Here is a 57,671-nt window from a genome sequence, read left to right as displayed (position 1 = left end):
AATAATGAAGTGTTTGTTGCAACTGAAGAAGTGTTTGCATCTTCAAATTTTTCATTCATCAAACCAAAAGCAGAAATTACTTCTTTCGATACGTTCATTGCCAACATTGCGATGAAAACCAGATACATCAGGTTAATCATCTTCTGTCTAGGGGTTAATTTTCCTCCTGCCATTTTTTTCTAATTAGTTCTTATTAATAATTTTAATATAATAGTCAAAAACTAATTATCCTTTGTTACTCATTGCAGAAAGCATACCACCGTAAACACTGTTTAAAGAAGCAATGTTTGCAGTCATAGATTGCATTTGTTCTTTTAATTTAGATGCATTGTCAGCAATTTCTTTATTAGCTTCAGCATTTCTTGAAGCACTTTCTAATTGAACTTTGTATAAGCTGTTTAATGATTCCATTTGAGCAGCAGCCATAGATAATTCTTCGCTATATTTTTTAGTAGAAGCGATTGAATCTACAGTAGGAGCAATTCCTTTAGCAGCTGATTCGAAATTTTTGATACTGTTTCCTAAACTTGACATTAACTCACCGTCAATTTTAGCTTCTTTTAACATTACGTCTAATTTTTGAGACAATAATCCTTGAGCATCAGAAGGAGTTTCTACTTTGTCAGATTTTTGTCTAGCTTGTCCGTTAGCTAATTCCGGGTAAACAAGTGTCCAGTCTAATTCATCTTCAACTGGTTCGAAAGCAGAAAGGGCAAAGATTAACGCTTCAGTTAACAATCCCACAGAAAGCATTACAGTACCTGTTAATGGTCCAATTTCAAAGTGAGTAATTTTGAATAATGCTCCAACGATTACTACTGCCGCTCCCATACCATAAGCGAAATTCATTGCTTTTTTACTTAATAATGCCATAATGATAATTTTTTTTTAGGTTTTAATTTAAAATAGATTCGATTTGGTTATTGATTTAATTATAATTTACTTTTTCTTTTTTCCGCCCGTTACTTGAGTTCCCATGTAATCTTGTACAGTTCTGAAACCAATATAACTTCTAGCAGAATCAGCGTATTCGTGATCACGAGTACTTACTTGTAGGAAGTAAGCAACGTCTTTCCAAGATCCTCCACGAACCACTTTTCTTTGGTTGTTTCCATCAATTACGTTAGGGTTCATTGTAGAAACATATTCGTAAGCATTTGGATTATAAGCTGAATCCGTCCATTCTGAAACATTTCCTGCCATGTTGTATAATCCGTAACCATTTACTTCATATGATTTAGCCTCAACAGTATACAAAGCTTCATCAGCAGCATAATCTCCTCTGCTTGGTTTAAAGTTTGCTAAGAAACAACCTCTGTCACTTTTAGTATAAGGACCACCCCAAGGATAAGTAGCAGATTCCAGACCTCCTCTTGCAGCATACTCCCATTCTGCCTCAGTTGGCAATCTGAAAGAGTTTACTAAGTCACGTCCTTTTTTCTTAGATTTAATGTAGCTGTTTTTATTTAAAGTTCTCCAAGCACAAAATGCTTTTGCTTGTTTCCATGTAACTCCAACAACAGGGTAATCTCCGTAAGCTTTGTGCCAGAAATAATCATTATGCATTGGCTCATTATATGAGTAAGCAAAATCCTTAATCCACACTGTAGTATCAGGATAAATTCTCACTTGTTCTGTTTTTACAAAGTCTTTTCTTTTTCCAACTTTAGCTTTTGCTGCAGCCTGGATATCCATCCAAGAATAACGGAATTTCAATTTATTTACATCAACTGTTCTTAAACCATTATATGATTCTTCTATTGGTAAATACATAGAGTCCATTACCTCAGTATAATACTCATCTGGATAACCTTTTGTATCTTTAATTAACTTAACTTTTTTGTTTAATTTTCTACCAGCATAAGGATCATCTTTTGTTCCAACGCTATAGTAGTTATCATACATATACTTATCGTAAGCCGTCATTTTATCTGGCTCAGAATCGTTAAATGCATAATCAGCAATACTTCCAGCTTTTTTACCTTTACCATCTGACGATGCTTTTTGACCAGTTTCATCAGCTAAAATAGCCAAACGCACTCTCATTGTAGAATCTTTTACCCATTCTACAAATTGACGATACTCACTGTTAGTGATTTCAGTTTCATCCATGTAAAACGAACGAACTGTTACAGTTTTAGTTGGAGCATCCTCAACATTAGCTAAATCAGCATCTGATTTACCCATGATAAATGATCCACCTGGAACCAAAGTCATTCCATATGGCTTTTCGGGATGCCATTTCCCTCCTGTAACACCAACTAACTCTCCTTTGTCACCTGACTTACCACAGCCGATTACTAGTGTTAAAATTGCTGCAAATGCAATAAACTTCTTCATATAAATTTGGGATTATCTATTCATTATTATAAGTCCGTAAACGTATTTATTATTTATTAAAAAAACAACACTACTCACGAAATTTATTTCACCGTTCAAAAATAATGTTAAATAAAATAAAAAAAAAATATTTTGTCGATAAACTAACGCAAAAAACCGACGTAAAACGTTAAATTTTATATTTTATAAATATTAACTTACTAAATTTATTTAACAAATTTTTACAAAAATTCTATTTTTCTGATTTTCGTTAAATTTTTGCTCTACAAAGCGTTTTTTCTCTGCGCTTTCCACCATCTTTCCGGCAATTCTTGGTTGCAAGCGCACAAATATTCGTCGTAAGAACAGGGTAATAACGTATTTCTTTTCAATTTATTGTGACCATTTGATTCAAATGGAATTTCGATCCACCAACGATCAGTTTTGTCACTTTTATAAAAAATTAATTCTTCATCTTCCATTGGAACTATATATTTCAAATAGTTCGTTCTGCTTCCAAAAGGATACTCTTTAGAACGATAATGATACCCTTCTATAAAATACCAAATAATTTGCGCAATCATTGCAGACTCATATACGGTATTATTGTGATTAAAGATTCCAAATAACGAAACTTTATCGCTAATTCCCGCGTATCTTGCTAAAGCACAGATCTCTTTACCGTTAAAACCATTAGGTTCAAAATTAATATTATTACCCGAAGCAGATGATTTTACTGAATTCAAATCGATACTAACTAAATCAGCATCTCTAAAAACGGGTTCTGCCAGAGCTATATTATTCGAAATTTCACCTAATCGATATGCATCAAAGAACAATTTTTCTATCAAATCAATTTCTTCCTGAGAATTGTAATAGGTTTGATAACCTATATTACAATAATTAAAAAGATTATTTGGCTCATCAATTATGATTTTTGTGAGATATGAATTGGCCGAAACCGTCTCATTTTCCTTACCAAAATCAAATCTGTTGTCTACAGCAACCATATTGACCATTTGCTCTAAATCATCATAAGCACGATACAAAGCATAGGTTAAATCCTGTGAACCTCCCAGGACTATAGGAATCACTTTATTTTTAATTAATGCCGAAGTTACCTTCTTAAGTGCAAAATAAGTATCCTCTACAGAATCGCCAGCCAAAATATCTCCAAGATCAGCAATGGACGCATCCCAATTACCCGGAAACATGCCATAAAGCTTTTTACGAACAGCTGTAAGGTTTACCTCATTTACAATATCAATATTTCTACGATCTTCTAAAACTCCAACAATAGCAATAGTAATTTTGCTAATATCCGGAAACTGATCCTGTGTGTGCAAAACAATTTTGCTACCCAATTCTTGAGAAGACAACGAACTAATGAATTTTAAAATTCCTTCGTTAACTGGTTCTAGAAAATCAAATTCCATTTTTTATTTCTTTTTTGCAGCTGCTTTTTTAGCCGGTACTTTTTTTGCGGTTGTTGCTTTTTTTGCTGGTGTTTTCTTTGCCGGAGTTTTAGCTGCAATCATTTCCTGAACCTGAGCCAATGTCAATTGTGTAGCATCAACATCTTTACTTAATTCAATTTTGATTTTACCTTTTGTAATCACCGAACGACCCCAACGTGCTTTTTCAACCAAAATTCCTTCGTCTTCCCAATTGTGAAGAACTTTATCTATATTTTTCTGTAATTTATCTTCAATTAGTTCTTCAACATCTTGTTGCGATAAATTATCAAAATTGTATTTTTTGCTTACGTTTACAAAAAGACCGTTCCATTTAATAAAAGGACCAAAACGCCCCACCCCTTTTTGAACTGCTTCTCCTTTATAAACTGCAATTGGCGCATCAGCAAGTGCTTTTTCGTCAATTAATTCCTGAGCTCTTTCTTTAGAAACTCCAAGTGGATCTTCTCCTCTTGGCAGGGAAATAAAAACACTTCCGTGACGCACGTAAGGCCCATAACGACCATTACTCACCTCTACTTCTTCTCCTTTATATTCACCTAAACTTTTAGGAAGCAAGAATAAATTTAAAGCTTCTTCAAGTGTTATGTTTCCAATATTCTGATCAGACATTAAGCTTGCAAACTTTTTATCTTCATCGTCAGCTTCTCCAATTTGAGCCATTGGTCCAAATTTTCCTAAACGTACAGATACTTGTCTTCCGTCAGCATCTTTACCCAAAATTCTTTCTCCACTTTCACGTTCTGCGTTAGCTTCAACTTCTTTTACATTTGGATGGAATTTATTGTAAAATTCCTGCATCATGGTTGCCCAGTCAATATTTCCTTCGGCAATTTCGTCAAAATCCTGTTCTACTTTTGCTGTAAAATTATAATCAAGGATATTTCCGAAATTTTTAACCAAGAAATCAGTAACAATTGTTCCGATATCTGTTGGAACTAATTTTCCTTTATCAGAACCTGTATTTTCTTTCAGCAACTTCTCTCCAACTTTACCAGTTTGCAAAGTAAGTTGCGTATAATTACGTTCCTGACCTTCAAGAGTTCCTTTTTCAACATAATTTCTGTTGATGATAGTCGAAATAGTTGGTGCGTACGTAGACGGACGACCAATTCCTAATTCTTCTAATTTTTTCACCAAAGATGCTTCTGTATATCTTGCAGGTGGTCTTGAATATCTTTCTGTAGCTGTAATATAATTGTTTGCTAACTTTTCGTTTACTTTTAAAGCAGGCAACATTCCTTCTTGTTCTTCCTCATCATCATCGTGTCCCTCAAGATAAACTTTAAGGAAACCCTCAAAAAGTAAAACTTCTCCCGATGCAGTAAAAAGTTCATCGTGATTATTAGCTTCAATTTTTACGTTTGTTCTTTCTAATTGTGCATCACTCATTTGAGATGCCAATGTTCTTTTCCAGATCAAATCATACAAACGAGCCTGATCACGATCAATATTCACGGTATGACGCGACATATCTGTCGGACGAATTGCTTCGTGCGCTTCTTGTGCTCCTTTGCTTTTATTGGCAAAGGTTCTCGGTTTTGAAAACTCTTTTCCGTATGATTTTATGATTTCAGCTTCGGCAGCATCCATTGCATCTTTAGAAAGGTTTACACTATCGGTTCTCATATAAGTAATAAGTCCCGCTTCGTATAAACGCTGTGCAAGCTGCATGGTAATTCCTACCGGCAAATACAATTTTCTCGCTGCTTCTTGTTGAAGTGTAGAGGTTGTAAATGGTGCTGTTGGAGATTTTTTGGTAGGTTTAGTTTCTAAATCTGCTACCTTATATTGTGATCCGATATTTTGTTTTAAGAAATCTTCGGCTTCTTTTTTTGTATTGAAATTTTTTGGCAATTTGGCTTTGAAAGCTTTTCCTGCCTCATTTACAAATTCTGCGACAACAGAATAACTTGCAACTGCGTTGAAATTCTGGATTTCTCGTTCTCTTTCTACAATTAAACGAACAGAAACTGATTGTACACGTCCGGCAGAAAGTCCACCTTTAATTTTTCTCCATAAAACCGGAGATAATTCATAACCTACTAAACGATCCAAAACACGACGTGCCTGTTGTGCATTTACTAAATTATAATCAATTTCTCTTGGATTATCGATTGCTTTAAGAATCGCAGATTTGGTAATCTCGTGAAAAACAATTCGTTTGGTTTTTTTTACATCTAGTTTTAATTCTTCCGCCAAGTGCCATGAAATAGCTTCTCCTTCGCGGTCCTCATCGCTTGCTAGCCAAACCATTTCGGCATTTTTAGATAGTGTCTTTAATTTACTTACTAAGGCTTTTTTATCAGGAGAAACTTCGTATTTAGGTTTAAATCCATTTTCAACATCTACCCCTATTTCTTTTGACGGTAAGTCTGCTATGTGCCCATAACTAGACTCGACCTGAAAATCACTTCCTAGAAATTTCTCTATCGTTTTCGCCTTTGCAGGTGATTCCACTATTACTAAATTCTTTGCCATTGATCTATTTTTCTGCAACAAAAGTAGAAGTTTTTTTTAAATATCAACCTTGATAATGCATTTTTGAGGTATTTTGATATTATGTTTCCAAAAATTGCAGATTTATCTGTAAAGTAATGCATTATATATATAGGTATAACTTTTAAAGAAAGTACGATTCGGATATGCTCTTTTTTTAACAGTAAACTTCTTAGAAGGAATTTTAAATTCTAGATTTCAGGCTTTAGATTTTAGATTTATTGCTAAAATTTAACCGCAGAGATCCCAAAGGTTTTACGCAAAGGTCGCTAAGTTTTAATTTTAAGCTGAAAAATTTCAGAAGAAGTTCGCAAAGCTTTGAGAATCTTTTTTAATCCTTTAATCTGAAACTAAGTTTATTAAAGAAAAGGCTTCTATAGGCACTATAAACCTATCTAAAATCTATCCCGAGGCTTCGGGACAGAATTCTAAAATCTTTTCCCTGCCATCTTGTCATAATTATACCTTTTGCGTTATCTTTGCACTTTGAAATTATACAATGGAAAAGATTATTGAAGAAAGCAAACAGGGTGAAAGTCTTGTTTTGGAGAATAAGCCTGAGAATACAAAAAAACTTTTTATAGAAAGTTACGGTTGTGCGATGAATTTTTCGGACAGTGAGGTCGTAGCTTCCATTTTATCGATTAACGGATATAATACTACTCAAACTCTTGAAGAAGCAGACTTGGTTCTGGTAAATACCTGCTCGATTCGAGATAAGGCAGAACAGACTATTCGCAAACGTCTGGAAAAATATAATGCAGTAAAACGTATTAACCCGAAAATGAAAGTAGGCGTTCTAGGCTGCATGGCCGAGCGTTTGAAAAGTCAGTTTCTAGAGGAAGAAAAAATAGTCGATCTTGTTGTTGGTCCTGATGCTTACAAAGATTTACCCAATTTATTGGCAGAAGTTGAAGAAGGCCGTGACGCTATCAATGTCATTTTATCGAAAGAGGAAACATACGGAGATATTTCACCGGTTCGTTTAATGAGCAACGGAATTACAGCTTTAGTCTCAATAACTCGTGGTTGCGATAATATGTGTACCTTTTGCGTTGTACCTTTTACTCGCGGACGTGAGCGTAGCCGTGAGCCACAAAGTATCATGAAAGAAATTCAGGATTTATGGGATAAAGGCTTTAAGGAAATTACACTTTTAGGTCAAAACGTTGACAGTTATCTTTGGTACGGCGGCGGTTTGAAAAAAGATTTTGTAAACGCCTCTGAAATGCAAAAAGCAACGGCCGTAGATTTCGATCAATTGCTTGAAATGGTTGCAGTAGGTTTCCCAAAAATGAGAATCAGATTTTCGACTTCTAATCCGCAGGATATGCATGAAAGTATTTTGCATGTTATTGCCAAATATCCAAATATTTGTAAACACATACACTTGCCTGTTCAGTCCGGAAGCAATAGAATTCTAAAAGAAATGAATCGTTTGCACACTCGTGAAGAATACATGACTTTGATTGATAAAATCAGAGCAATTATTCCAAATGCTTCGATTTCACAAGATATGATTGCCGGTTTTCCAACAGAAACGGAACAAGATCATCAGGATACCATGAGTTTAATGGAATATGTGAAATATAATTTTGGTTATATGTATTCATATTCTGAGCGCCCTGGAACTTTGGCCGGAAGAAAAATGGAAGATGATGTTCCAGAAGAAACAAAAGCCAGAAGATTACAGGAAATTGTCGATTTACAACAAAAACACGCCTGGTTTAGAAGTGAAGAATTCGTTGGACAGACTGTTGAAGTTCTTGTAGAAAAAGTTTCTAAAAAATCAAAAGAAGAATTCTCTGGAAGAAACTCGCAAAGCATTACAGTTGTTTTCCCGAAAGAGAATTACAAAATTGGAGATTTCGTAAACGTAAAAATCACAAGTTGTACTAGCGGGACATTAAAAGGTGAAGCGGTTGGATATTCTGAAATGAATTAAGAAAATTTGTTTCAGGTTTCAAGTTTCAGGTTTTCTTTGTAACTTGAAACTTATATTAGATTGATTAAGAATTGTTAAAAGCCAAATAAAAATAAGAATGGAAAAAGAAATCGTTATTGAATATAAGCCTAACGTAGATGTTTTAGTTAAGGTTTCTAAATATCTGCTTTCGAGAATGGGTTTTGTAAAATTCATTATTTTTATTTTCTTTTTTGTTCTCTTACAAAACATAATTCTATCAACTACACAATCTGAAACCAATATTAAATGGGATATTTTTGATCTTCTACCTTTTGGAATGGTTATTTTGATTTGGTTTGGTATCTATTTTCTAACAATCAATAATATCAAAAAGAACATTCTTAAAAATAAAAAAAACCTGGAGTTTCAAAAAATAACTTTTACAAAAGACTCATTTACACAAGAAGCAGAAAGTTTTAGAATAGAAAATCCTTGGAAAGAATGTTTTCAAATTAAAGAAACAGACAAATGGATATTGATTTATTTAACTAAAACTTCTGCATTACCTATTATTAAAGAAGACTTAAAAGGCGATCAATACAACGAATTAAAACTTCTTTTTAATTCAATAGACATAAAGAAAAGTTTAAAAAGTTAAGGGTAAAACTTGAAACCTGAAACAAATAAAAACTTGAAACAAAATTACACATGGAAACAGTTCAAGCAATAAAACAACGATTTGAGATTATTGGGAATGACCCAAAATTAAATCGCGCCATTGAAAAAGCCATTCAGGTTGCTCCTACTGATATTTCGGTAATGGTAACCGGGGAAAGTGGTGTTGGTAAAGAAAATATTCCGAGAATAATTCATTCGCTTTCACACAGAAAGCATGGTAAATATATTGCTGTAAACTGTGGAGCTATTCCAGAGGGAACAATTGACAGTGAACTTTTTGGACACGAAAAAGGCGCTTTTACCGGAGCCACAAGCACGCGTGAAGGTTATTTTGAAGTGGCAGATGGCGGAACTATCTTCCTTGATGAAGTTGGTGAATTGCCTTTAACCACTCAGGTTCGTTTGCTTCGTGTACTTGAAAATGGAGAATTTATAAAAGTAGGTTCTTCTCAGGTTCAAAAAACCAATGTGAGAATTGTTGCAGCAACGAATGTGAATTTATTTAATGCAATTGAAAAAGGAAAATTTCGTGAGGATTTATACTATCGTTTAACTACTGTAGAAATCACTTTGCCGCCTTTGCGTGAAAGAAACGAAGATATTCATTTATTGTTTAGAAAATTTGTTGCCGATTTTGCGCATAAATATAAAATGCCTCCGTTAAAGTTAGATGATGATGCGGTTCAGCTTTTGCAAAAATTCAGATGGAACGGAAACATTCGTCAATTGCGAAATGTTGCCGAGCAAATCTCTGTTTTAGAAACCAATCGCGATATTACATTGACCACTTTACAATCGTATTTGCCAACCGAAGGAAGTAATTTGCCATCGGTAATTAATGATAAAAAGAAAGAAAGCGATTTTAGTACCGAAAGAGATATTTTGTACAAAGTACTTTTTGACATGAAAAGTGATTTGAACGATTTGAAAAAACTCACTTTGGAATTGATGAAAAACGGTACATCAAAAGTGCAGGATATTAATCCGAATTTGATTCAGAAAATATACGGTTCGCAGGAAAATGACAGTGAAATAGATTTTGAAGAAGAACCAAGAACTGCAGTTATGACGCCCGCAACGCGTGAGGATAATTATCAGATTCAGGACGACAATTATTTATTTGCCGAGACTATCGAGGAAGAAGAGATTTTACGTTTAGAACAAAAAGAAATCGAAATGATCAAAAAATCATTAGAAAAAAACAAAGGAAAACGTAAAGCGGCTGCAGATGAATTAGGTATTTCTGAAAGAACTTTATATAGAAAAATTAAACAATTTGATTTATAGTTTTGCCACAAAGACGCTAAGACGCAAAATGTTTTAAACGAAAATTATATCTTTGACCCGAAGCGTGAGCGAACTCGCAAATGAATTCTTAAAATAAAAAATGAAAAACTTAAAATATCTTTTAATTCTATTAGTTGCTACGACTTTTAGCGGCTGTGGAGTTTATAATTTTACCGGAACAGGAAAAATTGATGCTGAAACTTTTCAGGTAAATTTCTTTCAGAATAATGCTGATTTGATAGAACCTGGAATCGACAGAGATTTTACATTGGCATTACAAGACTTAATTCAGAATCAAACTAACTTAAACCTGGTAAGCAGCGGTGGTGATTTAACTTATGAAGGAGAGATTGTAGATTACAGAACAACACCAATGACTGCAACTGCAGATCAGCAAGCGGCACAAAACCGTTTGACAATTCGTATAAATGTTCGATTTACAAACAAAAAGAAAGAAACAGATGATTTTGAAAAAACATTTGAGTTCTACAAAGATTATCCCGGAACAACACAACTTGTTGGGTCTTCTTTAAATGCTGCCATCAAAGAAATTTACGATAGGATTACTCAGGATATTTTCAATGAGTCATTAGCAAAATGGTAAAAAAGTTGATTTGTTAAATCGGTTAATCGTTGAATCGGTTTTACAAACGATTAAACAGTTAAACAAAATAAACGATTAAACAAATAAACAATGAATGTAACTGATTATACATACCTAATAAACAAACCCGATGCCATTACAGAAAAGCAAACGGAGGCATTAGGCAATGTTTTGATTGAATTTCCGTATTTTCAAAGCGCAAGAGCGCTACGATTAAAAGGACTTTTTAACCAAAATAGTTTTAAGTATAATTATGCATTAAAAGTTACTGCAGCACATACTGCAGATCGCTCTATTTTATTTGATTTCATTACTTCGGAAACTTTTACTTCTATTCAAAATGATTTTTATGATAAAAAACTTCGTGATCTTTTAAATATTAATGTTCTTGATAGCGAAGTAGTTTCGCCTGATGAAATTAAAAAAAGTATCGAAGTTAGAATTGATCCTATTGAGCAGTCTATATTAACATCTATAAAACAAGCTACTTCGAATGTTTTTGAAGAATCAATAAAGACAGGAGAGAAACCTGAAGATAGTATTGAAGATGCTAATACAATAATGATTGAAGAGAAGAAATCGGTTGTTAATGAAGAAATCGTAAAAACAGAAGATATTATCATTAAAGAAGATGTCTTAATTGCGGTTGAAGAAACAGAACCTGCTGTTTTTGAAGAAGTAAAAACTCATGACGAATCAATTGATAGTATTAAGGAAGAAACTATCGTGATTCCATTTAAAGAAACCAAACACACTTTTTTTGAAGAAGTAGTAGATGATGATGAAGAAGTAGAAGATATTAAAGAAAATTTTGATCCTGTTATTGAGAAACCAGTTTCTACAATTGAAGAAATCGCACCAGTTGTTTTTGAAGAACCGAAAAAACACACTGAAATACGAATTGATCCTATAGAGGAATCAATCTATAACTCAATCAAAGAAGCTACAACGGTTGTATTTGAAGAGTCAAAACCTGCAGAAAAAGAAGCTGCAGAAATTGTTGTCGATGCACCAAAAATTACAGAACAGCATAAAGAAATTGCCAGCGTTGTTTTTGAAGAGGTAAAAATTACAGAAGAAAAACCAAACGAAGTTATTCCGACTATCCTGGATGAACCAACGACTGTTGAAGAAAGTCCTAAAGAAGTAATTAATTTTATTCTTGAGGAACCTATATTTATAGAAGAGTCTAAGGAAATTATAACCGATAGTATCGAAGAATCGGTAATTGAAAAAAATATCCTAAAGACACAATTTGAAGAAACTGTAAAAATTGCCGAGGAAAATCTTGAAATAGGAAAGCCTTTAGATTTTTCAGTAAAAGAGAAACATTCTTTTCAGGAATGGCTGCAATTAGCAAGACCGGAACCTATTGACAGAACAAATGAAATTGTTCAGGAAGATATAAAAACAGTTGAAGAAAATACACAAAAAGTAGAGAGAACTCCTGAACCAATTAAACAAACAGTTCCGGAAACAGAAATAGTTGAAGACGAAAAAAAGAAAAAGGCAGAACTGATTGATAAATTTATTGAAACAAATCCTAAAATTTCGCCAATCAAATCAGATCCAATAACGCTGCCTCCAATTCAATTTAACATTAATCAAGAGGACAATTCGTATTTGATGACCGAAACTTTAGCCCGTGTTTATTTGGAACAAAAAAAATATACAAAGGCAATACAAGCATATGAAATATTAATTTTGAAATATCCAGAAAAAATTAGTTTCTTTGCAGACCGTATTTCGGATATAAAGATTTTACAACAAAATAACAATAATAAGTAAGCAATGAGCACATTTTCAATTTTTTTAGTTTTAATCACAATAGTTTGTTTTCTATTGATCGTAGTAATTATGGTTCAAAACCCTAAAGGAGGCGGATTGTCGTCTACAATTAGTGGAACTCAAATGTTAGGTGGAGTACAAAAAACAACTGACTTTTTAGATAAAAGTACTTGGACATTAGCTACAATTTTGATTGCTCTAATCTTGCTTTCAAGTTTAAGCTTTACAGGATCATTAAGCGATACTGATTCTAAACTTATTGAAAAAACAGAAGCTCCTGCAACAAATACACCAGCAGCTCCGGTACAGCAAACACCTGCTCCGGCAGCACCTGCAGCAAAATAATCATTTTGAAATAATATTAAATGCCAGCCTGTCAAAGCTGGCATTTTTTTTAGGAAATAATGTCAGTTTTTAGAGCATGGCATAATTTCTGAAAGTTTATTGAACATTAAAAAACGTATAACTTATAATAATATAAAATCATGGCCTTAAACATTAAACCGCTTTCAGATCGCGTACTTATTGAGCCTGTTGCAGCTGAAACCAAAACTGCCTCAGGGATTTTTATTCCGGACACTGCCAAAGAAAAACCACAAAAGGGAACTGTAGTTGCTGTAGGAAATGGTTCTAAAGATCACACTATGACCGTAAAAGTTGGCGATACTGTTCTTTATGGTAAATATGCAGGAACAGAATTAAAACTTGAAGGAACTGATTATTTGATTATGCGTGAGGATGATATCTTAGCAATAATCTAAATCGCTTTATGCTATAAGCTGTAAGCTTTAGGCTTTCTTGAAAAGCTTAAAGCATATTGGCTAAAGCTTAAAGCTAACAAAAAATGAGGGATTTTAAAAAATATGATATTTGGCAGTTAAGTCATTCTTTTACATTAGAAATCTATAAAATGACTTCTACTTTTCCTAAAGAAGAATTATATGGTTTGACAAGTCAGATTAGAAGAGCTTCTTCATCAATTCCAACCAATATTAGTGAAGGATGTGGAAGAAATAGCGACAAAGAATTTAATCAATTTCTCAACATAGCCTTAGGTTCTGCCAATGAAACAGAATATCTTTTGATTTTAGCTAAAGATTTGCAATATCTTAATAATGAAATTGCACAGAATCACATAGAAAAAATCAACATTATAAAAAGCAAAATTTACAAATTAAAACAAATATTAATTCAGCAGTAGAAGGCTTAAAGCCTAAAGCCTACTGCCTAAAGCAAATTAAAAAATGGCAAAAGATATAAAATTTGATATTGAAGCACGTGACGGATTAAAACGTGGTGTTGATGCATTAGCAAATGCTGTAAAAGTAACTCTTGGACCAAAAGGTCGTAACGTAATCATCGGAAAATCATTTGGTGGACCAACAGTTACTAAAGATGGTGTTTCTGTTGCAAAAGAAATCGAATTAAAAGACCCATTAGAAAACATGGGCGCGCAAATGGTTAAAGAAGTTGCTTCTAAAACAAATGATTTAGCGGGTGACGGAACTACAACTGCTACAGTTTTGGCTCAGGCTATCGTAAAAGAAGGTTTGAAAAACGTTGCTGCAGGTGCAAATCCAATGGATTTGAAACGTGGTATCGATAAAGCTGTTGAAGCTATCGTTGCTGACCTTGCAAAACAAGCTAAAGTTGTTGGAAGCGATTCTGATAAAATCAAACAAATTGCTTCTATCTCTGCAAATAACGACGAAGTTATTGGTGAGTTAATTGCTACTGCTTTCGCGAAAGTTGGAAAAGAAGGAGTTATTACTGTTGAAGAAGCTAAAGGAACAGACACTTTCGTTGATGTTGTTGAAGGTATGCAATTTGACAGAGGATATCTTTCTCCTTACTTCGTGACAAACCCAGAGAAAATGGAAGTTGAATTAGACTCTCCATACATCTTATTATATGACAAAAAAGTTTCTTCTTTAAAAGAATTACTACCTGTTTTAGAACCAGTTGCTCAATCAGGAAAACCATTATTAATTATTGCTGAAGATGTTGACGGAGAAGCTCTTTCTACATTAGTAGTAAACAAATTAAGAGGTGCTCTTAAAATTGCTGCTGTAAAAGCTCCTGGTTTTGGAGACAGAAGAAAAGCAATGTTAGAAGATATCGCTATCTTAACTGGCGGAACTGTAATTTCTGAAGAAAGAGGTTATACACTTGAAAATACAACTATCGAAATGCTAGGAACTGCAAAAAGAGTTTCTATCGATAAAGACAACACTACAATTGTAAGTGGTGCTGGCGAAGCTGATATCATCAAAAACAGAGTAAACCAAATTAAAGGTCAGATGGAAACTACAACATCTGATTATGATAAAGAAAAATTACAAGAGCGTTTAGCTAAATTAGCTGGTGGCGTTGCTGTTCTTTACGTTGGTGCTGCTTCTGAAGTTGAAATGAAAGAGAAAAAAGACAGAGTTGACGATGCATTACATGCAACTCGTGCTGCTGTAGAAGAAGGAATTGTTGCTGGTGGTGGTGTTGCTTTATTAAGAGCTAAAGCTGCTTTAGCTGACCTTAAAGCTGATAACGCTGACGAAGCAACTGGAATCCAGATTGTGTCTCGCGCGGTTGAATCTCCATTAAGAACTATTGTTGAAAATGCAGGTCTTGAAGGTTCTGTAGTGGTAGCAAAAGTTGCTGAAGGTTCTGGCGATTTTGGATACAATGCTAAAACTGACGAATACGTAGATATGCTCAAAGCTGGAATTATCGATCCTAAAAAAGTAACTCGTGTTGCATTAGAAAATGCTGCATCAGTTGCCGGAATGATCCTTACTACAGAATGTGCATTAATTGATATTAAAGAAGAAAACGGAGGCGGAATGCCAATGGGTGGCGGTATGCCAGGAATGATGTAATCGTTCTTTACTTCTTAAAATTTAAAACGCCAGATTTATGTCTGGCGTTTTTTTTTGCCACAGATTGCACGATTAAAAAGATTTTTTTTCGCCACAAATTACACGAATTTTCACGAATTAATTTTCTTATAATTCCGCATAAAAAATTAGCGAAAATCCCTGTAATTCGTGGCAAACTTTCACTTAGTTTAACATTCTCTTTTTCTTTTAAAAATCGGTTATCAGTATCTTTACAGTCTATTAAAATTGCAAAATGAGAAAATTCACTACTCACCTATTATCTTTTACATTCTTACTTTTTACAACGCTTTTACATTCACAAACCAACAAAGAAACTTATGTTGTTTTAGTTTCTATGGATGGATTTCGGTGGGATTATGCTAAACATTTTCATCTTCAAAACATGAATAAAATTGCAAAAGAAGGCGTTCATGCAAAGTCGATGAAACCTTCTTATCCAAGCAAAACTTTTCCAAATCATTATTCGATCGTGACTGGACTTTATCCAGATCATCACGGAATTATTAATAATGTCTTTTATGATGCTACTCTAAACCAATCGTTTTCATTATCATCAAATGCAAAAAATGATTCAAGATTTTATGGAGGAAATCCTATTTGGAATGTCGCTGAACAACAAGGTGTAAAAACGGCTTCTTTTTTCTGGCCGGGTTCTGATTTGGATAAACGAAGACCAAGTTATTATAAAAATTACGACAGCAAAATTCCGTATGAAACCAGAATCGACACCGTTATAAAATGGTTAGAACTTCCTGAAAAACAACGACCTCATCTTGTAACTTTATACTTTGACGAACCCGATCATACGGGACATAATTTTGGTCCGCTTTCTCCGGAGAATGAAAAAATGGTTCACAAAATGGATTCAATTATGGGGCAATTATCTTCAAGACTTGATCAATTATCCATCGGAAAACAAATCAATTTAATCATCGTTTCAGATCACGGAATGACGGATATCAGCAATGATAAAAAAGTAGCTATTTTAGATTATTTAAAACCAGAATGGCTGGGTTATAAAGATGTAATTAATCCTATTATGAGTTTGGAATCAAAACCGGGATTTCAGGATTCTATTGCCAAAGCTTTAAAAAAAGTACCCAATATTAAATTCTGGAAATCAAGCGAAGTTCCAAAAAGATTGCATTACGGAACCAATCCGCGTGTGCATGACTTTGTTATCGAAGCGAAAAAAGGATATAGTTTAGTGAGTAAAGAAAGTACACATATAAAAGGCGGAACGCATGGTTACGACAATAAAGAAAAAGATATGCACGCTATTTTTTATGCAAAAGGTCCAGCTTTTAAAGTAAATAAAGAAGTTTCTACTTTTCAAAACGTTTCTGTTTACCCTTTAATTGCTCACATTTTAGGTTTGCAAATTGAAGATGTTGACGGGAAATTTAGCGAAGTAAAAAATATGCTTGTTGATTAAATTAGAAAATGTGTCAATTAGAAAATTAGATAATGATTAGCGTAATCTATAAAATTTTCTAATTGACACATTTTCTAATTAGCTAATTAAAAACCTGTCGAAACAGAAACGGCTTTCCATTGCTCCAATTCTTTTTGAACTTCGGCAATTTTTACATTTGCCATATCGTAGGCATCTTGCCCCACAAATAAATGCAATGCAGGATTTTTTTCCTCGCTCATTTTAATTAAAGCATTTGCAAATTTTTCAGGATCTCCCGGTTGATTTTCATTGATGCTCCCTTTATGCGCATTTTCAGATTCTCTCACCGCTTTATAGTCTGAAATTGGACTCTGAGGCAATAATAAAGAACTATCTTTTAAGAAATCGGTTCTAAAATAACCCGGATAAACCAATGTTACGTTTACTCCAAATTCTTTTACTTCTGCCGCTAAAGATTCTGTTAAACCGGCAACTGCAAATTTTGTAGAGCAGTAAATTCCCCAACCCGGAAAACCTCCGTTGTAACCACCAATCGAAGCGATATTAAAAACATGTCCCGATTTATTGGCGCGCATATACGGCATTGTATTTCTAATGACATTCAATAAACCGAAAACATTTACTTCGTAATTTTTTCTGGATTCTGCATCGGTAAGTTCCTCTAATGATCCTAATAAACCGTAACCTGCATTGTTTACCAAAACATCAATTGTTTTAAAATGGCTTACGGTTACTTCAATCGCATTTTTAACGCTTTGCTCATTTGTCAAGTCCATTTCTAAAGGTAGAAAATTAGCAGACGGATCTCCTAATTCTTTAATTAGGGCTTGTTCACTTCTTGACGTTGCGGCTACTTTTTTTCCTTCAGCCAATAGTTTTTTTGCTAATTCTAATCCAAGTCCTTTTGAGGCACCTGTGATAAACCAAACTTTGTTATTTTCCATGATTTTAATTTTTACATTTAATTATGGTACAAAGATATCAGCGAACTACTTGTAAAAACTTAAAGCAATCAAACGAGAAGTTACGAAAATCAAACAATTTCTGTTATTCGGTAGCTTTTAGGCGAAACATGAACATTTTTCTTGAAAAAATTGATGAAATGAGACAATTCTTCGAAGCCTAAACACCAGGCAATTTCATTAATATTCCAATTAGTTTGTTTCAATAAAATCATCGCTTCCTGAACAATTCTTTCAGAAATGATTTGAGAAGTCGTTTTTCCAGTCGTTTCTTTCAACGCTTTATTCAAATGATTCACATGTACATTTAACTGATTTGCAAATTCTGAAGGTGAACGAAAATTAATTTGCTGGGATATGGATTCAATAGGAAACTGTCTTTCTAATAATTCTAAAAATAAAGAAGAAACCCGAATCGTTGCATTCGATTTACTGTATAATGAAGTAGTTACCGTTTGTGTTTTCAAAGCCAGATGAATAATTTCAAAAACAAGATTTCGGAGAACATCATATTTAAAAGTATAATCAGAATTGATTTCGTCAAACATTTTTAAATAAACCGTTTTCAAAGATTCCGCCAATTCCATTGAAATAGGAACAATTGGATTTCCGCCGGGTTGGAATAAAGGATATTCTTTTAAATTCCCAAACTGATTGAAAAAAGCTTCTGTAAAAATGCAGAAAAAACCAGTTTGATTTTCATCAACCTGTTCCCAATTATACGGAATTTGTGGGTTTGCAAAAAACAAGGCCTGATCTTCTATTACAGAAATTTTATCTGCATAATGCACTTTGTTTTTTCCAATGATCAAGCTTATTTTATAAAAGTCTTTTCGGGTATAAGGAAATGGTTTACAAGTATTCCCAACAAAATCATCCAATTTAAAAACATTAAAATGTCCGATCTCTTTTCTAAGATTTTCGGGCATTCCGTTTACTTTGATGGTGTAAAAATCTTCTAAGGTTTCTGTTAGCTTCATTTTACAAAGTTACGAAAATCAAATTATTTAAATTAGAAAATGTGCCAATTTGATAATTAGATAATTTTTCTGCAGATGTTTAAATTAATTATCTAATGCTTATAACGAACAAACCCGACAGGTTTTTAAAAACCTGTCGGGTTTGTTCGTTACCAATAGTGAATTCAAAAATTAGATAATAAATTATACACAATCTAAGAATTATCTAATTATCAAATTGGCACATTGCCGCATTATCTCGAAACCACTTTATATTTAGGATCTTCAATAACATTCACATTAATAACAGCATCAGCGTTTTTGAGTAGTATTCTGCAGTCTTCGCTTAAATATTTCAGTTCGATTACTTTGTTTAACTGGCTGTATTTTTTGGTCAGATTATTTACTGCTTCAATTGCCGACATATCAGCGATTCGGCTTTCTTTAAAATCTATTATAACGTGCGAAGGATCATTTTGTATATCAAACTTTTCCATAAAAGCAGTTATTGATCCAAAAAATAATGGTCCGTAAATTTCATAATGTTTCACTCCTGCTTCATCAATATAATGTCTGGCACGAATTCTTTTGGCACTTTCCCAGGCAAAAACCAACGCTGAAATAATAACTCCAATTAAAACTGCCAAAGCCAGATTGTGCAATAAAATAGTAATTACAGCAACCAGAATTCCAACAAAAATATCATGTCTTGGCATTTTATTGATAACCTTGAAACTTGCCCATTCAAAAGTTGTAATCGCCACCATCATCATTACGCCAACCAAAGCTGCCATTGGCAATTTTCCAATTACGGGCGCGCCAAAAAGTATGATAATTAAAATAGTCAAAGCCGCAATTATTCCCGAAAGTCGGGCTCTTGAACCAGCGCCGAGATTCACTAAAGTTTGTGCAATCATAGGACACCCACCCATTCCAAAAAAGAAACCGTTCAAAATATTTGATCCGCCCTGAGCGATACATTCTCTGTTGCTGTTTCCGCGCGTTCCGGTAATTTCATCAACGAGATTCAGCGTAAGCAAGCCTTCGGTTAAACCAACAGCAGCAACAATTATTGAATAGGGAAATATCACTTTTAAAGTTTCAAAAGAAATTGGAATATTCGGAATATGAAATGGAGGAAATCCACCCTGAACAGAAGCGATATCCTCTACCGTTTTGGTTTCGATATTAAAAATCAATACAATGGCAAAAACCACCATAATAGCAACTAAAGAAGCCGGAACTGCTTTTGTAATTTTAGGAAAAAGCAGCACAATACTAATTGTCAGGGCAACCAAACCTAGCATAATATAAAGCGGCGTTCCCTGCAACCACGAAACTTGTCCGTTTACAATGGTTTTAAACTGTTCTAATTGCGACATGAAAATGACAACAGCAAGTCCGTTTACGAAACCAAACATTACTGGCTGCGGAACCAATCTGATAAATTTTCCGAGTTTAAAAAGTCCGATGCAAATTTGCACGACACCTCCAAGTGCTACAGCTGCAAAAACATATTCTATACCTTGTGATTTCATCAAAGCAATCAAAACAATCACGGTTGCTCCCGCTCCACCAGAAATCATTCCTGGTCTTCCGCCAAAAATTGCTGTGACCAAACCTGCAATAAAAGCAGCATATAGACCAACTAAAGGAGGAAATCCGGCCAAAATTGCAAAAGATAATGATTCGGGAATCATAGTCATTGCGACAGTTAAACCAGCTAAAATTTCGTTTTTGTAATTGACTTTTTGCGAAAAGTCGAAGAGAGAGAAGGCTTTTTTCATAGATCGCAAATTTAAAAAAATAATGCGCACAATGTTAAGAAAGCTTTCTAATGAAAAAGATCCGGAAAATAATCCATTAAATAATCAGGCTTTTTAGTAAAGCTGATCCAATAAAAAAACCAAAAGCGAAAGAATGAAACTTATCATGATGGATAAATATAAAAGTTTTTATGAAGAAATTATTTCGCCAAAATTATTGATTATCCGGTAGAAAAAAACGGGTGTTTTTACCCTTTTTTCTAATCAAATCTATTTTTTTATTATTCTAAAGCTACACAAATATATCCCAGACAATTTACATAGTCTATAATATTTTTAGGTTCAAGTTCAACACCTTCAACCCTTAATATCTTATCGCAGTCTTCTAAATCAAAATTGATTTTATAGTTTGGAAACTGACTTTGGATCACGGCAATAACATAATTTTTATCTGCCTCTTTCTGAACATTTGTTTTAAAAACCTCAACTGTCATAATTATTTATTTTAAATTATAATAAATCATGAATTTCGATTAAAAAGGATTGTATGATATTCCGAATCTAAAATATCCCTGCGTGTCTTCGCTGTGGTCATAAACGTATTTGTTTGTGCGCTCACCCTTTTCGGTAATTCGCGTACTTAATACATTATTAACTCCGGCTTTTACGAAAGTGATTACCTTGGGTGTAATGCAGTATTCATAAGTAATTCCGGATTTTAACTCCAACTGATTCAACTCATAAATCCCCTTCAAATTTGAGGTATTCAAATTTAAGTAAAAACTTTCAGAGTTTAATTCAGTACCTAAGGAAATTCTTCCGTTTTCAAGCAATTCTCTTCTAAACAGTAATCTTTGCGGTAAAATAAAATCAATATCCCATTTTGAATCTGTAAACTTGTGATTATAAGTAAGTAACGGCGTGATCGGAATAATTGCCGAAGGATCTATCATCGCCAAAACACCTGCTGTAATTGTGGTATTTGCGGTTCGTTTCAAAACCAGACTTGCGGTTACAAATCCTTTTACACGCTGTACACCATCTTCATTTCCATCAACTGTGGCGGTTCCATTATAAATAATCGGTTTTTTAAAAAGTGTCGACATATAAGTTGCACTCATTGCTGCCGCCATAAAATGAAAATCCTCTTTTTCTCTTGTATAATTTGTGTTTGAAGTGTAGTTGTAAATATCTCCAAAACCGTATGTTTCATATTTGTAACGCAGCGATCCGGTTAAAATAAGCCTTTTAGATTCTGATACATAAAATGGCATATTGAAAGCTACTTTTAATCGGTTATGACTTTCGATTCTGCCTCTTTCAAAACGATTTCCAAACAATTCCGAATCATAATTTGTTGGTCCTAATTGTTCGTATTGCACATCCAGAATTCTCGTTGTCGGAAATTTATCTGTAATCACTTTTACCACCGTTTGCATGGGCTGATTTTTTTCCTGAGCCATCGTGTGCAATGATGTACATACGAATAGAACAGAGATGATTCTTTTTTTCATATAAAGTGGTATTAATTAAGATTGTTTTTGAAGATCGAAATCCTGAGCAAATGTAAATGACAAGCTTCTTTAATAATAGCATATTTATACAAACGGCGTAACATTTATACCAATGGCGTTCGTATAATTTTTACAACGCAAATAGGTATAAACTATAATATTAGCCTAATTTTGCCGTTATGACAATGCTTAAAATTTATCAGAACTTTTTTCTTCGAAATCTCATCGTACACACCTTTATATTTTTGGTGATTTTAGCCTGTGTGTATGACGAGTTAAGACTAGATGGCCACACTTGGTCGTATATGATGAGTAAAATAGCAGTAGGTTATTTTCCTTGTATAGTATGGATTACTATTTTCAATCTTTTTATCATCAAACCTTTTTTATTCAAAAAAAAGGCTAAAATCTTCTTTACACTTTTTGTCATTTACTGGACTTGTTTTTACTTTTTTATGAATTGGTTTTTCCCTCTTATGGGTTTAGGAAACTTCAAGACACTTCAAATATTATCGCTTATTATCAACGGAATGTTTTTTTATTTTATTCATGTTGTGATCACCAAAAAAATCATGGATACAGACAAGGATATCATGAATTTCAAGTCTGAACTTTTGTTTTTAAAACAACAGCTTAATCCGCATTTTTTGCTCAATGCGATGAATAATCTATATGGAGAATCGCTGGCTGAACCTGATAAAGTTCCGGACAGAATTTTGAATCTCTCTGACATGCTTCGTTATCAGATTGAAGCCACCAAAAAAGATTATGTTTTATTGGATGAAGAAATTGCGTTTATTAAAAAGTATATGGAATATTATACGTTTAGAAATGAAAGACTGGCGATAACCCAAAAATTTGAAGGCAATTTTGACAGTATTGATATTCCGCCATTGTTCTTTTTGCCTTTGGTAGAAAATGCCGTTAAGTTTTCGGCAGAAACTGCTGAACCTTTTATTAATATTGATTTAAAGGTAAAATGCAACGGTTTGTCCTTTATTATAAAAAATAGTTATCTGGAATCCGGATCGCGAATTTCAGGCACCGGAATTGGAATTGAAAACCTAAAAAGACGCCTTGAAGTTTACGGTTTAAAACATGAATTGAACTGCAGGAAAGAAAAGAATACCTTTATCGTAAAATTAAACATATGGCACTTACCTACCGCTGTCTTATCATAGATGATGAATCGCCGGCACACAAGGCACTTGCATCACATATCTCAAAATTTGACGATCTGGAACATTCCGGAAGCGCTTTTAATGGAATGGAAGCCATAAAATTACTCAACGAAAACACTTACGATATTATTTTTCTGGATATTAATATGCCCGTAATTTCAGGGGTTGAATTGATGGAATTACAACCCAAAAGACCGTTAACGATTGTTACAACAGCTTATTCTGATTTTGCTCTTTCGGCATATCAAAACGATGCAATAGATTATTTACTAAAACCTATTTCGTTCGATAAATTCTCTAAAGCAATCGAAAAAGCCAAAATTTATTCCTCTGGAAACAGCATAAAAAAAGAAGACAGCTCCTGCGAAAAAGTACTTTCTATTCGTGTAAACGGACAAATGATGAACATTCCTTTAACGGATATAATTTACATCGAAAGTCTTGGCAACTATATGAAACTCTATAGCGCCAAACTAAATTTACCTTTAATTGTTTACGGTTCGCTTTCAAGCATTGCCTCTGAAATTGACAGCAATAACTTTGTTCAGGTGCATCGTTCGTTTATTGTAAATGTTGCCAAAATTACTTCTGTTACTTTCAAATCTTTAACGATGTGCAATAACGAAATTATTCCTGTAGGTAGAAAATATCAGATTTTATTAGATAGTTTCTTTAGGTAAAGATTCGTTAACCATAATTTTACAAAAAGCTCAACTTTAGATGGTTGGGCTTTTTTATTTTATAATTTGTAATAAAAAACCGTATAAATACTTGGTAGTAATTGTTGAAAAACTGCTAATATTGTTGAAGAAATGTTAACAAAAAATATTCAATCCAAATAAAAAAACTCGTAAACCGAAAAGAGAGAATTAGAGTAGGTAACACATTTTAATTATAAGAATTATGGAAAATTTTAATATTCAGGATGCAAATAAATCATTATTTATTCAAGTAAAACTTAGTAGCATATATAAGGCTACTACAGCGGTTTATCTAATAATTGATGAAAGAACAATTAAACCTGCAGTTGCTCACTCTGATCCCCACGAAAACGGTAACATTGATTTAGACCAAAACGGTAATTTTCAATGGAATAATATTGGTAGAGCAAACACTTTTAAAGGTAATCAATTACGTTTTATAACAACTATATATGATTTACCTACAACCCTAATAGGAAATACGGATACAAAAGAATTTATTTTAAGAGAAATTGAAATTGATTATCTATTAAACCAAAACCCTAATACCACTGAAACATATACAATGAATAATGATGATGTAATAGTTCGTATGATGTCAAGAACTGCGATAATATATAAAACAATACAAATCTCATGAAAACATTATTTAAAAACCTTAGATTACTTTTTGTAATGTTAGCACCTACGTCATTTTTTGCACAAAATACAGATGGAAGTATTCAAATTAAAAATTTAGAAATGCCAAATGCTCCGGCTTTAACATTATTAGATCAAACTACAGCTAATATTGAAACTCCAAAAAATATTCAAGCATTGACAACAACAATAATGAATAATATTAATAATAATTTTGGCCTTGAAATTAACCCTTACATGATTCTAACTCCTAGGAAAAATTTTTATGATTTCTACAATGTCAAATGGAATGCTAAAGATAATATATTTGAACACCAAGGTTGGTTTAAATCAATCTACAAAGATTTATCCATTTCGTTTGCAAAAGTAAAAAAGGATAGCACAAATTATCTTTCTATTGGAGCTAGAACCAATTTTATTCGAATTGTCGCCAATAAAGGTTCATACTCTAAAAGTTTTACTGATTTAGAATATTTATTTGAAGAAATAACAAAATATTCTTCAACAAAAGATGATATTGATGATTATCAATCATTAAAAAATATTGATTTAGGAGGTAATATAACAATTTTTGATTTAAAAGAAGAAGATTTTAGCTTGATTAATAACTTTTCCATTCATGATGGCTTATCTCCTGAGTTAAATGCTTTTCTTATAAAAGCCGGTATCACTAAAGATCAACTCATAAAAATAAGAAAAAAAGGGGATCGGACAGAAACACTTTGGCAAATAATTGAGCGTTATCAAAGTTACAAAAAGGCTTCTGATGAATTTGAAAAAAACTTAAACAATTATTACATTAAAGCAGATACGTTTAGAAAAAATTTTGCTGCTAATTTAAATATCCTCCAAGACGATATTCCTAAACCATTATTCACACTCGACGCTGCAGTTGCTTACAGTATGTTTTATCCTAATAATAATTACTCTGATGGAGGAACAGGTAAATTTGGTATCTGGAGTACTGCAAACCTTAATCTTAAATTACTTAGTGATGATAATAAGGAATATCTAAGTTTTTACGCTTATGGAAGATATTTAAAAGACAACGCTTATTTAGATACAAATACTAATACATATATCCATACTGATTATTTTGATATCGGTACAAAAATAGAACTCGAATATCATAAACTAACATTTGGTTATGAGTATATACACAGAGATAAGGGTTCTGATAACTATAGATCGGTTGGCTCCATCAAATATAAGTTCAGCGATACAATAACTCTCACGGGAGGTTTTGGTAAAAACTTTGAACAAAAAGACAATTTGGTATCAATTATAGGTATCAATTGGGGTATAGAATCTAACAACAACTTCAATACTGATCCCAAAAAATAGACAATGTAAGATTCTACCAATCTAAATTAACCTTCAAAAAAACAGAAATCATGGCAGACGAACCTACAAACACTCCCCAATCTAACGGTGATAGAGACATCGTTTTTGAAGCACCCGTATCAACTGTTTCTGAACCAATTTTACCGGAAACAACTGATATTGAATTTGAAAAGTACAAAATGAAAATGAACTTTTTAAAATGGGTTCTTGGCACTTTCACTGTTGTCATTATAACTATAATCATCAATTGGGGTTTTAAAGACAGAGCTGTTGGTATGGATGAAATATCACAATATGACAGGTATGCTACAGAACTAATTGTTTTAAACGAAAGTCCTGTAAAAAAGAGAATGTTAGCACAGTTTTTTGCTAATGTTACTCCATCTACAAAATTAAAAGATGGGTGGAAACAATATTTTGAAGATGTAGATAAGGAATATAATAAATTTATATCAGAAAAAAATGCAGAAGATAAAAAACTTACTGAGCTACAAAAGATAGATACTGCTCAACTATCAGATGCACAAAAAAAGGAAATTCAAACTTTGGAAGTAAAAGTACAAGAGAAAGAGAATATTATAAATGCCCCTTTAGTAGTTCCTCAGGTGTCTCTAAGTGGATATTCTACCATTAAAAAAATTGGATCTCTTAAATTTATTAAATCAACCAGCAAAAACCTTGGCCTTGCAAAACAATTTGAAGATGAAGGATTTGCCTATTTATTAAATAAAGACATCGACAACGCAATTTTTTCTTTTGTTAAAAGCGAAAACAGCTATAATGGATATCACATGGTTTATGATATAGCGATATATTTAAACAAAAACAGAAATCAATTATCAAACGGCAATATTCAAAACTGGAAAACTACTTATGGCATGATCCTTTCAAAATACAGCTGGGGAATGCCTGAAAAATACCAGTCGAAGTTGAAAGAATAATCAATTTGATAACATGTTTAAATTATTAAATTTAAAAAACTCATTCAACACAATAAACCAGATAAGACAATTTTCATCCTAACATAGCAATTTAAGTTTACGCAAGCTGGCGCAGTTTTTCCCGCGATCTTCTTCATCTAGAAACATAGAAGATCCTGCTGTATAAAATAAAATGTTCCACTAAACCGAAACCTCTGGAAAGTAAAATTTCTGGAGTTTTTTTTATTTTATTCTCAACAATCTTCTGTTTAGGTGTTATCATGAAGTGTTTAAATGCTGCCATGAAATTTATAGGTTACTCACTTAAAACTTTAGACTCTATACGCCAAAATTTTAGGTTAAATACCTAAGCGTTTAGGTTAATGACCTAAAACTTTACACCTCGATACGTGAAATTTTACCCCAAAATATTAAACACTTCATGATAAGACCTAAACCCTTCTACAAAAACGCGTATAAGTACTTGTTGGTTGGAATTTATTTAGTGGTATACTTGTTTAATAATAAATATTTTTATGGGTTTATGGTTTTCCGTAAAACAAACAATAACAGAATATTGAAATTTGTTTTTTAAGTTAATTAGGCAATTACTTTATAGATATAAAACTATGACAGAAGAACAAAAATTAGACAATATAATCATTAATGAAAATGCTTACTTTTTCACAAACGAAAACAAAATTCGAATCACAAATACAAAAATCGAACAAGTTTTTAAAGAAATATCGACAGTAAAAAGTGGAAATTATCTTTTAAAAAAAGTTAAAGAATCATTGAATGTAGATGGCATTACTTTATCATATTCTTTTTGTGCATTTAAATTTAATTCCAAACCAACTTTTATTGATGAAAATGTTGAAGGCTGGATTGAGACAAAATTAGCATATCTAATGATTGTGGAAATTGGCGATCACATAATAATCAGCCGAAAAAACATATCAAAAATCAACGATTTTGTAAAGCAATTCAATGCTCTCGACTATTCTGTACTTTCAACATTATTTGTCACAGAAGAAACTATGCTTGAAAAATTTAATTTGAAAAATTTAAATGTTTCCGATAAAGCAATGAGAGAAAAAAGTTTAGAGGCTCTTGATCTTCGAGAAAACTTTTCAGCATTAGGTGCCAACAACTATATGCTTAACTCACTAAGAGTAAGTAATAATGAAGAAAAAATATCATTAAGCCTTAATTCATCTCGAATAAATAAACTTGGTAGAAAAAACAGTATTAAACAATTCTGCCTTTGGACAAAGAAACTTGTCGATCAGATAATTTCACACACAAACAAGGATACATTTTTATCTGTTTTCGCAGAACCTCAAGATTATGAAAGTTTAAAGGATTCAATTATTCCAATTTCTGTTTTATTTGTCTTTAGTAAACTGTACAACGATTTTGAAAGCGGTCATATTAATAGATCATTTGTAGAATATATATATGATGATGGAGAGGTAATTGAACGAAATATTAATTTATTTAAACATTTATCTAAGTTTGAACGGTTATCTAATGTTATAGAACACAATGACAAATATCTAATTAATAATAAAACTGTAGATGATCTTCAACTGAAGTTTAATGAGAAAACAATTTTTATTAAATCTCAAAAATTAAAAAAAATAATTTTAGAAAAAGAGAATGGTACACAAATTACTCTAGTGGATTACATAAATTATTCTGGTGGATATGTAATCAACTTTGAAAATATTGATTTAGCATATAGCAATCGCAAATTATTTAAAGATAATCGCCTTTTAGGAAATATTGATCATTTTATTAAAATTTTTATTCCTCATCCTGAATTAGCAAATGTTACAAGTGAAAAAGGAAATTTTACAATTAATCAAGGAAATTTTGAAAATCAAAGTATATTTAATTTTGTAGAAACCTTCTTCTTACACGACTTTACTTATTTTATTTGTGATGATTTAGGAAAAGAATGGGCTGATCACATTGGAATAAATCAAAGCAAGATAACCCTAATACATTCAAAATTCAGTACAAAACAATTTTCTGCATCAGCTTTTCAAGATATTGTTGGCCAAGCACAAAAAAATTTAGGGAATGTGAGTCCACAAGATTTTCAACTATTAAGTAAAAGAAACATATGGAACTCTAATTATATTAGCACTACAGGTACCGAAACATTAATTTCTAGGTTACGCAAAGGAAATAATATAGACCATGCAATAGAGGAATACAAATTAGCAATTAATAGCCCAAATTTCCATGGCGAAGTTCACCTTGTAATCAATTTTATTTCAAAAGCTTCTCTAACAGCAAACCTAAATTTATTAAAACAAGGCACATCATTTAGAGAAAGAAGTGAAACAATTCAGATACTATGGTTTATCTCATCACTAATTGCAAGTACACAAGAAGTGAATACAAATATTTTTATTCATTGTAAGCCATAAAAACAGTTATTATCTATTTTATAAATCTGGGGGTCATATATGACTGCAACAGAAGATTATGGTAATGAATGGCTAAACAATATGGTTCGTCTATAAAAATGCAAACTGGAGACTTTCATAAACAAACTTTACAAATTCAAAAGGAATAGCAAAATATTACCTAAGAGCTCATAAAATATACGGAACATTCTTTATTAACTTAGAATATGATAAAGATTAATTTCATTTAAATAATTTCTCTAAATATTCAACTTTATTTTTCTCTGTTTGAACCAAATCACAGATATGTAGACAAACACATCACCAAAAAAGCCACTTAAAAGTGGCTTTCTATTTTATTCAAATCTTACTCAACATCTAGATAAGGATTTAAAACTTCGGCTAATTGATTGAGCCAATAAAAACTATTTTCGAGATTGATCATATCTAGTTTAAAGGTTTCATTTTCTCTCATTAAACTTAGCGTTACTAAATAATATAGATGCAGAATCGTCTTTGCCATACTTATAGGATCAACGGTTTTGTTGAAAAAATCTGTAAGCCTTAATTCAGCATCTTATAAAAAGATTAAGCGATGTTGCCTGGAATTTCAATTTTTATCATACTATTTCCTAAATTTAACATCTAAGCAATATTCCCCAATCCATCCGGAAAAGGTCGATAAGCATAATACGACAACACCTCTTCGATCGCCATTTTTAAGGCTTCATTTATAGGGATTAAGATAACTCCCATTCTAAGATCAATTTGTGCCAGTCGCATGTAATAATCAGAGAAAATAGGAACATATATTTTCTTATTTATAAGTTCTTCTGCTTTGGTGAAATTTTCAGTTTGTTGTTCTTTTATTATTTTACAAGTAGCCATTCGCAATTTTCCGAATTTATCGGTATTTGCCGCATAACCAAAAAGACGACAGACCAAACCACGATAACGATAATTGCTGCAACTTCCTTTTTGATATTCTAATATGGAAATCGAACGGTATAAATGACAATTTTTTACCTCATTATTTTTTAATTCAACCAATGTCTCTTCTGCTTTTCCATTCAGAAATAAATGAAATGCCCAAGGCAAAAATTCTAAAGGCGATGCGTCTATATTAGAAGTAGAACAACATTTGCCGCAACCCGCATTGCAATACAAATGGGTCTCTGATTTAAAAGCGGTTATTTCAATTTCAAGACGATCAAATAATGCTTCAACCTGCTTAACCTTCTCCTCTATTGCCATCTTTTTTTGGTAAGGTAGGCTAATAGAAATGGCTCATGCCAGATTAGTATTTTTATTGTGATTATAAAAAAATAAAAACCAAATTAAAAAATTCCAAATTCCAAACTTTTGCCACTAAACCTTAAAAAAATCTTAGTTACTTAGAACCTTTGTCCCTTAGAATCTTAAAATAATCAATCGCACCAGTAGACCACAAAGCCCACAAAATCAGAATAGGCTGAAAGAACAATCGAATCAAACGAGCCTGATCTGTATCAAGACCAAAAGCAGATGTTCCGTTTAAGTATTGTGCGATATTGCCCGGAAAAACCAATACATAAAATATAGCCAGCGCGATCCCTACGTATACTCTGTACTTTTTTAGAAACAACATACCAAGACCTAAAGCTATTTCTACAATTCCGGAAAGTATCACAACCAGATCTTTATCCATTGGAACCCAATTTGGTACCTGTGCCTGAAAATCGGTTCTCTGGAAAGTAAAGTGGCCAAAAGCGGCCGCTATCATGAAGATTCCTAAGAATATTCTAAAGAAATTTTGGGTTTTTGTAGTTTGTATATTTTCCATTTCAGCTTTGATTTAAATTTTAATTGAAACATTTTATTAACAAATAAATGTTAGCTCAAATTTACCATAATAATCATCAAAAATTTTCCATAGTTTTCGTAAAATCCTTACGTAATCACCATTATATGAATTTCTTTACTTCTTTAGAACCTTGTTCCTTTTACTTTTTTTTCAGTCTCAAAAGTGCCATACAAACCCTTCTGTTCAAAAAAACAATCAACTTTAAAATAAATTTCTTACATAAATAATTATCTTCGCACCGCTATTAAACTCTAACCCCCCAAATATTAGAATAATGACCTTTTTTAATTTCCTGTTTAAAAATTCAGATTTAGAATGCCCAAGATGTCTGGGAAAAGGATTCGTTGGTCCGGAAGATATACGACGCTTAAATAAACAATTAAAATGGGCGCCCGGTCCCTGTGCCTATTGCGATGCATCTGGAAAAGTTACCGAAGAATTACTCTCAAAAGTAGCCGTAGACACGACTTATCTCACGATCGATTTACCGGAATCTGAAATAGAAAAAATAAAAAATGGAGATCCTGAGACTATAGAAAAAGGAAAACTGCAAGAGCTTTTTATAGACAATCTCATAAAATATATCGAACATCAATATCTACTCAAAAATATGGATGCCGAAAGTATTGCCGATTTGTATCTAAGTACAGAAGATGAAAAAGCTGTCTTTTCGGTAGAAAAAGAAAATCTACTGCAATACATTCGCAAAATAATCTATTTAAAGAACTCTGAACCAAATTAGTTACTTATTTCTTTGTTAATCATCTGAGGCTTTATCTTCAAAACACAAAAAACAGGTATAAATACGCGGTGCCAAAACTTTTTTTAGTGGTAAAATTGCCATTGAATAATTTTTGTCATTAATTATAATTTCTCAAAAGCGAAACTATAAATAGTATTATTTTTTTTGGAGCTATAAAGTGGGATTTCAAATCTTTAATAAGGATTGGAAATCCCATTTTTAGTTTTCTATATTTTGTTAATCAATTCAATAGAGAGTTTTATGTTTCTTTACAACTTTTAAACAAATTCCTCAAAATATCATGCTCAAAAGAATGTTCATTAATCATTCAAAAGGTTAACTTCGAAAAATCCTTTATAAAATGCAAAAAAGTAAAAGATAAAGACGTCAATTATTGGTTGATTTTTATAGATTTGCAAAACTACATCATATTAAAGTACGGAAACAATTATAAAATTTAAGACAATGAAATTTATTACTTCGACATTTTTATTTTTCATGTTTATTTGTTCCAATTCTTATGCACAACTAAGCTCGGATCAAATATTTGAAAGCTTTAAACAAGGAGAACGAACAAACTGCTCATCAATTGCTTTTATTAAAGCTTCTTTAAATGTTTATGGATTGGACAACCTTTTTATAACTGACACAGTAAGCGATAGTGTATATAAAATAACATTAAAAAATAATGCTTCTTTTAATTTAAAAAAAGAGGAATTGGATAAAGCTAAATTTTCTGCAGATTTTGTCTATATCAAAGATAACCCAGAGAGCGAGAAAATCACAGAATACGCCATTCTAACTTATGCAGTAATGGCAAAATACAGACAAATAACGGATAAGAAGGAAACTTTTGAAAAAGCTTTGGAAGATCTGGAAGATGGTGAAGTCTATACTCCTACTATTTATAAATACCTGGGCTTTGAAAAAGGCAAACAAATTCAAAAATTAAAACGTCAATCAGGAAGTGAATTTTGTGGGGTTGTGGCCTGGTCTACAGCACATGCCGTATTTGTTTGCGAAGATTTTATGGATTATTATGGCAACAAAAAAAGCCTGTGGCTTAAATATCCGGGACGTTTTAGGATAATTAAGTCTTAAATTCCAACTTAACAAGCTGGGAAAAAACCTTAGAATCTTAGAATCTCAGAACCTTAGGAACTTTAAAAAAAACCTTTGTATCTTTGGGCCTTAGTCCCTAAGAACCTACAAACATGACACGAGAACATTATATTCCCTTTAACAAGGAATTCTTACTCGAGCAACAAATAGCCACTTTCGCCGAAGACAAAAAAAAGATTGATGATTTTAAAAAGTTATTCGATATTATCGAACATTATTATCATTATGAAGCTTTTAACCTGAACCGAAATTTAAAGCAAAACTACGCTTTATTTGATCCGGATTTGAGTTTGAAAGAACGTGAAAATTTTATTGGCAAAAGCGATTTTGGAATTTTCAAAGAAACACTTCGTCAGGTTTTAGAACGTGGCAATTATACCAAAATCGATCATGAAACTTTAGACGAAGCTTTTAAAGATTCTGATTTAATTGGTCTGAATCTTTCGATAGATTTTAATGCTTTTAAAGACTACGAATTGTACGTTCGCGGTAGTCACAAAGCAAAAGAAAAAGTCAAAAAATATATTTTCTGGAAGAAAGAAATTGAGATCGAATACTACGATCGTGTTATGATTTACCTCAATTATAACGAAGCCGATTATCTAAAAGAAAACAAAGTCAAATTAGGAAGAATGCCTATTGATCCCGGATCTATTGGTTTAAAAATCTTTAAGCGTGTTCCTAAAAATGATTTGGAAACCATTTTCCCAAATGCAATTCCACGAATGTCCCTGAAAGATAAAATGCTGCTTTGGGTACCGGGAGTTTTTGGTGGAATTTCGTTATTAAGTGCCCAGGTAATTCCGGCGCTGATTAATATGTATACCGCTTATGAAACCGGCGAAACAATCGATTTACTAAACAGCAAAACATCATTAAACCAAGGTTTGATTGCACTGGGAATTTTAGCTGCTTATTGCTTTCGCCAATACAACAACTTTATAAACAAGAAGATCCGATATTCTAAAATGCTTTCGGATAGTTTGTATTTTAAAAATCTGGGAAATAATAGTGGTGCTTTTTATTCTTTACTAAATTCTTCTGAAGAAGAAGTGCTTAAAGAAACTATTTTGGCATATGCTTTTTTACATAAAAGCGAAAATCCGTTAACAGCTCAGGAACTGGATAATCAAATTGAATTGTGGTTTAAAACAAAATTAAATACAGAAATTGATTTTGATGTAACCGATGCTTTACTGAAACTAAAAAACATTGGTCTTGGCGTAGAAAAAAATGGAAAATGGGAAGCTCTTCCTTTAGAGAAAGCTTTGATTCAAATTGATGAATTGTGGGATAATGTTTTTGATTATAATCAGAAATAAGATTTTGTAGACTTTTGTTTATTCTTATTTCTAATCTTTGTTGTGGAACGCGGATGACACGGATTTGCTTTGCAAAAACGCGGATTTAAACGGATTTTTTTTATTTTGTCAACATAGAACATTGAACATCTTTGTCAAAGTTTAAAACTTTGACAAAGATTTACGGCACAAAAGATATAACTACTAAATCTTATTATCAATATCTTATAAAAACAAAAAAGAGAACTTAAAGCTCTCTTTTTATATAATACTAAAGTAAATTATTCGCTATCTGCTTCTACAAGATCTTCTATATTTTCGCCTGTATCACCTACAGCTACAATTTCTGGTTTAGAAGCTTTTAGGGCATTAAATCTTTCCAATTGTTCTAAGTCTCCCTCTTCACCACTAAAATATGGAAAAACATCCATAATTGGTGATTCTGAAATTGCCGGAATTGTATAATCTCCCATTGTGTTTTTCATTGCCGTAATCGTATTGTCATAGGCTTCTTTTACATCATTGGCCTGAACTAACAAATACATATTTGTTTTGCGTTCTTTACCACTTTCTTCATCATAAGCCATTAAAGTAACCTTCGATTTAAACCAGCGATCAGCATTTTCAAAAGGATGAATCTCGGCATAATTTGCCACTTTAATATTGGTGATTTTAAATTCTTCACTAACATAAGCCTTCATTTCTTCATTAATTCTGCTTTCGGCTTCTGTATAAGATATCGCATCTACCAAATAAGGTTCTGTAGTAACCTTTTGTGTTCCGATGTCATCTGTTTTTCTATATTTTACTTTGCATTCGTACCAAGTTGCGCTCATTTTTCATTTTTTTAAGGATGCCAAAGATAGATTTTAAAGGAAATAAAAAATCTTAATTTTCAAAATAGATATTCACAATTTGAAATAAAAAGTGAACTCTTAGGTAAATTAATTTAAACACATAGAAACATAGATTTAAAATCTCAGGAAAGGTGTTTTACTTTATTAAAATACACGGAGCATTGTTTTGTATTTCGGTTTTAAAACATTCTTTTTTACTCATAAAACCTATGTTTCTATGTGTTAAACAAATTGTTATAAATTATACCAAATGCAATAAACTTTAAAATAAACCAATAAATATTTAATAAATTTGTAAGTATAATACACTAAAAAAAATTAATAATACTAATACCCCAAAACTATTTATATAACTTAAAAAACAATACCATGAAACTTACCAAATTTTTAGGCGATCAGGGTTATGACTTAATCGAAGGACCTTTAAGAAGTCATAAACCACTACAATTATGGTTGAAAAAACCGTTTGATGAAGCACAGCTTTATTATGCAAATATCAGTCACGCTTTTAAAAGCGATATTGAATTAGTAGAAATCGAAAATCCGGCGTTGAGCGTTGATTATACTAAAAAAGATGATTATGGTTTTAATATAGGAATTACACTTTTGGAAGAAATTCTAAAAACATTAGGACTTGGTACTTTTGAAATTTCTGCCAAAATAAAATCCGGAAAAACCGTAACCATCAGTTACGAAAACTCTGTTACCAAAGAATATGCATTGGGCAATCTCGAAGAATATTTATTTTCTGCTGATTTCCAACATCCAAATCCTTCTCTTTTAAAAAATGCCAATCGCAATTATCTTCTCCTCATTACGGGAACTGTTTTTGCTAAAAATCTAGTGGTCGATATTGAGACTGATTTTACATTAGATACGGGTTTAATTGCCAGTTTAAATGCAGTTGCAGAGGGCAAACTGGACTTTACAATAAGCAACCAAAGCAAATTAAAAATGACTTCGAATATGGGAATTTATTTTCCTATTGCCGTTCAGGCCAGCAGAATAGATTTTGACAGAAGCCGATTTAAAAAATTAATATTGGCAACAGATAATCTTAATATATTTTAACATCACGGTATTTTTTAACCACGATGTTTTTTTTAACCGCAAAGATAAATCAATACAAAGCTTTGCGAACTTTTGCGTAAATCTTTGCGGGCTTTGCGGTTAAAAATTAATTTGTTTCACGCAGATTTTAAAAAGATTTAAGCAGATATTTAAATTTAATCTGCTCAAATCTACAGAATCTGCGTGAAAAAACATTTTAATCTGTAAGGTTCTATGTTTTTTGATTTTATTCAAAGTCAGAAAATTTTAATAGATTTGTTTACTATCTAAACCAAAAAAAATGAGAACATTAGACCAATGGTTTGACGAATATGCCGTAAGTCATCAAAACCCAAAAAACAAAGCAATACACTATGTTTGCGTTCCGGCAATTTATTTTTCGATTGTAGGATTATTAATGAGTATTCCGAGTACTTTTATTGCCAATACTCTTAAACTGAATGTGCCCATTATCGAAAATTGGGCAGTTGTTGTATTACTTTTTGTTCTTGTTTTTTATATCCGATTATCAGTTGCAATGGCTATTAAAATTGCTATTTTCTCTACTCTTTGTCTGATTGTGAATTATTACATTGGTCAGCTTTTACCTTTATGGCTGTTTTCTATTGGCGTGTTTGTAATCGCGTGGATTGGGCAATTTTACGGTCATAACATTGAAGGCAAAAAGCCTTCGTTTTTAAAAGACCTTCAGTTCCTAATGATTGGTCCGGCCTGGGTTGTAGAGAATTTATTTTCTAAGAAATAAGACATCTTTATGTTCAATTTTTTCAGAAAACAAAATGAAATCCCCAATTTCAGCATCATTAAAAACTATTCAAAAAAAGATTTATATTTTTCAAGAAGTAAGAAATGGGACTGGTTAAATGATAAACAGATTTTTCTTGCGGATAATGATTCTTATGGAAAAATTAAAATGGTTACTCTTGATTTTTGGTCACAAGAAATGTTTTTAGATGCAAACGGACAAAAAACAATGACAGAATATCTTACTGTCCTTATTAAACAATTTCAGAAAAATAAAATGGAAATTCCTACCGATTTAGATGCGTTTATGATTGAAACTTTAGAAAGTTTGAATAACGATTTAAATGCAATTGAATTTAGTGATTTCCCTATAAAGATTGCTTCTGAGTTTGATAATTCATTAACAGAACAATCCATGAAAAATTAAAAAAATAAAATAAATAATAAAATATAATACGATATGGGAATGATCGCTAATTTACTTCGCGTAACTACTACTGAACTTGAAACTTATTTACAAGATAGTTCGCTTTTGGAGGAAAGAATTTACGATGAAAATGCAACCGAAGATCAAAATTTAAACGATGTTGACAAAGCTTGGGATGGTATTATTTTTTTACTAACAGGGCAAAACATTCAAAATGCAGATCATCCACTGGTACAGGTTTTATTTAGTGGTCAGCTTATTGATGAAGAACAGGATTTAGGTTATGGTCCCGGACATTATTTAACTTCTGATCAGGTTAAAGACCTAAGCGAACAAATCTCAAAAATTACAACTGAAGATTTAAAAAACAAATATAACTCCAAAACAATGAACGAGTTAGATGTATATCCAATATGGGATGAGGATTCTTTTGATTATTTAGATGAAAACTTTAAACTTTTGCAACAAATATATGCAGAAGCTGCCAACAACGACCAAGCGATAATAACGTTTTTAAATTAAGTAAAATTAAAAGCTTATATTTTGTCAGAACAATATTCTACATACGTCAAAGAACAATATGAATATGTAAAAGGTTCAAGAAATGTACTTTTTGAATACTGTAAAACTATTAGTCCAGAAGATTTCATTAATCAAAATACATCATTTGGCCGTGGCGGAAGCATGAGAAACTTACTCGTTCATATTGCCAACACATACGAATATTGGATTGCGAATCTTGCATTGAAAAAGAACCTAAAATATGCTGAATATGAAGACAACTTAACAATACAGGATGTTATTTTACTTTTTGATTCTGTAGATCTTTTCATGGAAGAATTTATTCTGGAAATGGATCTTTCTGATCGAGAGATAGTCTACAAAATACAAGGCAATAAAAATTCAGCATCGCCTTTAAAATTTTTTAGTCATGTTATTACACACGAATACCATCATAAGGGTCAAATTTTATCTCTAAGCAGGCATCTTGGTTATATTCCGGTTGATACAGATATTATGAGATAAATCTTCTAAATATTTAGTTTTTTCAGGTTTAATTTGTATTTTCGTTTTGTAAAAAATTACCATTTTCAAACAACCAATTCTGTAAATTATTAATAATCTGATTAATATATTTATAGAAGTAACAAACAGCTATTATGACACAATTAATTTGGGGTATCTTAAATATAGCAATCTTTATCGCATTTATTGTTATATGTTTTCAGGCATTGAAATTTATTCGTGAAAAATTGGGTCTTTTTGCTTGTGTTATTTTTGCTTTGGGTTTATTATCTTTTACTTCTAAACCAAAAGACAACAATTCAGAATTCAAACAATTTGATTTAAATAATAAAACCGCTAAAGTCGCTAATAGCAATAATGGTCGAAATCAAAGAATAGTTATTGATGATAATCTAACTTCAAAAATGAGTCTTTCTGTAAATTATACAGCTAAGGAACTGCTTAATGCACAATCTTCCAGAGAAGGATTTATAAGTGGTACAAACTGGTACCCAATTAGTATTATTTTAAATAAATCTAATGGAGAAAATCAATACGTTTATTCTGTTTATGGAACTTTAGAATGGAGACTTTTAGGAATTACCATCTATTCGCAATCGAAAAATTTTGAGGGTAAAATAGAGTTACCACAGTCCGATTTATTGTATTCTCCGTCAAACTAAGAGCTCAACTTTATATTTCCTTTAATCAACTCATAATAAAATGAAAATAGATCCTAAGGAAATAGAAATTGAACGTGACGATATTTTCACTTATAGAAGAATCAGGCGGGCAATAGGTTATTTAGGAATAAGCCTTCCAATACTTTTGGTTGGTTTGTCTTTTATTTCTTTTTTCAAAACACAACTTCAACCTTCAATAAGTCATTATTATTTCACCAATCTCAGGGAAATTTTCACAGGAACATTATGTGCAGTAGGTTTATTTTTAATTTGCTACAAAGGCACAAGCAATGCTTCAATCTGGAAAAATGACAATTTATTGACTAATATTGCGGGAATCATGGCGATTGGCGTAGCATTGATACCAATGAATCCGGATGATTTTGCAATTAAAATTTACACAATAATTCCGTATCCGGAAAAATGGCTTGGCTGGTTTCATTATGGCTTTGCGGCTTTGTTGTTTTTAATCATGGCTTTATTGTCTATTAATGTTTTTACAATTGGTCAGAAAAATGAAACCAGAGATCCAAAAAGTATTCTTAACGAAAATAATATTTATAGGTTTTGCGGATATTCCATACTTGTTTTTATAATTATGGTACCTGTTTCCGAAAGTTTAAAATTTTTCACTTATTCAACGTTAGTTTTAGAGGCACTTGCTCTTTTTGCTTTCGGAATTGCCTGGCTGATAAAAGGTCGCGCTCTTGGCGACAAAGGCATGATTGGTAAAAAATTATATCAGGAAAATAATCCTGTTGATACTGAAAAAGTTTTTGAGGAATAAATAGTTTGTTTCAAGTCCGTTTTGGCTGGTACATTTTTTGGATAAAAAGTTAACTACTTTAGATAATTATCAATTTATAAAATCTATTTATTATGAAGATAACTTATTACGGACATTCGTGTTTTTCAGTTTATGCCAATGGAAAAGATATTCTATTTGATCCTTTTATTACCGGGAACGATTTAGCCAAAGATATTAATATTGACGAAATCAAAGCTGATTATATTTTTATTTCACATGCCCATTACGATCATATTTTAGATGTAGAACGCATCGCAAAAAATACGGGAGCCAAAGTTCTTGGCAATTTTGAAATCTATAACTGGCTCTTAAAAAACGGAATCGAAAACGCGCATCCAATCAATCCGGGTGGAAAGTTTGATTTTGACTTTGGATCCGTAAAATGTGTTATTGCGCAGCATCCAAGTAGTTTCATGGATGGAAGTTATGGTGGAATTGCCTGTGGTTTTGTGTTAACTACCGTTGATGGAAATTTTTATTATAGCGGTGATACGGCCCTAACTCTGGATATGCAGCTGATTCCGAAATTTACCAAACTTGACTTTGCTGTTTTCCCAATTGGAGATGGCCTTACAATGGGAATTGAAGAAGCAATTGAAGCATCAAAATTAGTTGGCGTTACTAAAATATTAGGCGTTCATTATGATACTTTTGGTTTCATTATTATGGATCATAAAAAAGCTGAAGAAAGTTTTAAAAATGCAAATCTCCATCTTTTCTTACCAAAAATTGGCAGTACAATCGAAATCTAATTTTCGAAATATCGCTAAAACATATTGGTTAAAGCGATATAAAACAAAACATACAAATGTAAAATCCATTCAATATCCCAAAACTATTGGTTCATAAATATTTTTCATCCAAGGCATTAAAATTGTTTATCTGAATTAATCATTAACCAAAATTCAAAAACAATGAAAACATTTACAATTCCATTTGTTTTTTTGATGCTTATAACAAATTTATCTATTATGAATGCACAAAAAATAACTGCTTTAAATTCTAAAACAGAATTTGCTGATGTTTCAGGCAGAAAAATCGCTTACCGTACTATAGGAAAAGGAACTCCCATTATTTTAGTAAATCGCTTTAGAGGAACACTAGATACCTGGGATCCCCTATTTTTAGACAAACTTGCCGAAAACTACAAGGTAATTACTTTTGATTACACTGGTATTGGCTACTCAACAGGAACTTTACCAACTGACTTAAAAGATGTTGCAAAAGATGTAAAAGATCTTGCCGATTTTCTAAAAATAAAAAAAACAATTATAATGGGCTGGTCTTATGGTGGATTAGTAACTCAGGTTGCAACATTGCAATTTTCAGATCTTATTTCACAAACCGTATTATTAGGGACCGGGCCTCCGGGTGAAAGAGTTGTTCCCCTGGAGCAGGCATTTCTGGATTCAGCTTTAAAACCGGTTAATGATTTTGATGATGAAATTGTATTGTTTTTCGAACCTTCTTCTGAAGAAAGCAAAGCAGAAGCCAAAGCATCACACGACAGAATTGCAAAAAGAATTGATGTTTCTAAAATTCCTTCTACTATGGATGTTTTTCAACTTTATTTTAAAGGCAGCGCTGGTTTAACTGAAGATAAAGATAATTTTAAAGGAAAACTTAAAACTACTAAAACTCCAATTTTAATTATTTCCGGAGATCATGATATTAGTTTTGCTGTCGAAAATTGGTATCCGTTAACCAAACAATTACCAACGGCGCAATTAATCGTTCTTCCACAGACAGGACATGCGCCGCAACATCAGCATATAAATCTTGTAGTAAATTATATCCATGCTTTTTTAGAGAATACAAAATAAATTGATGACCATTTAGAATATTATCATGTTAAAATGAAAAAGCCAGTGAAAATAAATCACTGGCTTTTTTTTACTGATTAGAATCACATTCTTTACTCAATAAAGAACCTATTTTAATTATGATAAACTCTTATATTACAATTTATAGTTAAGTCCAACTTCAAAAGTATTGTTTGCATAAGCACCAAGACTTCCAAAATATTTAGAATAAGCCAGAAAAACACCCAAATCGTTAAGCGAAATACCAAAAGCTGTAGAAACAGTTTTATTAGTATGGTAAAATGCTGATACATTCATCTTATAATCCGGAAAGTTAAATCTTGCCCCTGCATCTAAAATATCTTTGTGTCCTTTAACCCCTCTATAAGCGATCAATGGTTCAACATTTAAGTTTTCATCTTCATTTGACAGTAATATTTTATAACTCACTGATGAATAAAAAATAGAACGATCTACATATTTTTTCACACCATCATTATTATCATACATTAAAGCATTAAGGTTTGGCAATGCTGCCTGGATTGTCAATAGTCTACTAGTATACGCAATACCCAGATCTCCATCAAAAGCAGCACCTTCATTATAATTCTGTAATAAAGCGTCGTCCCTATCCCCTACAACTTTATTGTAATCAATAGAAGCAAATTTTGCACCTGCAGATAATCCGAAATTTAATTTTTGGTCAACTCCTATTGGTAAATGATAGGCATAAGTTCCCATTATTCTTGTTCTATTGATTAGTCCAGCTCTGTCACTACTTACATTTAATCCTAACCCTGTTCTGTTGCCTCCATTATATTCGAAAGTGGCATTCATTAATATTGGATTCCCGGGAACTTCATCCCATTGTCTTTGGTAGCCTATGTTAAATTTCATACCTTCTTCTAACCCTGCCATAGCAGGGTTATTTAAGTATTGATTTTGAAAATACATGGACTCGTATTCTGTTAACTGCGCATTTGCGGTATTTGCTCCTAATAGAATCAGGAACATCATTACCTTTATATAGATTACTCTCATTTTTTTAATTTTCATTGTTTTATTTCTTTCCTTCTTAATTATTAGTCTCTAATAATTGAAATGAACCCTTTAAGTTTAGGTGAACCATTCCCTAGATCAATTAGATAGTAATAAGTATCCTCAGTAAGTGGAGATCCTTTATAAGTACCATCCCAATCACTGTTATAGTTATTTTTAGAATACACTAATCTTGCTGCTCTGTCAAAAACTTTAACTGAATTGTTAGGATATACATTCAGACCTGGAACTACCCAAACATCATTTTTACCATCTCCGTTTGGAGTAATAATATTTGAAGGGATAACTGGTACTGCATCTTCTCTGTTTACAATAATAGTATATGTTTCTTGTGTACCATCTGGAGCTGTAACAACTATTGTAACTACATTCTCTCCTGTTTTTAGATCAATTGGAGCCGTATTATCAGTAACTGTTTTTCCATCAACTATTATCTCAACAGTTGCATTTGGATCGATTGGTGTAGGAGTGATTATAATTGAATTAGTCTCATTTGGCACATCTACTGTGTAATTTTTTGTATCTGTATTAAATTCTGGACTTAAAGTACCTTCACTTACAACAATGTCAGATAAACCTGCATTATCAGATGGCTTAGAAGCTGCTTCTTCTCTTGTAACAACTATTACATAAGTATTAGTAGTCCCATCCTCTGCAGTTACTACTGTAGTAATCGTATTTTCACCTACTTGCAAAGGAATTTCTCCAGAAGCTTTTCCGCTTGGTACTTCTACTCCATTTACTGTTACTGTTGCTGTAGCATCTGCAATAGTTGGTGTAACTGTAATCCCTGTAACATCATTAGGTACTGTAGCTGTATAATCTTTAGTTCCTTCTGCAAAAGTTGGGCTTAAAGTACCTTCACTTACAACTAAATCTGTCAAACCTGCATCATTAGAAGCTTCTCTTGTAACAACTATTACATAAGTATTAGTAGTTCCATCCTGAGCTGTTATTATCGTAGTGATTTCATTTTTACCTACTTCTAAAGGAATATTTCCCGAAGCAGTTCCACTTGGCACCTCTACTCCATTTACTGTTACAGTTGCTGTAGCATCCGCAGTAGTTGGTGTAACTGTAATATTTTTAACATCATTAGGTACTGTAGCTGTATAGTCTTTAGTCCCTTCTGCAAAAGTTGGGCTCAATGTACCTTCACTGATAGTTAAATCTCCTAAACCTGCATCACTAGAAGGCTCTCTTGTAACGATTATTGTATAAGTTTGAGTAGTTCCATCTTGCGCTGTTACTACTGTAGTAATTGTATTTTCACCTACTTCCAAAGGAATATTTTCAGAAGCAGTTCCGCTTGGTACTTCTTTTCCATTTACTGTTACCGTTGCTGCAGCATCGGCTGTAGTTGGGGTAACTGTGATTTCTTTAATATCATTAGGTACTGTAGCTGTATAGTCTTTGGTTCCTTCTGAAAAAGCAGGGCTTAAAGCACCTTCACTGATAGTTAAATCTCCCAAACCTGCATTGCTAGAAGCAATCACTGTTAAAGTTCCAGAAACGTAGCTAATAGCATAATTTGATGAAACTGCTCCACTAGCAGCAATTGGATAAGTACCTACTGCACTTGTTTTAACTGCTGTAGTTGTAATTGTAGGTAATGTTGTTAAACTAACCTGAGTATCTCCATTTACAAACCCAGCATAACTTGCTGTTAATACTGGATTGTCTGATCCGTAAACTTTACTGTTATCAATTGCAGTAATAGTTAACGCTGCAGGAGTAATAGCCAATACTGCATTTGCTCCATAAGTAATAGTGTAGTTTGATGAAACTGCACCACTTACTGTGATTGGATAATTTCCAACTGCACTTCCTTTAACCGCTGTAGTTGCAATTGTAGGTAATGTTGTTAATTTTGCTTCAGTGTCTCCATTTACAAAACCAACATAAGTTGCTGTTAAAACAGGATTATCTGATCCATAAACTTTAGTGTTATCAACTGCAGTAATAGTTAACGCTGCAGGAGTAATATCTAATATATTTGCTACATAAGTAATGTCATAGTTTGAAGAAACTGCTCCACTAACTGTAATTGGATAATTTCCAACTGCACTTCCTATAACTGCAGTAGTTACAATTGTAGGTAATGTAGTTAATTTCGCTTCAGTATCTCCATTTACAAACTTATCATAAGTTACTGTTAAAACTGGATTCGCAACACCATATTGTCTATCTTTTTTAACTGCTGTGATAGTCAGTGGTGCTTTGTTTACAGTACTTGTAGCTATTGGTATATTTATAGTGGTTGTACCATTACTGGTTAACACTAGATTTCCAGAATAATCTTTTGCGTCAATTGTTCCTTTTAATCGAACATACACTTTTGTAGATGCAATAGCGCCTGCAGCTCCAATAGTAATTGTATTGCTAAAAGTAACTCCATCTGTACTCACTTCAAATCCTGAAGGAGGAGTAACTAAAATTCCTTCAAGCATAGCAAGACCAGATAGGTCAAAACTATTTGAACTTGATGGCGTACCATAAGTTGTAGTTAACCCAGATAAGCTATCGGTACTTACTACAATTGTTGGTCCAACATTAACAATTCCATTATTAGAAGTAAAGAAAGTATTATTTTTATTAACTGCGTTTGAAAGAGAGCTTCCCCATGATCCACCAGATCCGGTTGTAACACCCAATTTTATACTTTTGGCAGTATGCACTAAATTAGCAGTAAGATCTGCAACTACTCCGCTCACGATAGAGAAAGTTTCATTTATTGTAGTTTTTGCACCAAAAGTTTTAGTTCCAGCTCCTGATAATGTAAGATTATTATAAATTATTGATCCCGTTCCTAAATTTTGTGCACCTCCATTAAATTCTACCGTACTTGTTCCCGCTGTAAAATTACTTCCAGTGCCACTTACATTTCCTGAAAATTTTAAAAGACTTGAATTAGCATTTAATGTTCCTTGTGTTCTAACCCAATCAGTAAAACTATGAGTCAAACCAGCTCCAAGATTAAGTGTTCCTGCACCATCAATTATTAATTTCCCAGTATTTAAATTTTTTGTAAAAGTCGCTACACCAGCAGTTTTATTCATAACAACTCCTTTTGTTGCTGTAAAACCATCTATAGTTTGACTAACAGCACCTGTTAGATAAACAAATCCATCTGTTGTCAACGATCCATTATTGTTTATAAAATCACCGCCAAAATACAAATCCGTGTTAGTAGCTACTAATGAAGCACCCTCATCTATTACAAGTGATACCCCATCATTAAATCTTTTTTCTACATTATTATTTAAGGTTACTATGCTTGAACCTGTAACAGAAGAAATTTGAACCCCTCCGTTTGCGATAAATGGACTAACCCATTCCGGTCCGGCTGTCAGGGATGATGCGCTATTGTATTGTAAAGCAGCATTAGCACCATAAGTTGGTGCAGCAGAAGCTGTCGCTGTACCTGTCATGGCAAGAATACCGTTTACAATTACTGAAGGGGTAATTGTTCTGATACCACTACCAGAAATTGTTAAATTATTATAAGTATAGGCACCTATAGCTCGCGTTCCTGTACCATTATAAGATACAGTTCCTTTACCGCTTGTTAAAGTACCTGCATTTAATATACCTCCTGTCATTACTCCTCCAATCTGCAAATTTCCATCTCCGGAAAAAGTCACATCATTTTGAAGAGCAGTACCATTCATTGTAACATTTCCCGTTACAGTTACTTTTCCAGTATTAATAGTTAAACTACAATCGCTGGTATCCCCGCCGCCGCTATTCATAATTATCGATGCAGGAGAAAAAGACCCCGCATTTACTGTTAGAACAACAACACTGCCTGGAGTTGAATTTGACAACTCAAGAATTGCACAAGCAGCTCCTAAAGCAGATATTACAGGTTGATTGGATGCATTTGTTATTAATACATTGTCAGTAGCAGTCGGCCTTCCTTCAGGACTCCAGTTTGTATCTACATTCCATGCAGTACTCGTGGCACCGGTCCAGGTTTTAAGACTTTGTCCATACCCTACACTAAATAAAAGAAGGGCTAATACAATAAGTAAATTTTTGTTCATTTTTGTTTTATTTCTATCCATTTTTGTTTTTTAATTTTCATTCATTTTTGCTAATTTTCTACTTCATCTTTTTCTTTTTTTTAAGCCATTTTTTGTTCATTTTTATCCATTTATTAATTCACTTTTCAAAAAAATTAAATTCCAATATCAATTCTTCTAAAAAAATTCCATCCATTTCCTTAAACATTTAATCTTAAATCCGCATAAAAAATTAATTTAACCGTCTACTAAAAAAAACAAAAAACAAGTTGTAATCGCCTTATTTTACAGTAGTTTTAGATATTTAATAAAAAAATCTGCCGGACTTAGAGACTAACAGAATTTAATTTCCCAAAGGTTAAAGCCATTTTGACTTATTATTGCCTTCAAAAGTTTTTAAGTTTACAAATAAGGACATTTCTTACATTAAGAAGAATTGCTTAAAAAAAACAATAAGAGCCATATATATTTTAATAGGTAGGGATTTGCAAATTCATAGGCAAAAAAAGCCTACTTAACACTTCAATAATTCGTATATAAAATTTAATCGAATAGTTTAAAAGGTTCTTAGAGGAAGTAAGACAAACAACAATAAAAATCGTATTATAATTAGTTGTCATAAAAAACATGGAGACAATGCTCAAAAAAAAAACAGGCAAAATACATAAGTAATGTATTTTGCCTGTTTACTGTGACCGCGGAGGGGTTCGAACCCCCAACCCTCAGAGCCGAAATCTGATATTCTATCCAGTTGAACTACGCGGTCAATATATTTAAAATTCAATTTTTAAATTCCAAATTCCAATTTAAATTTGGAATTTCTATTTTGGGTTTTCCAATTTTGGAATTTGGATTTTTTTTATTGGAATTTAAACCAAAAGTTTCTTCACAATTGCAGAAATGGTTTTTCCTTCAGCAGTTCCACCCAATTGAGCAGATGCCAATCCCATTACTTTACCCATTGAAGCAATTCCAGAAGCTCCTGTTTCAGCAATAATTTTTGCAATTACAGCTTCTACTTCTTCTTCACTTAATTGAGCTGGTAAGAATTTCTCAATTACCGCAACCTGAGCTAATTCTGGCTCAGCCAAATCAGGGCGGTTTTGTTCTGTAAAAATCCTTGCGCTTTCTTTACGTGTTTTAACTAGTCTTTGAAGTAATTTTACTTCTTCGTCTTCTGTCAATTCTTCTTTAGAGCCAGAAGCAGTTGCAGCTAATAACATTTCTGATTTAATAGCTCTTAAAGCTTCTAAAGCTACTGTATCTTTTGCTCTCATGGCGGTTTTAATCTCGTCCATGATTAATGTTTGTAAACTCATTTTTGTTTTTATTTGAATAAGCAAAGCTTATAAATTGATTAATTTTTCTGAAAGTTGCTATCAACCTCCACTCGAACTGACAACAAAATTAACTTTAAAGGTTAAGCATAGAAGTCAAATTTTTAAATTCTGTGCGAAGATAAAAAAAATAACCCGAAAATTAAATCCAATTTTCGGGTTATCCTATTATTATGAATGTAATATTAATCTACGTTATCGTGCAAAAATGAATTGTTTGAACGTAATTGTAAATCGTTATTACTATCTGTACCAACAGAGATTCTCGAATTAGTTGTATTAGATTGATTATTTGAAAGATCAATACCTAATCTTTTGTAAGCAGGCTCTTTTTCTAGTTCATCAATTCTAGAAACATTGTTATGGAATTTATAATTAAATTCTTTTAGTTTCTTTCTTCTTTCTTCTGCTCTTAAACGTAATGTTTCTTCGATTGTTAATTCCATCGGAGACGCATGATCTGTTGTTGTAAAAGCAGCTTCCTGTGCAAAATCAACTTTTGGTTTCAAAGTGATATTCAATTCCTCAGGAACTACATCTTCTACCACTTTTTCAACTGGTTTAGATGTGATTAAATCATTTTCAACCTCCATATATTCTTCTAAAGAATATTTGATGATTCCGTTTTCAGCAACTTCAGTTACCGGAACAAATGAAACAGGATCATTTACCTTAATATTACGTGTTTCGTTTGTTAATTCAAACAAAATTCTAGTATCTTCAACAACCGGTTCTTTCTTTACTTCCGGCTCTGCTCTAAAAAGAGGCAAGTCAAAAGAAAACGTTGTTTGTTCTTCTTTTTCAAATACTCTTTGAACAGGTTTTACTTCCTGAAAAGTTTGCGCTTGCGGAGTAGAAATAGTAAAATCGATATCTGTAATTGGCGAAACGATTTCAAAAGTTACATCCAGATTTTTAATAAACTCTGACATTACTACTAACTCTTCCTGATTGATTACTGGAGCAACAGCAACCGGAGGAGTCTGAATCACGGGAGCAACAACCGTATCTTCCATCAAATCAAAAACAATTTTTTCTTCTGATTTCGCAGTTGGTGTACTACTGCTTAAATCGAAAGATGTAAGTGCTTTATTCGTTAAATTATGAACACTTCTTTGTTCATCTTCCAACGTATGAATGATTTTCTTAGGTTCTGTATTTACAATTTCATTTTGTTGTTCAACATCAAAACCAGTAGCAATAATAGTTACGGCAATAGCCTCACCAAGAGTTTCGTCTTCACCAACTCCCATGATAATATTTGCGTTGTAACCTGCTTCTGCCTGGATATGATCGTTGATTTCTCCAATTTCGTCAAGCGTAATTTCATCAGATCCAGAAACGATAAGCAACAATACGTTTTTGGCTCCTGTAATTTTGTTGTCGTTTAATAACGGAGAATCCAATGCTGAAATAATAGCATCTTTTGCTCTGTTTTCGCCTTCGGCAACAGAAGATCCCATGATCGCAGTTCCGCTGTTTGCTAAAACAGTTCTTGCGTCACGTAAATCAATATTTTGAGTATAGTGATGTGTAATTACTTCAGCAATCCCTCTTGAGGCTGTTGCCAAAACTTCATCCGCTTTAGAAAATCCAGCTTTAAAACCAAGATTTCCGTATACTTCTCTTAATTTATTATTGTTGATTACAATTAAAGAATCTACTTGTTTACGTAATTTTTCGATTCCTAAAAGCGCTTGTTCCTGACGTACCTTTCCTTCAAACTGAAATGGGATTGTTACGATACCAACGGTCAAAATTTCTCTTTCTTTTGCCAATTGTGCAATTACCGGAGCAGCACCAGTACCGGTACCACCACCCATACCAGCCGTAATAAATACCATCTTAGTACCACGGTCTAACATTTTTTCGATATCAGCGATACTTTCAATAGCAGATTGCTGTCCTACATCAGGGTTTGCTCCTGCTCCAAGACCCTCTGTTAAGTTCATACCTAACTGAATTTTATTTGGTACAGCGCTATTTTGAAGTGCTTGTGAGTCTGTATTACAAACGATAAAATCTACCCCTTTAATACCTTGCTTGAACATGTGGTTGATTGCGTTACTTCCGCCTCCACCAACACCTATTACTTTGATTACATTTGATTGGTTTTTCGGTAAATCAAATGAAATACTTCCAAATTCTGAGTTGCTCATCATCTTTTTGGTTTTGAAATTCTTATTAAATACATTTTTTACTTCTTGACTTGGGGCAAAAAGTAATCCTTTTCGTTTTACTTTATTATTCTGCGTTGTCTAAAAAATCTTTAATTTTATCGACATAACGATCAAAAAATGATCTTCTTATTTTTGTTTCTGTAGACTCGTCTTTTGTAGCCACGTTACTTCTAACTTCTCTTGGCGGTTCAAAAGCTTCTACTCTTTCAACGTAGTTTTCTTCAACTTCGTATCGCGGCTGAACAGGTTGTTGTGCCTGAGGCGGAACGTTTCTGTATACTACTTTTGGCTGCTCATTTACAAGTTCCATTCTAACAGCACTTTGTGTGCTATTTTCGATACTGTTCATTACTAAACCAACAGCAGTTGCAAATAATGGACTTGAAATTTCTTCGCTTGAATTTCCTGCTAAATGCTCGTTTGGATATCCAATTCTGGTGTCCATTCCTGTAATGTACTCCACTAATTGTTTTATATGTTTTAGCTGAGCTCCACCACCTGTAAGCACAATTCCTGCAATTAGTTTTTTACGAGGATCTTCGTGTCCGTAAGCTTTAATTTCTGCAAAAACCTGTTCTACAATTTCCACAACACGGGCGTGAATAATTTTAGATAAGTTTTTAAGCGAAATTTCTTTTGGCTCTCTTCCTCTTAAGCCAGGGATAGAAACAATTTCGTTGTCTTTATTTTCTCCCGGCCAGGCTGATCCGAATTTTATTTTTAAAAGCTCTGCTTGTTTTTCGATAATCGAACAGCCTTCTTTAATATCTTCTGTAATTACATTTCCTCCGAAAGGAATTACAGCAGTATGACGAATAATACCATCTTTAAAAATAGCTAAATCTGTTGTTCCGCCACCGATATCGATAAGGGCTACACCAGCTTCTTTTTCTTCCTGACTTAAAACTGCATCTGCCGAAGCCAACGGTTCTAATGTTAATCCGGACAACTCAATTCCTGAGCTCTGAATACATCTTCCAACATTTCTAATAGAAGACGCTTGTCCAACCACCACGTGAAAACTAGATTCTAATCTTCCGCCGTACATTCCGATTGGTTCTTTAATTTCAGATTGTCCGTCGATTTTAAATTCCTGAGGCAAAACGTGAATAATTTCTTCTCCCGGTAACATCGCAAGTTTATTAACCTGATCAATTAAAAGCTGAATATCATTTTCGCCAATTACTTCTTCCGGATTACTACGGCTGATGTAATCTGTATGCTGTATACTTCTAATGTGCTGTCCGGCAATACCTACAACAACATCCTTAATTTTATATCCTGAATTATTTTCTGCTTCTAAAATAGCTTGTTGAATTGATTGAATAGTTTGCGTAATGTTGTTTACAACACCTCTCGCAACACCCAAACTTTTGGATTTACCAATACCCAAAATTTCCAATTTACCATACTCGTTCTTCTTGCCTATCATGGCAACTATTTTGGTTGTTCCAATATCTAGACCTACTGCAATATTATCTTTTTCCATTTTCTATTATTTTGTGCAAACTACTTGTTCCGTAAATCTCAGGTCAATCTTATTGTATTTATATAACGAACTATCTAAAACTGCTTTTTGAAAAAAGGCTTTATAGTTATTAAATTTCTTGTCAACATTCATCGTTCTGCCAAAATCGATAAAGTAATTATAATTTCTATTAAACATTTTTAGGCTACCATTAGGCATAATTTGAATTGCAATGATGTTTTTTTTCAAAAACGCATCGTCATAAATTGTGCGAAATAAGGTAGCTAAATCTTCGTTATTTTTTTTATTTATTGCCCCTGAAACGAGAGGAACCCGCGCCGTAAAATTGTCTGATAAAGGCATTTTATTTCCCTCATAGTCAATATAAAAAGAGTTATCACCATCATAAACTCTCGCTATTGGTGTCTTCTGTTTTACTATCGCTTTTAGAACTCCATCGATACTTACAAAAACATCCGACTTTTCAATCATGTCTTGCGTATCAAGGGTTTTTTCTATCTTATTCAAATCTACTTCATCTTTTCGGATAGTGGAAGCGTCTTTTTTATTTTCTATTAACAATTTATTAACCGCTTCAGGCTTTATGAACAGTGTGTTTTCTCCTACAAAAACAACCATGCATTTCTTCAATTTTCTATCTCCATTTCGATGCTGGGCAAACGAATATAAAAAAAGTACAAGCCCAAAAATGAGTACTAATCGAATATTTGTCCAATTAAATATTTTCATTTAGCATTTTTTTAATTGACGGAACCATTTCTCCAATATCACCAGCTCCTATTGTCACAATTATTGGCGCATCACTGGCTTTGATTTGCGCTAATAAATCACTTTTTGCAACAATTTTTTTGTTCGAATTTGTCATTTTTCCTAACAGCCAATCAGATGTAATCCCTTCCATCGGTAATTCGCGTGCCGGATAAATATCCATCAAGAACACTTCGTCAAATAGAGATAAACTTTCGGCAAATCCGTCGGCAAAATCTCTTGTTCTGCTAAACAAATGCGGCTGAAAAATGGCCAAAACTTTACGATTTGGATACAATTCCCTAACTGCTTGATGTACAGCATTTATTTCTGTTGGATGATGTGCATAATCATCTATATAAACTAATTTGTCAGATTTAATCTGATAAGAAAAACGTCTTCTTATTCCGTTAAAAGAAACCAATGCTTTTGCAATCGAATCTGTAGCAGTCCCGAAAGTTTTTGCCATTGCAATAGCCATCAAAGCATTCATTAAATTGTGTTTTCCTGGCAATCCAAAACGTAAATCTTTCATGATTTCTGATGGCGTCTGCACATCAAAAACATAACTTCCGTCTTCTATTCTAACATTAAACGCCTTATATATAGCATCTTCATTTATAGCACATTGCACTCCTTCAAGAGGCAATTCTTTGGTTATAAACAAATTGTTTTTATTTTCAACTTTATTAGCAAATTCTACAAACGAAGCTTCAATTGCATCACTTGTTCCATAAATATCCAAATGATCTGCATCCATTGATGTTATACAGGCAATATTTGGGTGCAAATGCAAAAACGAACGGTCAAATTCATCTGCTTCTACAACTGTTACGGTTTTTCCACTTCCAATTAAATTAGAGTTGTAATTCTCTACAATTCCGCCCACAAAAGCTGTTACATCTGCACCGCTTTCGTATAAAATGTGACCCAGAATACTTGACGTTGTTGTTTTTCCATGCGTTCCTGCAACGGCAAAACTGAAAGTATCTTTGGTTATAAGTCCCAAAACTTCTGCACGCTTTTTAATTTCGTAATTTCTTTCTATGAAATAATTCCATTCAGAATGTGTTTTAGGCACGGCAGGCGTAAAAATTACCAAAGTATTCTCTACAAAATAATCACTTGGAATCAAACTGATATTATCTTCAAAATGAATATCAATACCACTTTCAATTAATTCACTTGTTAGCATTGATGGCGTTTTGTCGTAGCCTGAAACCTGTTTTCCAATATATTTGAAATAACGGGCCAGCGCACTCATTCCGATGCCTCCAATACCAATAAAATAAACGTTTTGTATTTGATTTAAATTCATTTTAATTTCTAATTTTGAGCTATTTACAGGTTGCTTTATTGTATAAAAAACTAGTAGTTAAGCCTTTGTAATTTTCTTATTTTAATAACTCAAAACACCTAAAAATAGCGTTCTAATTTTTTTATTCTGTTCTATAATTATCTTAAAAAGTTATATTATAACAACTTTTTAATTTCCTCTACTATAACTTTTACAGCATTCGGTCTGGCCAGTTTTTTAATATTTTCACTTAATTGACTTTGTTTTCCTTTATCTTTTAATAAAGCTTCAAAAACGATACTAAACTGACTTTCCAAATCTGATTCTTTTAATAAAACCGCTCCTTTCGCATCTACAATTGCCTGCGCATTTTTGGTTTGATGATCTTCAGCAACGTTTGGTGATGGAATAAAAATTACTGGTTTCCCCACAATACATAATTCCGAAACTGACGATGCTCCTGCACGTGAAATAATCACATCTGCGGCAGCGTACACAAAATCCATTCTTTCAATAAAATCAACTACTCTTACGTTTGGCTGATTGTATTTTTTATAATCTTCAAAATATAATTTTCCGCATTGCCAGATAATCTGAACATCTTGTGAAAGTATACTTTGCAGTTCTTTTTCTATTAACTGGTTGACTCTTCTGGCTCCTAAGCTTCCACCTAAAACCAATAATGTCTTTTTGTTTGGATCTAAACCGTAAAAAGCAATTGCTTCTTCTCTTTTGCTGTCAATATCAATTAAATCCTGACGAACCGGATTTCCTGTTAAAACAATTTTTTCTTTTGGAAAAAAGCGCTCTAAATTTTCGTATGCGACGCAAATAGCATTGGCTTTTTTGCTTAGCAATTTATTTGTAATTCCCGGAAATGAATTTTGCTCCTGAATTACTGTCGGAATTCCTGCTCCTCCTGCCGCTTGCAATAATGGTCCACTGGCAAAACCTCCAGTTCCTATTACTACATTAGGTTTAAATTGTCTGATGATTCTTCTTGACTCTAACAAACTTGTTGCCAATTTCAATGGAAACATCATATTTTGTAACGTCAGTTTTCTTTGCAAACCGGCAATCCAAAGGCCTTTTATTTCATAACCAGCCTGAGGCACTTTTTGCATTTCCATTTTATCTTTGGCACCCACAAAAAGAAATTCTGCATCAGGAAATTGTAATTTTAACTCATTTGCAATAGCGATTGCCGGATAAATATGTCCGCCAGTTCCGCCACCACTTAATATGAATTTATACTTTGTCATATCTTTAAAAGTTATAAGCTCTAAAAGCTATTCTCTTTTTCTTTTTATTTATTTAAAACAGCATTCATCGGATTTCTTGAATTATCTTCGATGGAATACATTGGTTCTCCTTCGTAGATTTCTCCTCTAATTTCTTCTCTCTCATCAATCGGCAAGTCTTCTTCTGCCAATTCTTTATCAATTAATCTTTGAAGTGCTTCTTTTCTTCTTTCTTTTTCTTGTTGCTCTTCTACGATTTCTTCATCTTTTTTAGTCACACTAATGATAATTCCGAGAGCGAAACACGTCATCCAGATCGAACTACCTCCACTACTTATCAGCGGAAGTGTTTGCCCTGTTACAGGCAATAATTCTACTGCAACAGCCATATTAATCATCGCCTGAAATATCATCGGAAAACCGAGCCCAACGACGACTAATTTTCCAAATAATGTGTTGGCTTTATGAGATGCAATTACAAATCTGAACAAAAGCAATAAATACAAAAGCAAAATCGAAACGCCACCAACTAAACCATATTCTTCTACAACAATTGCATAAATAAAATCGGAAGAAGATTGTGGCAAAAAGTTTTTCTGAACACTTTTCCCTGGTCCTAAACCTCCTAATCTCCCCGATGCAATGGCGATTTTTGCTTTTTCAATTTGATAATCATCTTCATCAGGCTTATCTGTAGTAAAGTTCGTAATACGACTTTCCCAGGTTGCTACCCTGCTAAAGAATCTTGATTCCGGAAATGCTTTGGCAACTAATAAAAAGAAAGCCAGCATTGCGATTCCTGAACCGATAATAAAACCGATATATTTTAATGGATACTTACCAATAAAAGTCAACATCATAACCATTGAAAAAATCAACGCTGTTGTCGAAAAGTTAGCTGGTAGAATAAGTACCAACGTAATAAAAACCGGAATCCAAAGCTGTACAAATGAGGTTTGAAACGGCTCATTTTCTTCTTTGGTTTTTGATAAATATCTTGCTACATAAATGAACAAAACTATAGACGCCAAAGTTGAAGTCTGGAATGTGATTCCGATAAAAGGAACCTGGATCCAACGACTTGCATTTGCACCTGCGATTACGGTTCCTTTTAGCAATGTATAAAGCAATAAAATCCATACTACAGGCAAAGCAATTTTTGAAATCGCCCTAAAATAATGATACGGAACTTTATGCACCCAATAAATAATCATGAAACCAATACAAATGTGCGCCAAGTGTTTTACCAAATAGCCCAACGTATTTCCTGTTCCGTGACCGATATAAGCCAAATTACTACTCGCACTAAAAACAGGCATAAACGAAAACAGCGCTAATAAAGCCACGAATGACCATATTACTCTATCTCCTTTTAATTTGTTAACTAACTCCTTCATTGCTTTTAGTTTCAGGTTTCTTTTGTTTCAGGTTTCAAGTTTCGCCTAACGTGAAACTTGAAACCTGAAACTATTTTTCTTTTACAGGTTGTGAACTGCTTGTTTAAACTGTTTTCCTCTGTCTTCGTAGTTTTCGAATAAATCGAAACTTGCGCAAGCCGGAGACAATAAAACAGCATCACCTTTTTCTGTTAATCTTTGTGCTGTTTTTACTGCATCGTTCATGTTGTTTACTTCGACCATGATGTCAACAACAGCTCCAAAAGCATTAATAATTTTATGATTATCAACTCCAAGACAAATAATTGCTTTTACTTTTTCGCGAACTAATGACATCAATTCGTTGTAATCGTTTCCTTTATCAACACCACCCACAATCCAAACTGTTGGTACATTCATACTGTCTAAAGCAAAAAAAGTAGCGTTTACATTTGTCGCTTTTGAATCGTTGATGTATTGTACATTCTGAATTTTTAATACTTTTTCTAAACGGTGTTCAACACCTTGAAAATTTGATAAACTTTCGCGAATTGTTGCATTTCTAATTTGCATCAATTTTGCTACAGAGCTTGCTGCCATTGCATTTTTCATATTATGTTTTCCTTCTAACGCAATGTATTCTGTTTCCATTGTAAACTCTTCTTGGTTGATCTTTATTTCCATTTTGTTGTTATTTATAGAAGCTCCTTCGTCAAAACTTTTTGTTAGTGAAAAAGGAATTAATTTTGCTTTTGTTTTGTTGTTTTTTAACCATTCTGTACTTGCTTCATCATCTGCATCGTAAATCAAATAATCGCTTTCAGTCTGGTTCATTGTTATTCGAAACTTCGAATCGATATAATTTTGATACTTATACTCATATCGGTCTAAATGATCCGGACTTATATTTGTAATTATTGCAATATCAGGTCTGTATTCTATTATTCCGTCAAGTTGAAAACTACTTAATTCAAGAACGTATGCATCATATTTATTTTCGGCTACCTGCCATGCAAAACTTTTTCCGATGTTTCCTCCCAACCCTACATTCAAACCTGCCGATTTCAATAAGTGATGCGTTAACATTGTTGTGGTAGTTTTACCATTACTTCCTGTAATTCCAATTGTAAGAGCTTCTGTAAACGGTTTAGCAAATTCAATTTCCGAAATCACTTTAATCCCCGCTGCGACAAGCTTTTTTACTATGGGAGATTTCTCTGGAATTCCCGGACTTTTCATGAC

52 protein-coding genes, 1 tRNA gene and 1 pseudogene (2 of these 54 only partly in view) are annotated in these 57,671 nt (G+C 32.8%); 29 read left to right on the top strand and 25 right to left on the bottom strand.

Annotation, left to right across the window (positions count from 1 at the left end; translation table 11 throughout):
- The 5 genes from porM to topA form a co-directional block, all read right to left on the bottom strand.
- On the bottom strand, window positions 1-173 hold the beginning of the coding sequence (porM, locus tag AC4FQ3_RS13380) for a type IX secretion system motor protein PorM/GldM (RefSeq protein ID WP_042563877.1). The gene continues 1,369 nt to the left of window position 1, outside the view; the window shows 173 of its 1,542 coding nt (coding positions 1-173); the start codon lies at window positions 171-173; its stop codon lies off the left edge, out of view.
- A gap of 52 nt (window positions 174-225) precedes the next feature.
- A complete protein-coding gene (gene porL / locus AC4FQ3_RS13375; protein ID WP_042563876.1) occupies window positions 226-873 on the bottom strand; it encodes a type IX secretion system motor protein PorL/GldL in 648 nt (215 codons plus the stop codon).
- 66 nt (window positions 874-939) lie between these two features.
- Window positions 940-2,340 carry a T9SS ring complex lipoprotein PorK/GldK gene (porK, locus tag AC4FQ3_RS13370; RefSeq protein WP_042563875.1) on the bottom strand — a complete coding sequence of 467 codons (1,401 nt, stop codon included), beginning with the start codon at window positions 2,338-2,340 and terminating at the stop codon, window positions 940-942.
- A 263-nt stretch (window positions 2,341-2,603) separates the two neighbouring features.
- The gene (locus AC4FQ3_RS13365; RefSeq protein WP_463462135.1) at window positions 2,604-3,755 is read right to left on the bottom strand and encodes a formimidoylglutamase; all 1,152 of its coding nucleotides are present in this window, start codon (window positions 3,753-3,755) and stop codon (window positions 2,604-2,606) included.
- A gap of 3 nt (window positions 3,756-3,758) precedes the next feature.
- Complete coding sequence (topA, locus tag AC4FQ3_RS13360; protein WP_491182157.1) at window positions 3,759-6,275, bottom strand: type I DNA topoisomerase; 2,517 nt, start codon at window positions 6,273-6,275, stop codon at window positions 3,759-3,761.
- Between the two features lie 517 nt (window positions 6,276-6,792).
- Between topA and miaB the strand changes: the two genes are divergently transcribed.
- From miaB to AC4FQ3_RS13305, 11 genes and pseudogenes are all read left to right on the top strand, one after another.
- A complete protein-coding gene (gene miaB, locus AC4FQ3_RS13355) occupies window positions 6,793-8,238 on the top strand; it encodes a tRNA (N6-isopentenyl adenosine(37)-C2)-methylthiotransferase MiaB (RefSeq protein WP_491182156.1) in 1,446 nt (481 codons plus the stop codon).
- 97 nt (window positions 8,239-8,335) lie between these two features.
- A complete protein-coding gene (locus tag AC4FQ3_RS13350; RefSeq protein WP_491182155.1) occupies window positions 8,336-8,857 on the top strand; it encodes a YcxB family protein in 522 nt (173 codons plus the stop codon).
- A 50-nt stretch (window positions 8,858-8,907) separates the two neighbouring features.
- Window positions 8,908-10,164: a sigma-54 interaction domain-containing protein gene (locus AC4FQ3_RS13345; RefSeq protein ID WP_491182154.1), complete on the top strand. Its 1,257-nt coding sequence runs from the start codon at window positions 8,908-8,910 to the stop codon at window positions 10,162-10,164.
- Window positions 10,165-10,264: 100 nt separating this feature from the next.
- A complete protein-coding gene (locus AC4FQ3_RS13340; RefSeq protein ID WP_042563869.1) occupies window positions 10,265-10,768 on the top strand; it encodes an LptE family protein in 504 nt (167 codons plus the stop codon).
- A gap of 90 nt (window positions 10,769-10,858) precedes the next feature.
- A pseudogene (locus AC4FQ3_RS13335) lies at window positions 10,859-11,035 on the top strand (DUF8458 domain-containing protein); the annotation flags it as partial.
- Between the two features lie 555 nt (window positions 11,036-11,590).
- Entirely contained in the window at window positions 11,591-12,556 is a 966-nt protein-coding gene (locus AC4FQ3_RS13330; protein WP_491182197.1) for a tetratricopeptide repeat protein, read from the top strand.
- A gap of 3 nt (window positions 12,557-12,559) precedes the next feature.
- Window positions 12,560-12,901 carry a preprotein translocase subunit SecG gene (gene secG / locus AC4FQ3_RS13325; RefSeq protein WP_042563867.1) on the top strand — a complete coding sequence of 114 codons (342 nt, stop codon included), beginning with the start codon at window positions 12,560-12,562 and terminating at the stop codon, window positions 12,899-12,901.
- 140 nt (window positions 12,902-13,041) lie between these two features.
- Window positions 13,042-13,317, top strand: coding sequence for a co-chaperone GroES (locus AC4FQ3_RS13320; RefSeq protein WP_012023920.1), 276 nt, complete (start codon window positions 13,042-13,044; stop codon window positions 13,315-13,317).
- An 83-nt stretch (window positions 13,318-13,400) separates the two neighbouring features.
- Entirely contained in the window at window positions 13,401-13,757 is a 357-nt protein-coding gene (locus tag AC4FQ3_RS13315; RefSeq protein WP_491182153.1) for a four helix bundle protein, read from the top strand.
- 43 nt (window positions 13,758-13,800) lie between these two features.
- Window positions 13,801-15,429, top strand: coding sequence for a chaperonin GroEL (groL, locus tag AC4FQ3_RS13310; protein WP_073397125.1), 1,629 nt, complete (start codon window positions 13,801-13,803; stop codon window positions 15,427-15,429).
- A 253-nt stretch (window positions 15,430-15,682) separates the two neighbouring features.
- Window positions 15,683-16,885, top strand: a complete 1,203-nt coding sequence (locus AC4FQ3_RS13305; protein WP_491182152.1) for an alkaline phosphatase family protein — start codon at window positions 15,683-15,685, stop codon at window positions 16,883-16,885.
- Window positions 16,886-16,971: 86 nt separating this feature from the next.
- Here AC4FQ3_RS13305 and AC4FQ3_RS13300 read toward each other — a convergent pair whose 3' ends face one another.
- From AC4FQ3_RS13300 to AC4FQ3_RS13280, 5 genes are all read right to left on the bottom strand, one after another.
- Window positions 16,972-17,811 carry an SDR family NAD(P)-dependent oxidoreductase gene (locus AC4FQ3_RS13300; protein WP_491182151.1) on the bottom strand — a complete coding sequence of 280 codons (840 nt, stop codon included), beginning with the start codon at window positions 17,809-17,811 and terminating at the stop codon, window positions 16,972-16,974.
- An 89-nt stretch (window positions 17,812-17,900) separates the two neighbouring features.
- Window positions 17,901-18,809 carry a helix-turn-helix domain-containing protein gene (locus AC4FQ3_RS13295; protein WP_491182150.1) on the bottom strand — a complete coding sequence of 303 codons (909 nt, stop codon included), beginning with the start codon at window positions 18,807-18,809 and terminating at the stop codon, window positions 17,901-17,903.
- A 233-nt stretch (window positions 18,810-19,042) separates the two neighbouring features.
- Window positions 19,043-20,575, bottom strand: a complete 1,533-nt coding sequence (locus AC4FQ3_RS13290; protein ID WP_491182149.1) for a SulP family inorganic anion transporter — start codon at window positions 20,573-20,575, stop codon at window positions 19,043-19,045.
- Between the two features lie 260 nt (window positions 20,576-20,835).
- A complete protein-coding gene (locus AC4FQ3_RS13285) occupies window positions 20,836-21,048 on the bottom strand; it encodes a hypothetical protein (protein ID WP_491182148.1) in 213 nt (70 codons plus the stop codon).
- 39 nt (window positions 21,049-21,087) lie between these two features.
- Window positions 21,088-22,068 carry a DUF6268 family outer membrane beta-barrel protein gene (locus AC4FQ3_RS13280; RefSeq protein ID WP_491182147.1) on the bottom strand — a complete coding sequence of 327 codons (981 nt, stop codon included), beginning with the start codon at window positions 22,066-22,068 and terminating at the stop codon, window positions 21,088-21,090.
- Between the two features lie 305 nt (window positions 22,069-22,373).
- Between AC4FQ3_RS13280 and AC4FQ3_RS13275 the strand changes: the two genes are divergently transcribed.
- From AC4FQ3_RS13275 to AC4FQ3_RS13250, 6 genes are all read left to right on the top strand, one after another.
- Window positions 22,374-23,249, top strand: a complete 876-nt coding sequence (locus AC4FQ3_RS13275; RefSeq protein ID WP_491182146.1) for a sensor histidine kinase — start codon at window positions 22,374-22,376, stop codon at window positions 23,247-23,249.
- Window positions 23,219-23,929, top strand: a complete 711-nt coding sequence (locus tag AC4FQ3_RS13270; RefSeq protein WP_491182145.1) for a LytR/AlgR family response regulator transcription factor — start codon at window positions 23,219-23,221, stop codon at window positions 23,927-23,929. The genes AC4FQ3_RS13275 and AC4FQ3_RS13270 overlap by 31 nt, the downstream gene beginning before the upstream one ends.
- Before the next feature lie 223 nt (window positions 23,930-24,152).
- Window positions 24,153-24,590, top strand: a complete 438-nt coding sequence (locus AC4FQ3_RS13265) for a hypothetical protein (protein WP_491182144.1) — start codon at window positions 24,153-24,155, stop codon at window positions 24,588-24,590.
- On the top strand, window positions 24,587-25,933 hold the full coding sequence (locus AC4FQ3_RS13260) for a hypothetical protein (RefSeq protein WP_491182143.1): 1,347 nt from the start codon (window positions 24,587-24,589) through the stop codon (window positions 25,931-25,933). Before AC4FQ3_RS13265 ends, AC4FQ3_RS13260 begins: the two co-directional genes overlap by 4 nt.
- 50 nt (window positions 25,934-25,983) lie before the next feature.
- Window positions 25,984-26,874: a hypothetical protein gene (locus AC4FQ3_RS13255; RefSeq protein ID WP_491182142.1), complete on the top strand. Its 891-nt coding sequence runs from the start codon at window positions 25,984-25,986 to the stop codon at window positions 26,872-26,874.
- A gap of 608 nt (window positions 26,875-27,482) precedes the next feature.
- Window positions 27,483-29,294, top strand: coding sequence for a hypothetical protein (locus tag AC4FQ3_RS13250; RefSeq protein ID WP_491182141.1), 1,812 nt, complete (start codon window positions 27,483-27,485; stop codon window positions 29,292-29,294).
- Between the two features lie 346 nt (window positions 29,295-29,640).
- Here AC4FQ3_RS13250 and AC4FQ3_RS13245 read toward each other — a convergent pair whose 3' ends face one another.
- The 3 genes from AC4FQ3_RS13245 to AC4FQ3_RS13235 form a co-directional block, all read right to left on the bottom strand.
- On the bottom strand, window positions 29,641-29,796 hold the full coding sequence (locus AC4FQ3_RS13245) for a hypothetical protein (RefSeq protein ID WP_491182140.1): 156 nt from the start codon (window positions 29,794-29,796) through the stop codon (window positions 29,641-29,643).
- Window positions 29,797-29,918: 122 nt separating this feature from the next.
- The gene (locus AC4FQ3_RS13240) at window positions 29,919-30,527 is read right to left on the bottom strand and encodes a YkgJ family cysteine cluster protein (protein WP_491182139.1); all 609 of its coding nucleotides are present in this window, start codon (window positions 30,525-30,527) and stop codon (window positions 29,919-29,921) included.
- Window positions 30,528-30,663: 136 nt separating this feature from the next.
- Entirely contained in the window at window positions 30,664-31,095 is a 432-nt protein-coding gene (locus AC4FQ3_RS13235) for a DoxX family protein (protein WP_491182138.1), read from the bottom strand.
- 295 nt (window positions 31,096-31,390) lie between these two features.
- On the opposite strand from AC4FQ3_RS13235, the gene AC4FQ3_RS13230 reads away from it, so the two are divergent.
- From AC4FQ3_RS13230 to AC4FQ3_RS13220, 3 genes are all read left to right on the top strand, one after another.
- Window positions 31,391-31,858 (top strand): hypothetical protein, encoded by a 468-nt coding sequence (locus tag AC4FQ3_RS13230; RefSeq protein ID WP_491182137.1) that lies wholly within the window; start codon window positions 31,391-31,393, stop codon window positions 31,856-31,858.
- Between the two features lie 465 nt (window positions 31,859-32,323).
- Window positions 32,324-32,959, top strand: coding sequence for a hypothetical protein (locus tag AC4FQ3_RS13225; protein ID WP_491182136.1), 636 nt, complete (start codon window positions 32,324-32,326; stop codon window positions 32,957-32,959).
- Window positions 32,960-33,072: 113 nt separating this feature from the next.
- The gene (locus AC4FQ3_RS13220; protein ID WP_491182135.1) at window positions 33,073-34,302 is read left to right on the top strand and encodes a TMEM143 family protein; all 1,230 of its coding nucleotides are present in this window, start codon (window positions 33,073-33,075) and stop codon (window positions 34,300-34,302) included.
- Window positions 34,303-34,562: 260 nt separating this feature from the next.
- Here AC4FQ3_RS13220 and AC4FQ3_RS13215 read toward each other — a convergent pair whose 3' ends face one another.
- Window positions 34,563-35,117 carry a DUF4494 domain-containing protein gene (locus tag AC4FQ3_RS13215; RefSeq protein WP_463462151.1) on the bottom strand — a complete coding sequence of 185 codons (555 nt, stop codon included), beginning with the start codon at window positions 35,115-35,117 and terminating at the stop codon, window positions 34,563-34,565.
- Window positions 35,118-35,507: 390 nt separating this feature from the next.
- Here AC4FQ3_RS13215 and AC4FQ3_RS13210 point away from each other — a divergent pair, with 390 nt between their 5' ends.
- From AC4FQ3_RS13210 to AC4FQ3_RS13170, 9 genes are all read left to right on the top strand, one after another.
- A complete protein-coding gene (locus AC4FQ3_RS13210; RefSeq protein ID WP_042563847.1) occupies window positions 35,508-36,209 on the top strand; it encodes a gasdermin in 702 nt (233 codons plus the stop codon).
- Between the two features lie 280 nt (window positions 36,210-36,489).
- The gene (locus tag AC4FQ3_RS13205; RefSeq protein WP_491182134.1) at window positions 36,490-36,954 is read left to right on the top strand and encodes an Mpo1 family 2-hydroxy fatty acid dioxygenase; all 465 of its coding nucleotides are present in this window, start codon (window positions 36,490-36,492) and stop codon (window positions 36,952-36,954) included.
- 9 nt (window positions 36,955-36,963) lie between these two features.
- On the top strand, window positions 36,964-37,380 hold the full coding sequence (locus AC4FQ3_RS13200; RefSeq protein ID WP_491182133.1) for a hypothetical protein: 417 nt from the start codon (window positions 36,964-36,966) through the stop codon (window positions 37,378-37,380).
- 39 nt (window positions 37,381-37,419) lie between these two features.
- Window positions 37,420-37,902 (top strand): YfbM family protein, encoded by a 483-nt coding sequence (locus AC4FQ3_RS13195; RefSeq protein WP_491182132.1) that lies wholly within the window; start codon window positions 37,420-37,422, stop codon window positions 37,900-37,902.
- 21 nt (window positions 37,903-37,923) lie between these two features.
- Window positions 37,924-38,406 carry a DinB family protein gene (locus AC4FQ3_RS13190; RefSeq protein ID WP_073397099.1) on the top strand — a complete coding sequence of 161 codons (483 nt, stop codon included), beginning with the start codon at window positions 37,924-37,926 and terminating at the stop codon, window positions 38,404-38,406.
- 134 nt (window positions 38,407-38,540) lie between these two features.
- Window positions 38,541-39,068 carry a hypothetical protein gene (locus tag AC4FQ3_RS13185; protein ID WP_042563844.1) on the top strand — a complete coding sequence of 176 codons (528 nt, stop codon included), beginning with the start codon at window positions 38,541-38,543 and terminating at the stop codon, window positions 39,066-39,068.
- A 40-nt stretch (window positions 39,069-39,108) separates the two neighbouring features.
- The gene (locus AC4FQ3_RS13180; RefSeq protein ID WP_042563843.1) at window positions 39,109-39,855 is read left to right on the top strand and encodes a hypothetical protein; all 747 of its coding nucleotides are present in this window, start codon (window positions 39,109-39,111) and stop codon (window positions 39,853-39,855) included.
- A gap of 92 nt (window positions 39,856-39,947) precedes the next feature.
- The gene (locus tag AC4FQ3_RS13175) at window positions 39,948-40,628 is read left to right on the top strand and encodes a metal-dependent hydrolase (RefSeq protein ID WP_042563842.1); all 681 of its coding nucleotides are present in this window, start codon (window positions 39,948-39,950) and stop codon (window positions 40,626-40,628) included.
- Between the two features lie 162 nt (window positions 40,629-40,790).
- Window positions 40,791-41,699 carry an alpha/beta fold hydrolase gene (locus tag AC4FQ3_RS13170; protein WP_491182131.1) on the top strand — a complete coding sequence of 303 codons (909 nt, stop codon included), beginning with the start codon at window positions 40,791-40,793 and terminating at the stop codon, window positions 41,697-41,699.
- 135 nt (window positions 41,700-41,834) lie between these two features.
- Here AC4FQ3_RS13170 and AC4FQ3_RS13165 read toward each other — a convergent pair whose 3' ends face one another.
- The 11 genes from AC4FQ3_RS13165 to murD form a co-directional block, all read right to left on the bottom strand.
- Window positions 41,835-42,719 (bottom strand): PorP/SprF family type IX secretion system membrane protein, encoded by an 885-nt coding sequence (locus AC4FQ3_RS13165; RefSeq protein ID WP_159438486.1) that lies wholly within the window; start codon window positions 42,717-42,719, stop codon window positions 41,835-41,837.
- Between the two features lie 41 nt (window positions 42,720-42,760).
- Window positions 42,761-46,804, bottom strand: coding sequence for a cadherin-like beta sandwich domain-containing protein (locus tag AC4FQ3_RS13160; protein WP_491182130.1), 4,044 nt, complete (start codon window positions 46,802-46,804; stop codon window positions 42,761-42,763).
- Window positions 46,805-47,454: 650 nt separating this feature from the next.
- Window positions 47,455-47,528, bottom strand: a tRNA-Arg gene (locus AC4FQ3_RS13155).
- A 103-nt stretch (window positions 47,529-47,631) separates the two neighbouring features.
- Window positions 47,632-48,081: a GatB/YqeY domain-containing protein gene (locus AC4FQ3_RS13150; protein ID WP_042563802.1), complete on the bottom strand. Its 450-nt coding sequence runs from the start codon at window positions 48,079-48,081 to the stop codon at window positions 47,632-47,634.
- Between the two features lie 203 nt (window positions 48,082-48,284).
- Complete coding sequence (gene ftsZ, locus AC4FQ3_RS13145) at window positions 48,285-50,261, bottom strand: cell division protein FtsZ (RefSeq protein ID WP_491182129.1); 1,977 nt, start codon at window positions 50,259-50,261, stop codon at window positions 48,285-48,287.
- Window positions 50,262-50,343: 82 nt separating this feature from the next.
- Window positions 50,344-51,768 (bottom strand): cell division protein FtsA, encoded by a 1,425-nt coding sequence (gene ftsA / locus AC4FQ3_RS13140; protein ID WP_073397085.1) that lies wholly within the window; start codon window positions 51,766-51,768, stop codon window positions 50,344-50,346.
- 6 nt (window positions 51,769-51,774) lie between these two features.
- Window positions 51,775-52,497, bottom strand: coding sequence for a cell division protein FtsQ/DivIB (locus tag AC4FQ3_RS13135; RefSeq protein WP_302094725.1), 723 nt, complete (start codon window positions 52,495-52,497; stop codon window positions 51,775-51,777).
- Window positions 52,484-53,833, bottom strand: a complete 1,350-nt coding sequence (murC, locus tag AC4FQ3_RS13130) for a UDP-N-acetylmuramate--L-alanine ligase (RefSeq protein ID WP_491182128.1) — start codon at window positions 53,831-53,833, stop codon at window positions 52,484-52,486. Before murC ends, AC4FQ3_RS13135 begins: the two co-directional genes overlap by 14 nt.
- A gap of 155 nt (window positions 53,834-53,988) precedes the next feature.
- A complete protein-coding gene (gene murG, locus AC4FQ3_RS13125) occupies window positions 53,989-55,074 on the bottom strand; it encodes an undecaprenyldiphospho-muramoylpentapeptide beta-N-acetylglucosaminyltransferase (protein ID WP_491182127.1) in 1,086 nt (361 codons plus the stop codon).
- 44 nt (window positions 55,075-55,118) lie between these two features.
- Window positions 55,119-56,450: an FtsW/RodA/SpoVE family cell cycle protein gene (locus tag AC4FQ3_RS13120; RefSeq protein ID WP_302094722.1), complete on the bottom strand. Its 1,332-nt coding sequence runs from the start codon at window positions 56,448-56,450 to the stop codon at window positions 55,119-55,121.
- 81 nt (window positions 56,451-56,531) lie between these two features.
- A protein-coding gene (murD, locus tag AC4FQ3_RS13115) for a UDP-N-acetylmuramoyl-L-alanine--D-glutamate ligase (protein WP_463462184.1) crosses the window boundary here: on the bottom strand, window positions 56,532-57,671 show its 3' portion. The gene runs 192 nt beyond the window's last position; 1,140 of the gene's 1,332 nt are visible here — the last part of the coding sequence; the start codon falls outside the window, past its right edge — the gene reads right to left on this strand; its stop codon occupies window positions 56,532-56,534.

The sequence above is a fragment of the Flavobacterium sp. AK-345 genome (genome assembly GCF_058310175.1).
This window is presented reverse-complemented; position numbering and strand designations above follow the sequence as displayed.

Coding starts and splice junctions, on each gene's coding strand:
- porL (WP_042563876.1), bottom strand. CDS start 873: ATGGCATTATTAAGTAAAAAAGCAATGAATTTCGCTTATGGTATGGGA.
- porK (WP_042563875.1), bottom strand. CDS start 2,340: ATGAAGAAGTTTATTGCATTTGCAGCAATTTTAACACTAGTAATCGGC.
- AC4FQ3_RS13365 (WP_463462135.1), bottom strand. CDS start 3,755: ATGGAATTTGATTTTCTAGAACCAGTTAACGAAGGAATTTTAAAATTC.
- topA (WP_491182157.1), bottom strand. CDS start 6,275: ATGGCAAAGAATTTAGTAATAGTGGAATCACCTGCAAAGGCGAAAACG.
- miaB (WP_491182156.1), top strand. CDS start 6,793: ATGGAAAAGATTATTGAAGAAAGCAAACAGGGTGAAAGTCTTGTTTTG.
- AC4FQ3_RS13350 (WP_491182155.1), top strand. CDS start 8,336: ATGGAAAAAGAAATCGTTATTGAATATAAGCCTAACGTAGATGTTTTA.
- AC4FQ3_RS13345 (WP_491182154.1), top strand. CDS start 8,908: ATGGAAACAGTTCAAGCAATAAAACAACGATTTGAGATTATTGGGAAT.
- AC4FQ3_RS13340 (WP_042563869.1), top strand. CDS start 10,265: ATGAAAAACTTAAAATATCTTTTAATTCTATTAGTTGCTACGACTTTT.
- secG (WP_042563867.1), top strand. CDS start 12,560: ATGAGCACATTTTCAATTTTTTTAGTTTTAATCACAATAGTTTGTTTT.
- AC4FQ3_RS13320 (WP_012023920.1), top strand. CDS start 13,042: ATGGCCTTAAACATTAAACCGCTTTCAGATCGCGTACTTATTGAGCCT.
- AC4FQ3_RS13315 (WP_491182153.1), top strand. CDS start 13,401: ATGAGGGATTTTAAAAAATATGATATTTGGCAGTTAAGTCATTCTTTT.
- groL (WP_073397125.1), top strand. CDS start 13,801: ATGGCAAAAGATATAAAATTTGATATTGAAGCACGTGACGGATTAAAA.
- AC4FQ3_RS13305 (WP_491182152.1), top strand. CDS start 15,683: ATGAGAAAATTCACTACTCACCTATTATCTTTTACATTCTTACTTTTT.
- AC4FQ3_RS13300 (WP_491182151.1), bottom strand. CDS start 17,811: ATGGAAAATAACAAAGTTTGGTTTATCACAGGTGCCTCAAAAGGACTT.
- AC4FQ3_RS13295 (WP_491182150.1), bottom strand. CDS start 18,809: ATGAAGCTAACAGAAACCTTAGAAGATTTTTACACCATCAAAGTAAAC.
- AC4FQ3_RS13290 (WP_491182149.1), bottom strand. CDS start 20,575: ATGAAAAAAGCCTTCTCTCTCTTCGACTTTTCGCAAAAAGTCAATTAC.
- AC4FQ3_RS13285 (WP_491182148.1), bottom strand. CDS start 21,048: ATGACAGTTGAGGTTTTTAAAACAAATGTTCAGAAAGAGGCAGATAAA.
- AC4FQ3_RS13280 (WP_491182147.1), bottom strand. CDS start 22,068: ATGAAAAAAAGAATCATCTCTGTTCTATTCGTATGTACATCATTGCAC.
- AC4FQ3_RS13275 (WP_491182146.1), top strand. CDS start 22,374: ATGATGAGTAAAATAGCAGTAGGTTATTTTCCTTGTATAGTATGGATT.
- AC4FQ3_RS13270 (WP_491182145.1), top strand. CDS start 23,219: ATGGCACTTACCTACCGCTGTCTTATCATAGATGATGAATCGCCGGCA.
- AC4FQ3_RS13265 (WP_491182144.1), top strand. CDS start 24,153: ATGGAAAATTTTAATATTCAGGATGCAAATAAATCATTATTTATTCAA.
- AC4FQ3_RS13260 (WP_491182143.1), top strand. CDS start 24,587: ATGAAAACATTATTTAAAAACCTTAGATTACTTTTTGTAATGTTAGCA.
- AC4FQ3_RS13255 (WP_491182142.1), top strand. CDS start 25,984: ATGGCAGACGAACCTACAAACACTCCCCAATCTAACGGTGATAGAGAC.
- AC4FQ3_RS13250 (WP_491182141.1), top strand. CDS start 27,483: ATGACAGAAGAACAAAAATTAGACAATATAATCATTAATGAAAATGCT.
- AC4FQ3_RS13245 (WP_491182140.1), bottom strand. CDS start 29,796: ATGGCAAAGACGATTCTGCATCTATATTATTTAGTAACGCTAAGTTTA.
- AC4FQ3_RS13240 (WP_491182139.1), bottom strand. CDS start 30,527: ATGGCAATAGAGGAGAAGGTTAAGCAGGTTGAAGCATTATTTGATCGT.
- AC4FQ3_RS13235 (WP_491182138.1), bottom strand. CDS start 31,095: ATGGAAAATATACAAACTACAAAAACCCAAAATTTCTTTAGAATATTC.
- AC4FQ3_RS13230 (WP_491182137.1), top strand. CDS start 31,391: ATGACCTTTTTTAATTTCCTGTTTAAAAATTCAGATTTAGAATGCCCA.
- AC4FQ3_RS13225 (WP_491182136.1), top strand. CDS start 32,324: ATGAAATTTATTACTTCGACATTTTTATTTTTCATGTTTATTTGTTCC.
- AC4FQ3_RS13220 (WP_491182135.1), top strand. CDS start 33,073: ATGACACGAGAACATTATATTCCCTTTAACAAGGAATTCTTACTCGAG.
- AC4FQ3_RS13215 (WP_463462151.1), bottom strand. CDS start 35,117: ATGAGCGCAACTTGGTACGAATGCAAAGTAAAATATAGAAAAACAGAT.
- AC4FQ3_RS13210 (WP_042563847.1), top strand. CDS start 35,508: ATGAAACTTACCAAATTTTTAGGCGATCAGGGTTATGACTTAATCGAA.
- AC4FQ3_RS13205 (WP_491182134.1), top strand. CDS start 36,490: ATGAGAACATTAGACCAATGGTTTGACGAATATGCCGTAAGTCATCAA.
- AC4FQ3_RS13200 (WP_491182133.1), top strand. CDS start 36,964: ATGTTCAATTTTTTCAGAAAACAAAATGAAATCCCCAATTTCAGCATC.
- AC4FQ3_RS13195 (WP_491182132.1), top strand. CDS start 37,420: ATGATCGCTAATTTACTTCGCGTAACTACTACTGAACTTGAAACTTAT.
- AC4FQ3_RS13185 (WP_042563844.1), top strand. CDS start 38,541: ATGACACAATTAATTTGGGGTATCTTAAATATAGCAATCTTTATCGCA.
- AC4FQ3_RS13180 (WP_042563843.1), top strand. CDS start 39,109: ATGAAAATAGATCCTAAGGAAATAGAAATTGAACGTGACGATATTTTC.
- AC4FQ3_RS13175 (WP_042563842.1), top strand. CDS start 39,948: ATGAAGATAACTTATTACGGACATTCGTGTTTTTCAGTTTATGCCAAT.
- AC4FQ3_RS13170 (WP_491182131.1), top strand. CDS start 40,791: ATGAAAACATTTACAATTCCATTTGTTTTTTTGATGCTTATAACAAAT.
- AC4FQ3_RS13165 (WP_159438486.1), bottom strand. CDS start 42,719: ATGAGAGTAATCTATATAAAGGTAATGATGTTCCTGATTCTATTAGGA.
- AC4FQ3_RS13160 (WP_491182130.1), bottom strand. CDS start 46,804: ATGGATAGAAATAAAACAAAAATGAACAAAAATTTACTTATTGTATTA.
- AC4FQ3_RS13150 (WP_042563802.1), bottom strand. CDS start 48,081: ATGAGTTTACAAACATTAATCATGGACGAGATTAAAACCGCCATGAGA.
- ftsZ (WP_491182129.1), bottom strand. CDS start 50,261: ATGATGAGCAACTCAGAATTTGGAAGTATTTCATTTGATTTACCGAAA.
- ftsA (WP_073397085.1), bottom strand. CDS start 51,768: ATGGAAAAAGATAATATTGCAGTAGGTCTAGATATTGGAACAACCAAA.
- AC4FQ3_RS13135 (WP_302094725.1), bottom strand. CDS start 52,497: ATGAAAATATTTAATTGGACAAATATTCGATTAGTACTCATTTTTGGG.
- murC (WP_491182128.1), bottom strand. CDS start 53,833: ATGAATTTAAATCAAATACAAAACGTTTATTTTATTGGTATTGGAGGC.
- murG (WP_491182127.1), bottom strand. CDS start 55,074: ATGACAAAGTATAAATTCATATTAAGTGGTGGCGGAACTGGCGGACAT.
- AC4FQ3_RS13120 (WP_302094722.1), bottom strand. CDS start 56,450: ATGAAGGAGTTAGTTAACAAATTAAAAGGAGATAGAGTAATATGGTCA.